This window comes from Mesobacillus sp. (assembly GCF_057785455.1).
In genome coordinates this window covers 115,344-173,014 of sequence record NZ_JBYNSB010000023.1, presented here as the reverse complement: position 1 = coordinate 173,014, position 57,671 = coordinate 115,344, and the positions used below count along the sequence as shown (strand labels likewise).

Sequence of the window (57,671 nt, the reverse complement as noted above, 5' to 3'; positions counted from 1 at the left end):
CTGTCCTTCCGCATAGATGGTATCGAATGCCAGAGAGGACTTCCCTGAACCGGAAAGCCCTGTCAGCACCACAAGCTTATCTCTCGGAATGGTGACATCTATGTTTTTTAAATTATGGGCTCTGGCGCCTTTAACGATCAATTTATCCATAGCCATGTTATCGTCATCCTTCCGCTTTCAACTCAAGTATGAGGTCACGCAGCTCGGCAGCCCGTTCGAAGTTGAGTGCCTTCGCCGCTTCCTTCATTTCTTTTTCCATATTTAAGATTACTTGCTCGCGATCTTTCTTGTTCAGTTTCTTCAGGCCTTCTGCCGGGCTGTAATCTTCTTGCTCCTCGGCAGCAATCGTTGCACGAATGACGTCTCGGATTGCCTTCTGGATCGTCTGCGGGGTGATGCCATGCTTCGCATTGTACTCTTCCTGAATCTCACGGCGCCGCTTCGTTTCGCTGATTGCTTTTTCCATTGAATCGGTCATCCTGTCTGCATACATGATGACATGTCCGCGTTCGTTCCTCGCTGCACGCCCGATTGTCTGGATCAGTGACCGCTCGGAACGGAGGAAGCCTTCCTTATCCGCATCAAGGATGGTGACAAGGGAAACCTCAGGGATGTCGAGCCCCTCCCTCAGCAGGTTGATGCCGACGAGGACATCGTATTTTCCGAGCCGGAGCTCACGGATAATCTCGATCCGTTCAAGTGTCTTGACCTCTGAATGCAGGTACTGTACCTTGATTCCGATTTCCTTCAGGTAATCTGTGAGATCCTCGGACATTTTTTTCGTCAATGTCGTAACGAGGACACGTTCATTGCGTTTGACACGGTCCTGGATTTCGCCGATCAGGTCATCGATCTGTCCTTCGATCGGCCTTACATCAATAGTCGGGTCAAGCAGACCGGTCGGACGGATGATCTGCTGGACCATTTCAGGAGTATGCTCCAATTCATATGGGCCAGGAGTAGCCGAGACAAAAATCGCCTGGCTGACATGCTCTTCAAATTCTGCGAACGTCAGCGGGCGGTTGTCCATCGCCGATGGCAGACGGAAACCGTGATCGACAAGCACCTGCTTACGAGCCTGGTCACCATTAAACATTCCCCTTATTTGCGGCAATGTAACATGCGACTCATCGACAACAATCAAAAAGTCATCCGGGAAATAGTCGAGGAGCGTATAAGGAGTTGCTCCTGCAGGCCTTAACGTCAAATGGCGCGAATAGTTCTCGATACCAGAACAGAAGCCCATTTCACGCATCATTTCCAGGTCATATCTTGTGCGCTGCTCAAGCCTCTGGGCTTCCAGGAGCTTTTCCTCAGCACGGAGCACTTCAAGGCGCTCTTCCAGCTCTTTTTCAATATTCTCGATCGCAATCCGCATTTTTTCTTCGCGGGTAACGAAGTGGGATGCCGGGAAAATCGCGACATGGTCGCGTTCGCCGATAATCTCGCCGGTCAGCGCATCCACCTCGCGGATGCGGTCGATTTCGTCACCAAAAAATTCGATCCTCATGCAATGTTCATCACGGGATACCGGGAAGATTTCCACGACATCGCCGCGGACTCGGAAAGTACCGCGCTTGAAGTCGATATCATTCCGCTCATACTGCACATCGACGAGACGGTGCAATAATTTATTGCGCTCGATCTCCATTCCTGTCCTCAAGGAAACAACCATGTCCCGGTATTCGTCTGGATTACCGAGGCCATAGATGCAGGATACACTGGCGATGATGATGACATCCTTGCGCTCAAACAGGGAAGATGTCGCCGAGTGGCGCAGCTTATCGATTTCATCATTGATGCTCGCATCCTTCTCGATGAAGGTATCCGTCTGCGGCACATAGGCCTCAGGCTGATAATAATCGTAGTAGCTGACAAAATACTCGACAGCATTGTTCGGGAAAAACTCCTTGAACTCACTGTAAAGCTGTCCAGCCAGTGTTTTGTTATGGGCGATGACCAGCGTCGGTTTGTTGATTTCCTTGATCACATTGGAAATCGTAAACGTCTTGCCCGTTCCTGTAGCCCCGAGAAGCGTCTGGTGCTTCTTGTTTTCGCGAACGCCTTTTACCAGCTCTGCAATCGCCGCAGGCTGGTCTCCCTGAGGGGAATATTTTGAGACTAATTCAAATTGGTCCTTCACAGAAAAGCCTCCTGTAAAATTTATTTCAGCTTCGCCCTTTTCGTGTTTTTTCCGGACACGAAAAAAAGCTTTCATCTATATAAGTCTTTCACAGTTGTCAAAAAGTCATATCCTCATTCTACCACAAAGCATGCAAAACAAACCAACAAAAAGCGAACAAACATTCGAATTTAAATTTTTCCTGGCAGCGAATGGTGCAGAAGCCAGTCGAAGCTTCGTTAATCAAATGTTTGATTGAATCCGCTCCGGCACTTCTGCGGTATAAAAAAACCTGCCGAACAGGATTCGACAGGCATGAACTATAGGTAAACTCTTATTTATCTTACTCCAGTATGAGAGATTAACTTTCTCCCTTCGGCTTCCGATTTTTGTTCATCATTCTATTGGCAAAAAAGAAACCCACAGTAAGTGAAAAAGCGTCAACCACAATCAGCAAAAATGAATCAGTATACCCTTTATACACAGACGCAGCGATCAGCGCTACAATCAACACGAGCGCAAGGACATGGTTATAGGCAACCCTGGTCAGGAAAACGACCATGAATCCTGGAAGGAAAAGTGCGGATAAGTATTTCAGCACTGTTAACACCTCGTTTATTTGTAAAAGCTCTTCGTAAGCACACGGCATAAATATCTATATGTATGAATATAGCTTTTTTACTGTCGAGTTACAAGAATCTTCTTTGTTATGCAAAAAAGCATGCAATAGGACCGTTCCCCTTGCATGCTCACCTTTATACAGCCACTTCCGTCAAGACCTTCGTTGCCCAGTCACTTGCCTCTCCGTAAAGACGGAAAAGTTCTTCCTGCTGCATCGCGGTTGGATTGAATTCTAATTCTCCGCCTTCATGAAAGGCATGTTCGATCTCTTTTAAAAATTGCAGCATGGCGTATTCATCGTTTTTTTCACCGGAGAGGGCTGCTTTCAGCTCATTGCTTAAAGGCAAGTCCTCTAATAAACTCTCCATTGGGAGGTGCAGCAAGGAATCCATCAGCGAAAACATTCCGAGCAGGAAATATTTCGACGCAAGCACTTCCCTGCCCACCTTCCTGCCGATGAGCTCGCCCAGCTTGCCGCGCTTGAGCGACAGCTCGATGATTTCTTTTTCCTTTGAGCCATCTGCCCTGCCCTGGTCAACTCCCCGTATCATTAACACATAAATCCATTTTTTGATTTCATTCAGGCCTAATAGGACAATCGCTTGTTTTATTGATGAGACTTCATTTCGTGGCCTGAAAACCGGGTTATTGATCAGTCTTAGCAGTTTATAGGAAAGAGACAGGTCTTTCTCGATTACATCCTTGATTTTCTCTATGTCGGGATCAGGACTCTCAATCTCATTTATTATTTGCAGGTATGAATGATAGTATGACGGGATGTCATAGCTATTCAGGATGACAGGCTTGCTGAAATAAAAGCCCTGGAAATATTCGAAACCGTCTTCCTTTGCTTCTTCATATTCTGAAATCGTTTCCACTTTTTCCGCCAGGAACTTGATATCCCGGCCTTTAATAAACCTGATGATTTCCTGCCTGTCCCTGCGGGTAGTGGTCCGGAAATCAATTTTAATCAGTTTCACATAATCGAGCAATTGAACTGTAAGGTCATTCCATTCGGATACAAAGAAATCGTCAAGCGCAATCGTATAGCCAAGTTCCTGCAATTCCTTGCAAATCGCCAGGATTTCTTCATTAATTTCCACTGTTTCAAGGATTTCTACAACGATGGATAATGGATTGAAATGGGACGGCACACCAAGCTTCAGCAGCTTCTCTGTAAAATTAATAAAGCACGGCTTTCCATAAGACAATGCATTGATTCCAATGTTTAAGAAACTATTAACAATGACATCAGTCGTCGCCTGATCGCCATTCGTATGCTGATAATTATTGACCGCACTGCTTCTGTAGAGTAATTCATATGCTACTGTTCTCTCATTTATATCGAAAATCGGCTGCCTGGCAACATAAATATCCATAATCCATCCCTCCCGAAACCTTAGGAAAAACCAAATCTGTCAATATTAAACAATATCGTTGTGGGAAAAATATACTACTATTTTTAATAGATGACAAGTAGTATTCATAATTACTATATTTTGTAAAAATAGCAGTAAATTCCGATTCTTAGTACCTCTTCTGCATCCCAAAAGATCCAGGATAAGTATAAGTGAACCCAAACTTCTCATATAGCTTGTTCGCAGGCTCATCCGCAATCAGGCTGACATACGAGCCTTCATATGTATGCTCGTCGAGATAGGCCATCAGCTCCTTCATCACCAGCTTGCCGAGACCCCTTCCCTGGTAACCCGGATTGACCGCGATGTCGACAATTTGAAAAAAAGCCCCGCCGTCGCCGATGATTCTCCCCATTCCAATTAACGTAGATCCGTTAAAGATAGTCACTGAAAAAAGCGAGTTTCCCAGGCCGACTGTGGCGGCTTCTACCGATTTGCTGCTCAAGCCGGCTTCCCTGCGCAATTGGAGATACTCTTCCACTGACGGAGAAAGATACCTCACCTCAAAATCTCCCATTCTCAGCAGCTCCCTTCAAAACGATTTCGATTAACTTTCCCAAATCTTCGATAATAAAATCAGCCTCGGCCGCTTTCCAATAAGGATCACGCTTCCAAATCCCAATCATTCCTGCTTCCCTGGAGGCTTTGACATCATTCTCAGGGTGGTCGCCTACATAGACACTGTTTTCCGGCGCAACGGAAAGCTGCTGCATTCCGAGTTCGAAGATGGCTGGATCTGGCTTTCTTATCCCGATTTCTTCTGATATCAAAATGCTATCAAAGTGCTGCGCGATTCCCAGTGCATGGAGATTTGCCCTTTGGAATTGCTTTTTCCCATTGGATATCAAGCCGAGCCTCACTCCGTTAGTCCGAAGCGTATCAAGGGCCTTCCGAACGTTTCGGAATGGGGTGCAGAACGTTTGAAAGTTTACTAGATAGTCCTCGAGTAGTTCCTCCCAGGTCAAATCGGCCACGCTGAACTCTTTTAAAAGCTGGCGGTACACTTTGTCCTTCCATACATAGCCGCGGCAATCGTACTCGATTAAAGTGCTGATGAATTGCTGTTTATTTATCTGGCTGAACTCTTGCTGATAACGATCGTACTGATTCGCAATGAATTTTTTCAAACTTGTATCGCGGTCCAGCAGAGTACCATCAAGGTCGAAGAATACGGCTTTTATTTGCTGCATTAGTTATACTCCTATTATTCTGGCTTTCTATGAACATGAAAAGAACAGACCGCCTGGGCCTGTTCTCATTTTACCTTATTTTAGGAAAGCATTATAGTAACGTGTCATTGCTACCGCAAAGTCGCCGCGGGTATTTTTCACCGATGGACTGAAGGTTGCTGAAACCTTAGGTGTTAAATCGTATGGTCCCTGGGTGATTGAAAATTTCGCATTAAGAATGTTGAGGTCTAATGCCAGCTGGACGTAGCCTTTAAGATTCTCCGGAACTTCTGAAGCATCGGCAATCTTGATTCTCTGGTCTTTATATTGGACAGTCAGGTCACCCGTGAATTCCTTTGCTTCTTTTTCCAGTCCTAAAGCCTGGACGAGCGAGTAGGCTAGCTCAGCACGCGTGACTCCATCCTTTGGAGCGAATTTGCCGGCTGCTTTCGGCAGGATGACACCCTGCTGGATGTGCTGCTGATCGCGGAAGGCTCCGCCCCTGGCCGCTGCTGCTTCGACAAAAGGAAGGTCAGCAGCTGAAACGTCAGTAAAGCTTGGAGTCTTCGGCAGTGACTGCTTGATTTCAGCACCCATGACCAAATATTTTGCGAGCTCAGCTCTTGTTAAAAGTGAATCAGGTTTGAAGGCACCATTTGAATAACCATCAAATAATCGTTCACTGACGCCCATTTTTATCGCATCTGACGCTGGATGACCGGTAATATCATTCAAGCCTGTAAAGCCGCTGACCTTTGTGAAGGCAAGCTCCCCTTTTACCGTCTCGGGAAGGCCGATGCCGATTGGGTTGGCATCCGCACCGCGAATACCGCGGATTTCTGCGTTCCATTTGCCTGGTACGGGCGAGGTAACAGATACAGTCCGATCATAATAGAGCGGGAACAGCAGGCTGACGCCTGAGCTGTATTCCGTTCCATCCGGGGCAATCAGCACCAGATTGATCGGGTTGCCCGTCTGTTCGATGACACCTGCACCATCCACTTTAGCAACCAGGCTGGACATCCCTTCTTCAACTGTAAATTCGTACTTATTGTCAGAAATAAACGTTAATGGGTTATAGTTTACTGTGAAATCCTTGCGCTCAGTTGAAGACTTGACATTGCTGTAAAAGCTTTGTGCCGCGTTAACAGTTGCACCGTATTGAGTGTTATTGAATGCTGAATCTATGGCAGCATATGCATTGACATAGCCGGAACCTGCCTCCCAAGTTTCATAGCCTGGCATATTAGTAGCGGTCTGTTCAAGGATTTGCTTCACCTCAGCCGGTGAAAGCAGCGGATTGGCTTCAAGCATCAAGGCAACAATGCCTGCCACATGCGGTGTAGCCATTGATGTTCCGCTCATTGTTGTGTAGTAAGGCAGATATGCCGTTTCAATTGTCTGTGCATCCTGATCGGCTGCAAGTGTTGAAACTGGCGCAAGCACCCGTGTTGAAACAATATCAACTCCAGGGGCTGTGATTGTCGGTTCATCCTTCCAGGTCCACTCCTGGCCATCCATTGTAAAATTTCCGCCAGTACCTTTCGTTCCTCTGGATGAAAAGTCTGCCAGCGTACCATCCTTTACACCGGCAGCGACAGAAATGACCCATGGCGCTTTTGCGTACGGATTGTGCGTATTTTCTCCAGGACCTTCATTGCCAGCCGCAAAAAGAACAGTAATTCCACGGTCAAAGGCTTTTTTGCTTGCGATATTGATTGGGTCATTAGGGTCGAAATCACCTGAAGAACCCCAGGAATTTGTGATGACGCGAATATTGTACTGCTGCTGGTGTGTAATTGCATAGTCAAAGCCGCCGATGCCGTCAAGGACAAATAATGCTGCACCTGATCCATATCCAATCAAGTCCGCGCCTGGTGCAGCGCCTTCATATTTTCCTCCTGACATTGCGCCCGTTCCGCCAACTGTTCCAGCAACATGTGTCCCATGGCCGGAATTGGAATCAGTATTAGGGACGTTCTCCTGATAGGTGATTGGAAGCAAGCCTGGTGCAAGTGCATTTAGATTGGTCGACGCCAATACGTTTTGGACAAGATTTTTACCAAGCTCATGATCTTTATGTGTACCGTCTATTCCGCTGTCATTTACGACAACGCCTATTCCTTTTCCCGAAACTGGCAGTCCGCCGTTCGCCTTGCGGAAGCTGTCATCCGTTCTCGCTTTATCAACACCCGTGATGGCTGTTGCGTCTGCATTGAAATACGAAAGCTTCTTATTAAGATAGATGGATTGCACATCTGGATTTGCTGCAAGCTTTTCTATTTGATCCTTTGACGCAATGACACCTGCAATCGGCAGGGATTTCATGCTGATACCTGTTTGAATACCGAGCGTTTCTAACAGGGACAATTGTGAGCTGCTTGGGGCTCCATCCCCCTTGAAGGTGACGATAACTTCAAGTGAGCTGGCTGTGTTAAGCGCTTTGGCAATCAGCGGGTCGATAACTGCTGAACCGCTTTCAGCAGCGCCAGCGTCCTTGGGCTGGGCCATAAAGGAAGGGAAAATTAGCATCAGGGCAATTAAAAGGTACACAAAGCGTTTCATTGTAGACTCCTCTCATTTTCAATCTATTTTTTTAAAAATCCTCGAAAACTGGCTTTTTTAATTCTTTAGCTGGAAAGATGCATTGACTGCACCATAAGCATTGACGTATCCCGCACCAGCTTCCCAGTCTGCATAATCAGGCATGGCAGTCGCTGTTTGTTCGAGAATTGTTTTTACCTCGGAAGGCGACAGCATTGGATTGGCTTCAAGCATTAAGGCGATGATACCTGCAACATGCGGAGCTGCCATTGAAGTCCCGCTCATTGTCGTGTAATAAGGAATGTAAGCTGGCTCGATATATTGAACGTCGTCAGCTGCCCCCAGCACAGGAATCGGGCTGATGACTCTTGTCGAAACAATATCGACACCCGGGGATGTAACGGTTGGCTGGTCTGCCCATTTCCAGGTCTCTCCTTCAATCACGACTTCTCCGCCTCTTCCCTCTTCACCACGTGAGGAGAAATCTGCGAGCTTTCCAGATTTATCACCTGCCGCCACGGTTACCACCCAAGGTGCTTTTTTGTAGTTGCCCGAGATTGTCTTGGCTTCCGGACCGGAATTTCCGGCTGAGAATACCGTTACGATGCCGCGGTCATACAGTTTTTTTGTCGCAATGTTAATTGGGTTATACGGATCAAAGTCTGTCCCTTCATCACCGGTGTCACCCCAGGAATTTGTGATGACCCGGATGTTGTACTGCTGCTGATGTGTCAGGGCGTAATCAAAACCGCCAATCGTATCAAGCATGGCGACAGCTGCTCCGGAACCGTATCCAATAAGGCTGGCACCAGGGGCAACTCCTTCATATTTGCCGCCTGACATCGCACCTGTTCCGCCAACAATCCCTGCGACATGGGTACCGTGGCCAGAGCTCGTGTCAGTGTTGGGGACGTTTTCTACGTATGTGATTGGCAAGAGGGAATCTATCGCGTGCAAATTTGTTGCACCCAATACGTTCTGGACAAGATGGCTGCCGAGCTCCAAATCTTTATGTGTTCCATCGACGCCGCTGTCGTTGATCACGACGCCAATCCCTTTTCCAGTCACAGGCAAGCCGCCATTGAGCTTTCTCATGGTTTCATCAGTACGTACTTTATCTACGCCGGTAATATCCGTTGCTTCAGCATTTTGATATTGCAGTTTCTTATTCAGATAGATTGAGAGGATCTGATCACTTTGGGAAAGCTGATCAATCTGGGCCCTTGTTGCCAGGATTCCGGCAATCGGAAGGCTGGTGAGTGTGACTCCTTTTGTGATCCCTGTTTTCTCCAAAAGGTCGAGCTGTTCAGGCAGGACTCCCCCGTTGCCTTTGAATGTTACAATTGCCTCGACTGGGGCAATCGCAGTCAAAAGTGCCTTCGTTAAATCGGCATCAACAACCGCCTTAACTGGCTCGATCGCCTTCGTCGGGGTTGGGGGGACGATCAAGGCAAAGACCATAACGGCCAAGAGAATAAAAGAAAAAAATCCAGACTTTAACTTCACATATTTCAGCTCCTCAGCTATTTTTCTTAATATTCCCACAATATTTACACTAAAACCATTCTGCATAAGGGGTAAAAAATAATAACCTCCGTACTAAATTTCAATACTACTAAAGTAGTAAAACCCAGCTCCAAACAAAAAAGAGCCCCATACAAGGACTCTTTAACACGTTAAACCGCTGGGGGTCAGACCCCCACCGCTTTACCGCATCACCGTACCGGGGGTCTGACCCCCGGTGCTTTGCAGTGTTAAAGTGGTGGGGTTGTGGGCGGGATGGGGACGAGCTGGTGCTGGACGGCGTGGATAACGACCTGGGACCGGCTTTTGACGTTTAGCTTTTTGAAGATTTTGCTGACATGTATTTTGACGGTCTTGTCACTAATGAACAATCGGTCAGCTATTTCTTTATTGCTGAGTCCTTCTACGAGGCAAAGCAGGACTTCCTTTTCACGCTCGGTAAGACTGGTGTCCTCCTGTTCAGTCTGTTTCTGCTGGTGGAAGGCAAGCAGCTTCCTTGTCATGGATGGGTGGATGACCGATTCACCCCGGGCGACTGTACGGATTGCCTCAATGACTTGATCCGATGGTGAGTCCTTCAATAAATAGCCGTCCGCTCCCTCGCGAATGGCCGACATGAAATATTCCTCATGGCTGTGCATCGTCAGCATAAGAATCTTGATGTGCGGATACTTCTTTTTCAGGATCCCCGTTACTTCTACTCCATTTTTATTCGGCATATTGATATCCATCAAAATCAAATCCGGCCGGCTTTTTTCCACCTGTACGAGTGCATCCTCGCCGGTTACGGCCTCCCCTACCACTTCGATATCCTCTACAACGGAAATGATATTCCGCAGGCCATCGCGGAGAACGGCATGGTCATCCACTAGCATGAGCCTGATCATTGATGATTCCTCCCTCGATTCCCATTTTTGGAACTGTGATCGATACTTCTGTTCCGCTTCCTTCCTTGCTGTCAATTTGCAGGGTTGCATTGATTTTCTCGGCTGCATCATTCATCTGCAAAATCCCGAAGTGGGGCTCATTTCTTGCCTTGAGCATCGCCTGGAACAGAGAGAATCCCTGGCCATTGTCTTTGATTTTCAATAAGATATGCTCTGTTTGATAGCTCAGCAGCACCTCGATTCTTTCAGCACGAGAATGCTTGATTGCATTATGCAGGCTCTCCTGGAAGGTATCAAAAAGGATCTTTTCCACCATCATGCTGAGCTGCTGCTCTTCTCCCCTGATTTCAAGCTGAATTTCCTGGCTGCTTTCCTTCTGGATTGCTTCGATTTTCTGAAGGATCGCTTGTGCGAGGCTGGCCCTTTCGGTTGGATAAGGCCGAAGTGCATAGATTGATTCACGGACCTCCTTCAGACTATCTCTAAGGCCCAGCACACTTTGGTCGATCAGTCTTCTTGTTTCATCAGGGTTCTTAGTGAACTTCTTTCCCGCAGTTTCCAGTTTCATTACTGCTCCAGCAAGTGTCTGTGCTACTCCATCATGGATGTCACGTGCAATCCTGTTTCGTTCCTCAAGCAGTATCCGCTTTTCTTTTTCGGTAAAAAGCATTCTCGTCTTGATGATCACTGCCAGCTGGTTCGCCAGTGTGGCAATGGACTGGACATCATCATCCTGAAAGCTCTTCGTCCGGCTTCGGGCGATGACAAACATGCCAATGGTTTCATTTTCAATGACAAGCGGCGTATATACGAAGGCCTTTACATCCTCTTCAAAGCAGGCTGCCGCCACTCCTCCATCATTTTTGCGGTCATTATAAATAATTGGATGCTTCATACCGGCAAATTCCGCAAATCCGCCGGTCTTCAGCTTGCAGTCCGGGATTATCCTGCCGTCTGTATAGCAAAGCTCCCAGTCTCCATCATTTTTAATCCACAATAGGCTGGCATCTGCGCCGATCAGTTCATGGAAGCTCCCCTTCAGCGCATACAGCCAATCCTGTGCAGGAAGCTTTTGATTCAGTTCTGTCGTAATCGAAAAAAGCATCTTGAGGCGGTTCTTTTCTTTTTTCAGCCTGGCTATCGTTGCACTAAGCAAGGAAATCCCTACTAGAGGTGAAAAAAAGAAGAAATATGCAAAGACGTCGATTTCGCCTCTGTTCTGGCTCCCTACTACATAAAGTGTGATTCCGTAAATTAGCGAGATTGCGGCACTATTGAGCTCTGTCAGTGTTTTATGCTTCCATAGAGAAAAAGAATAAGGCTGCGGGCGGATCATTAGCACAAAATCGACGATCAGATTATTCAGGACAAGATAGCCTGCCAGCAGCAAAAAATATTCTATAATACCTTCGGCAATGGGCTTTAAAGAAAGCTTTTCTAGTAAAGGCTGTATGAGCGGAACCATCATGACAGCTCCATAAAAACTGAGCACAAGCTGGGCCGGGTTAAAAAATACCGTCCTGAGCGGCCGCCGATGCACAAGATTGACAGCCAGCACCGCTGCTGCGTAAATCAAGGCCGTGTAAGAAAAACCGTAGAGTAAAAAGACTACGTAAATAATCGGAAAGGTAATCGCAGTATGCCCTCTCCAGACAGGCATTGGATAGTATTCGCTGACAAGGAGGAAGATGAATAACAGCGAAAGAATAATCGGCTCATCTATAGATTCCAATTTTATCAATGACAAGAAAATAAGAGACCATCCAATCATTGAAATAGAGCTCATGAAAAGCTTCGAATACTTTTCTCTTTTCTGTGAGTGTGCCTGGTCCAAGCCGGCTCCTCCTTTAGTTTAGAATTTTCAGTAAATTAATTTTATCCCGAGATTGCCCGAAACACAAATAAAACCCATTCACTGGCCAAATGGGGGTGCCACTAGCCAATGATGGGCCAAACTCATAAAGAGTTTTGTTGGAATTATTATGACAGATACTCTCTGCCATTCCCATTCATCAAACGGGTTATTTTTATAGTACCAATGTAGTATACCTTGGACATCCCAGTTTAAATCCCTCTATTCCGCCTCACCGATTCCTTCTCCTTGAACCAATCACTCAAGGCCTTATTGATCATCGCGACACTCAGGGCGGTCATGGTAAAAAAGGCAATCGGGACATAGATGATCCATTGGTAGACACGCAAAAAGCGGAGGTTCAGGCCAATCAGTCCCGACCATTCGTGTGTGACGGACGAAGGCGGATCACCACCGCCAAAACCGAACCCAAGGACGGTTCCGCCAAACAGGACCTTGAGGACACCGAGATGGACGAGCAGGGTCAACACCTGCAAGAATTGCTGGCCGAAAACCAGGATCCACTCTTCATATAGATGTGGCAGGATATGCTTAAAATAGATATGGCGTTTGCTGCCGCCAAGCGTGATGGCAGCTTCGATGAATTCCTCGTTCCACACCCTCCGTTTTTGCTCGATAAGCTGGACGGTCAGTGCCGGAAGAGCCACCACAATCAGAATAATGAACTCGTACACCGCCCGCACCCAAAATGGATGGTGGAAGCCATCAATTGTATAGAGGACGACTGTTCGCAGCAAAAAATAAGCAATCAAAGTCTGCGGGAAAAACGAAAGCGGCTCTGCCAGGGTTTTCATCCACTTAAAGCTCCTGGCGGAAATCCGGAACAGCAGATAGCTGAAAAGGATGGAAAAGAGCAGCCTGAACACTGCGACAATCAGCGTGATGCCAATCGAATACTTCGCTCCTTCAACAACCGTATGGAGCACATCATACCCGTACATATCCGAACCAAGAGGAAAGACATCGAATGGCTTGAACGGCGGAGCTTTTTCCAGATTGCCATTGTCATCATAAAAAAATTGCTCCTGGCGGATTTTGCCGTCATTCAGAACGGTGTTCAATATGCTTAGCGTCATCAAAATAATCAAAAAGGACGCACCAAAGATAAATTTCTTCTTTTTCAATAAAGAGGCCATAGATTTACCTTCCTACCCTGCCGCGCAAATCGATCAATCGATAAATGATAAAAAACGGCGTAAAGAATAAAATACAGCTAAAAACAAAAAGCTCAATGGTAATATGCTTGATGTTGAACATCATCAAACCATCCATGTTGAAAATGTATTCGACCATGACGAGCGTCGACAGCATCATCCAGATGATGGTTTTAAAGTGGCTGAGTAAATCGTATATGATATTGCGGATCACGTGGACGTTCAGGAGATAGAAAAAAGACAAGCCCTTCACCCTGGCAAAATCGACATATTGCTTATCCAGCTCTTCAAAAATTTTCAGTACGATGACCTGAGTCAGGAACAGAAAAATCGGCAGGCTCAAACTAAGAAGCGGCAGCAGAAAGGCCTGATTTTCCGACCCGAGCGAAACCGTCTGGACAAGCTTTAAGCCATATGTTTTGTTGATCCAGATAAAGATCGACTGCAGCAAGAAAATGCCTACAATATCCGGAATGGTGCGGATTATTTCTATGAAACTCAAAATATAGTCTTTCTTATTTTTCAGGAAAAGGACAATGATGCAGGAAAGAATGAACGCAAGGATGACGGAAAAAATGAAGGAAAGTGTCAATGTCTTTAAAGAATAAAAATACCTGTCGATGACGGCCGGCAGCAGATCATGCTCCCCATCATAGGTCAGGCTGTTCAAGGTGAAGATTTTAACTGAGAGATCCTTGATGCCGGTGATGTAACCCTCCATATCAAACGTCAAATCCCTGAGCAGAACCGGCAGGCTGCCAATCATAATGAAAATGAACACGCCCAATATGTATTGCACCACCGTCTGTGCCAGGCGGATGGTTCCCAGTTTTACCATAACGATACCCCTTAGTAATTACTTTAGCTCTAGTATTATAAGGGAAATTTCATTTATTTTCCATTGGTACATCAGAGGGGTCCCCATAATGCCTTTTCACAGCAAGCTGGTAAAAAAGCAGCAGCATGGTCTGTGACAGCAAGTAAATTGGAAATGAGAAGTACATTTTATAGCCTTTATCAAAATGGAAAAGGCCGACCTTGAGACCAATCCATTCCATCAGCAGGGAAAAACCTGACCAAACCAGGATATAGGGAATTATTGAGAAGCCTTTGAGTTTCCATTTTGCATAAAAATAAAGGAAGAAATAGCCGAACGGTCCGTACATGATATAGCTGAGGAAATCGATGAACTGATAGGACGAGGTATCATTGACATCATAATAGTCCCAAGGCTTGATGCTGATCGTATGGTCGTAAAACAGCCCTGTGTAAATACCAAAAATATAGAAACCCAAAGCCTCAAGCTTCGAGAAAATCTTTGGCATCAGCAAGATTGCCAGGTTCAGGACGATGATGCTGCCAATCACGAACCATTCGTTTTGATTAAAGGCCGTATCATATACTTTCATGCTGGGGGTTCTCCTTTTTTTCAATAAAAAATGTCAGCTTCAAGACTCCAAGTCCAACCAGCAAAAAGCCAGCATTCATCAGGATGGTATAGAAGAAATTCCAGTTCTTGTAGGTGATGATCTCAAATTTGACTGCCAGGTAGTTGAATGCCAGCAGCACCAGAAGCGATAGAATGAAACTTGCAGCTTTCCTGAATGCCGTTCCAGACCTAACATAATAGTTTGCAAAAATCACCGTGATCATCGGTGTAAACAGCTCTCGGCAAAGCAGCAGGCAGATGAAAAGCCAGTATTCCTCAGTTAAATGAATCAGCTTCCACTCCATCGCCATCAAGGTGATGCATTGGCGTGTGATTGTCGCAATGATCATGAATATAAGTGAGCTTTGCAGGAAGCTAAGCGGTTTTTTCATATAAAAAGCAAAATGCAGCAGCAGAATTGCTAGGGATAGATAGATGGAAAGAGCCATGATGACATCCTTATCAATTAATGAAATGATGTTACACTTATTATCTCTCTCCAGTCGTGTTGAAATTTATCCAAAACAAAAAAAGCACACAGCTTTTGCTGTATGCCGACATTAATAGTTGTTTGCACAGGCTGACATGGTTTCCTTCGCAGTCTGCGGATGGCAGTATGACTCAGGATCCGGCGCCTTTTCCAGCGCCATCCATTTGTCTCGTTTAAACTGGATAGCAAGTACGATAGCCCTAAATGCAATATCCACGCCAATCGCAATCCATACGCCAGCCAGTCCCCAGCCCAGCTTAATGCCCAGCAAATAAACAAGTGCAGTCCGTACTGCCCACATGCCAAAGCCTGTCAGGTACATAGGGAATTTGGTATTATTCGCACCCTGGTATACACCGGTAAGTACCATTAACACAGCTAAGAATGGCTGAAAAACACCAGAGATCTTCAGCGCTGTCCCGATATTCTCAACAACCTGCTGATCCTCGGTAAAAAATCCTCCTGCCCATTTACCGAGAAAAAAGAGGAGGGCACCCAGAATTGTCATTGATCCAATCGTTAGGTATGTGGACAATTTCGCATAATGTTTTGCTTCCTCCAGCCGCCCTGCCCCAATCTGCTGTCCGACCAGAATAGTAGCCGCAGTGGCAAAGCCGTAGCCAATCATATAAGAAAAAACTTCGACATTGCCCGCAATCTGGTGAGCTGCAAACGCATTGGTTCCAAGTGCAACAACAAAGCCAAAATAGACAATTTGGCCTGCTCTCATCACAAGCCTTTCCCCCGCTGCAGGGGCTCCGAGAGAAGTTAGCTCCATTAAGTGTATCTTATCGATTTTCCAGTAATCTCTGCGGAAGGCAAGGGTTTTCGTCCGATTCACATAATAAAACAATGCTGCGCTTCCAATTAAGCGGGAAAAAACCGTTGCCAAGGCTGCTCCGACGATCCCCATTTCAGGAATGAACAGAAAACCGAAAATAAGGACGTAATCCAGTACAGCATTTACGATGTTAATAACAATGCTTACCTTCATCGGCGACTTCGTATCCCCAGCGCCCCGGAGGATTGCGCTTAATACAAACATCAAACTCATAAAGATGGAGGGGATGCCAACTACCCTGAAATAAAGCGCTCCGGCCTTGAGGACATCATCCTCTATCCCCATCAGCTTCAGCAGAGGTTCTGCAAAGAGCAAGGTAATGATTCCTGTTAACACACCGAATATCACTGCGAGAACAATAGACTGCTGGGAAATATGCCGTGCTTTTTCAGGGAGGTTAGCTCCTAGGAAATTTGCAATCCTTACATTCGCGGCAACTCCAATTGCCATGAATAATGCGAAGTAAATTGCCAAAACGGCATTCGTGACTCCCACTGCTGAAACTTCAGCAAGACCGATTTTCGAAACGAAATACGTATCAACAAACCCGAGAATCGTCTGGAAAAAATTCTCGATTACAGCCGGGATGGCTAGCACGGCAATAATTTTCAGCCTTTCTTTATTTGTTTGTGGGACCATTACTTTTTCATTCAGTTCTGTATCCTTCAAAATCAATCCTCCTTTTATTTCATTTCCACACTTATAGAGTGCGCTCAGTCGCCTGTTTAAAATCGCCGCCTGACAATTATTGATGTTTATTATTACTTCTAAGATAAAAGGCATCGTTAATCTGTTGCTGATGGTAAAATATTTTTATCTCCTTTTAGCCTCACTTCCAATTCCACTACCACTTTTAACTTCAAATAAACTCCACAGAATCTGCATATTTATCCATTTGCCGGCCTTTCAGTTGCAATCAAGAAACACTAAATATAAAATACATGGCGAGGTATACAGAATACTGCATACGAGTTCAGTGATACTATCTAAAAAGGAGGTGGTCCAAAGCCATGAAAAAATTTGGCTGGATAGCTGGAATTATTATCGTTGTGATCATTGCGGGCGGCTGGCTTTTCATGAGGAATATGGGCGGCATGAACGGAAATATGCCCGGTAATGCTGGTAATGGCATGATGGGCGGCGGACAGGGAAATATGATGGACGGCGATTCAAGCTCACCTGAGGATATGAAAAATAATTCCTTTGCAGAAGGCGCGAAACCCTTGCCGATTCCGCCTATGTTAAAGGATGAAAACCCCGCTGAGCATAAAGCTGAATTTACGTTGGTTGCCCAAAAAGGAAAAATGGAATTCATTGAAGGGAAAGCGACAGATACATTTGGATATAATGGCAATTATTTAGGTCCGGTCATCCGAGTGCATGAAGGCGATGATGTATCGATCAAGGTGAAAAATGAGCTTGATGAAGCGACAACCATCCACTGGCATGGATTGGAGGTTGATGGGGAACAGGACGGCGGTCCGCATTCCGGCATCCAGCCCGATACCACCTGGAATCCACAATTTAAAATCGAACAGAATGCAGCAACCCTATGGTACCACCCTCATCTTCTGCATAAAACAGGCGAGCATGTATACAAAGGCCTCGCCGGGTTATTTTTAATCGATGATGATGAAAGCGACAGGCTTGATCTTCCAAAGGATTATGGCGTGAACGATATTCCGCTCATTGTCCAGGACAAGCAATTGGATGAAAACGGACAATTTGATTATGAGCTCAGCATGCATGATGTCATGATGGGGCTTCAGGGTGATACGATTATGGTAAATGGAGCGATCAATCCCTATGTAGAGGTTCCAAAAGGAAAAGTACGGCTTCGTTTATTAAATGGATCGAATGCCCGAATCTACGAATTCGCTCTGGATAATGGCCAGCCATTTTACCAGATTGGTACGGACGGCGGCCTGCTTGAAGAACCGGTTGAGCTGAACAAGCTAATACTAAGCTCGGCCGAAAGAGCTGAACTGATTGTCGACTTCTCGAGCTTTAAAGAAGGTGGAACGGTGGAACTGACCGACCAGGGGACTCCATTCATGAAGTTTATCGTCAGTGGCGATGAGTCCGGACCTGATGAAATTCCATCCCAGCTCGTCGACCTTCCCGATCCTGATCTCTCAAAGGCGGCCAGGACAAGGGAGTTTGTCATGCAGGGAATGGGCCGCAATGTAAGCATCAACGGCAAACAGATGGATATGGACCGGATAGACGAGGAGCTAAAGCTTCATGATACGGAGATATGGGAAATTTCAAACGAAGGGATGGGAATGATGGGTATGGCGCATCCTTTCCATGCTCATGGAACTCAATTCCGGATACTGGAGCGTGACGGCAGCCCGCCTCCGCCAAATGAAGCAGGCTGGAAGGATACAATCCTTGTCGCCCCAGGAGAAAAGGTCAAAGCCATTGCCACCTTTGACCATAAAGGACTGTTCATGTATCATTGCCACATTCTCGAACATGAAGATGCTGGCATGATGGGACAATTCAATGTACACTAACCCAACAATATTACATCTTACCCAAACAGCAAATGAATCCCCAGGGCAATCCCGAACAAAATCGCGGTTCCCTGGTGGATTTTTTTATATTTAAGGTATTTCTTCCCCTTCCCCCATTTATCTAAAATAATGCCGATAGCGACAAGGACAGCTAATATACTGAAGGTTGCCAAACCACTGTAGATGCTCTCGATTTCTTCCGATGTCTGCAGGAAAAAATAAGACCCATGAGCGAGTGCCGCTGTAAATGCAGCCCAGCCAATCAAGGTATGATGTTCCTTTAAAAACTTAAATAATTGCTGAAGCCATTTTACAAAAGGAAGCTTCCGTTTTTTCAGCTGCATGAGCGTAAGCCTGGAAATCCAGAGGGCAAAGGCCGCGATCGCCGCAATTTCAGCCATTGTCCCGATTTTCTCGTAGATTTCACTCATCAAATCCGTCTCTCCGGTGATGAACCCGGTGATGAAGAGCACGGAAAAAATTGAGATTAATATGATACCGCCTATTTTGATCAACCTTGCAAACAAAGAGTAATCCATATTACAGCCACCGCCTAAAAAAGCATAAGGCAACCCCTCAAGGAAGCCTTATGCTTATTCTTTTCCAATATTAATGATTTAAAACTTTTCATCTATTACTTCAGCAGGTTCACAAGCTCATCTTTGCCAAAGCGCTTCATGAATTTATTCATCGTTTCGCGCCTTTTCCCGTGCTCCTTATAGATTTCGAGGAGTCTTTCGACTTTTTCGTAAAGCTGTGCAGGAGTCAGCTGTTCAAATAGCAGGGTGCCCGGTTCAGCATCCTGGCCCTTTGATTTGCCTCCAGCATAGAGGTTATAGCCTTCCTGGATTTTCATGATGCCAATATCATTGATCAGCGGCTCCCCGCAGCCAACCGGGCATCCCGTATAGGCAGGCTTTAAGGTGAACGGAACAGGCGTGCCTGCAATTCTGTTGTTCAATTCAATCGCAACAGGCACCCCTTCTTCCTCTGCTCCCTTGCAGAAATTGCAGGTACGCAGGCTTTTCACAAAATTTCCGACAGGATAGCAGCTGAGCCCTGCCTGTTCAAACTCGGCCATCGCCTCTTCCCTGCGGCCCTCTGGAATTTCTATATACAGCTGCTGAAAGGTCGTCAGCTCGAGCTCCTGTTCATCATTTAAATACTTTGCCAATGTAATAAGCTGTTTGGCATTCAGTTTGGAACCAAAATCAATTCCGCCATTAACCGCCAGCTTGATCATATTTTCTGTTGTCGACACGCGTACTGCCTCCCCTTTTACAAAAAATAGAAACTTATATCTATCATACCGTGAAAAAATCGAGAAAGTGTGCAAATCCAAAAGAAAAACCGCACTTTCAGGAAGTGCGGCTGGATGCTTTATTCTTAATCCATAATTGTGATCCCGTTAGGAATCTTACCTACCTCGATTGTACTAACTTTCTTGCTAGTTAAATCGATAATGCTTACGGTGTTTTCGAACATATTCGTTACATAGGCGAATTTGCTGTCGGAGCTTACCACAACTCCATGGGAGCCTTTGCCTGTTACAATCTCATCTACAGCCTTCTTTGACTTCAGGTCGACAATTGTCAGCGAATTTGAGGGCTCGGCTTCCGTTCCCTGATTGGCAACATATGCGTATTGATTGTTCGGGTCCAAGTAAACCTGGGCAGGTCCATTACCTACTCCGACCTTTACCACCGCCTCAGTATCCAAGTCAATGATTGCTAGTGCATCTTCTGCAAATAGAGTAGCAACCAGTGTTTTCCCATCCCCGGTGATTCCTGTGGTAACAGGCGTTTCACCAACATTAATCCTTTTTTCCTCCTTAAGGTTATCTAAATTAATCATACTTATTGTATCTTCACCCATATTGGCAATATAAGCGTACTTGCTATCTTTGGAGATCCTGAAACCATGCGGACCCTTCCCAGTTGAAATTGTCGTTTCCTGCTTATAGCTCTTTGCATCGATAACGGAAACAGTGTTGTCTTCGTTATTCGTTACAAGGACCTTGCTGCCATCAGCACTGTACACCACATGCGCAGGATGGTTCCCAACCTCAACTTCCTTTAAAAGACGATCTGTTTGAACATCATAAAATAGGACACGTCCAGGCAATCCCATATCATGCCCGCCATGATCTCCATGGCCTCCTTCAGGCTTGGGAACAAGGGTTGCGGCAACAATCTTGCCATCTGGGGATAGCTGAATATTATGGACTACCCCATCTGCGCTTAATGTTGCAGCTGCCTCGTTATTCGCTGTATTGATTTTCGTGATTGTGCCTCCCTCATTCGCTGTATAGTAAAATTCCGCTTGAGAGACTGCAGATGCTTTCTTCTCCTGTTTAACGGCCTCAGTCCCACTTTTCTCCGAAGTTCCGGTGTTAGCACCACATCCTGCAAGCAAAACTAAATTGACAGTCATTAATCCTGCTATGACCAATCTTGTAATTTTCATGTTATGTCCTCCCTTTTAGAATCTATCTTCATGATAAGGCGGCTCACCCAGGTAAAATGTGACCCTCGTCACAAACGAAATTATTCCCATTGAAATTTTGACCGTTTATTGAAATTGATAAAATCTGCAAATATTATCGGTACAATTTTCTTTTTTAAAGTTAAAAATTGATTTAGAATACACATGCGTTATAATGATATCGAGTTTCGTTATTGACTTCCGATAACAAAGAAAGAAGGATTGCAATGGAGGATAAAGTTTTAAGAAAGCTTTTTCTCGGGTTCATCCAAATACATATTTTGCATCATGCAAAGGATCACCCCATTTTCGGCCTGTGGATGCTTGAGGAACTTAAGGAGCATGGATACAGCATCAGTGCTGGTACGCTTTACCCGATCCTGCACAACATGGAATCGGACGGGCTATTGTTAAAAGAAGAGAAGAACGTCGAGGGGAAAATCCGCAAATATTACCGGACGACTGAAAAAGGCAACGATGTGCTGGAGGAAGCAAGGAACAAGGCATACGAGTTATTTAAAGAGATAAAAGATTAACAGTATTTATAGGCATTTAATGGACCTCATGCACTGCAAATAACCTAGGAACCCAATAATCATTAAAAAAGGAGATGATAAAATGAAAAATGAAAATAAGCGAGGCTCCCTCCTGGAAATCCTGCTGGTGTCGACCAGATTGGGGCTGACGTCTTTCGGCGGACCGGTCGCTCACCTCGGCTATTTCCATGAAGAATATGTCCGCCGCCGGAAATGGATGGACGAAAAAAGCTATGCCGACCTCGTAGCATTATGCCAATTCCTGCCGGGACCAGCCAGCAGCCAGGTAGGCATCGGTGTTGGTTTAATGCGCGGTGGCCTGATCGGCGGATTTCTCGCTTTCCTCGGCTTTACGCTGCCTTCTGTTATTGCACTTATTGTGTTTGCACTCATTTTACAAGGCCTGGACATTGCTGATGCCGGCTGGATCCATGGCCTGAAAATTGTCGCTGTTGCAGTTGTTGCTCATGCAGTTCTCGGCATGGCACAGAAGCTGACGCCGGACTTGCCGCGTAAAGCGATTGCCCTGTTTGCCCTGTCTGCCACACTGCTATGGCAAACTGCTTTTACACAGGTCGGGGTCATCATCATCGCCGCCATTCTTGGATTCTTCCTGTTCAAACAGCATGCAGCTGCAGATGATACAAGAATGCACTTTCCTGTTTCAAAGCGTGTCGGCTTTGTTTCGCTCGGACTGTTTTTCGGATTGCTGATCCTCCTTCCCGTCCTGCGTGAAGCCACGAACTTGAACTGGGTTGCGCTGTTCGACAGCTTTTACCGCTCGGGCTCGCTCGTTTTTGGCGGCGGCCATGTGGTCCTGCCATTGCTCGAGCGTGAATTTGTCCCGACAGGCTGGCTGAGCGATGAGGCATTCCTTGCCGGATATGGTGCTGCCCAGGCTGTGCCGGGTCCATTGTTTACTTTTTCAGCCTATATCGGCGCAGTCATTAATGGCTGGCAAGGCGGGCTGCTGGCCACTGCGGCGATTTTCCTGCCTGCATTCCTGTTGATTCTTGGCTCGCTGCCATTCTGGGATGCTTTAAGGCGCAACAGCAAAATCAGCACTGCGCTCATGGGTGTGAACGCCGCCGTTGTCGGAATCCTGATTGCTGCATTCTATCACCCTATTTGGACGAGCTCGATTCTGGCACCGATTGACTTTGTTTTCGCCGCGATCCTATTCAGCATGTTGGTCTATTGGAAGCTGCCGCCGTGGGTGATTGTTGTGACAGGTGCTGTTGGCGGACTGATTTTGCCGTATATTTTTTAAACTATAGTTATAAGGTTGAATACTATTGTATAGAGGTGAAGATGGATGTGTTTTTCAACGAATGCCATAGAGCAGCATGCATACCACTATACAGAAAAGATGAATAATAGCCCATTATATAAAATAGTGCACATTGATTTGATCGGGCATAGTTTCCATATAGACAAAGGGCAGCCACTTGAAGCCCAGCTGGATTTTGGCGGACAGCTGCCTTTAATTAAGAATGTTACGTTAGAAGATAGTAAGGGGAACAAGTACTCCGTTGAGCCAAATGAATTTGGCGTCCGCTTTGCATATGGGGAAATGACCTTTGAGCAGTATCTCAATTCGAAGAAAAAAGAAGCCACGAAACTTCTTGCCTATTCGCTTGGTTACTTGGCAATCTTCCTGACAGCGGCCGGGTCTTTTATAGGTTATTTTCTTTAAGGCTGTTTTCGCAAAGATTGTTGCTTTATCAATGTTGAATTTAGATCCTGTTGCTCTACGTTCCAGGCGTGCAGACTCCTTCGGGATACAGCGGGACAGGTGAGACCCCGGTAGAAATGGCCCGGAATGAAGGGGCCATTTTACCCCGCAAAAGCGCAGCGACGAGAAGGCTCACCGCACGCCCAAGAAGAATTTGCTCATGAAAAAGCCGGCATTTGGGCTTTTTCATAATTCTTCAGAGGAAAGCGAAGCGCCTGAAAACGGAAATCAACATATCAGAATGCTTTTTTTTAAAAACAAATGCTTTTCAAAAAAGAGAGATTTCTTTCACAAGGAGATAGAATAGCAGCATAATATCAGAACAGAGCCTTCTTTAATAATTCTCTTTTCACTGCCTTGACACAAACTCATTATCATACTATAATTTCGAGAAATATATTTTCTGCTATTTTCGCTAGATTCATGTAAGAAAAGGTTCTTCATACCCGTGCTACACTAGCAAAAAGGGCGAAAAAGCATAATAATTTGAAGCGTTGAAGAGAGTATAGTAAGCCGGTCTCCCTGTTTAGAAGAGAATCAGTGGTTGGTGGAAACTGATACAAAGGCCAGGTGAAATTCGTTCTTGGAGCTTTTCCTTTGCAAAAAGGAACGGTTTTGGCCGTTATCAAAGATTGAGTGGGAAGCAGTTTGCTTCCAAATAGGGTGGTACCGCGTGTTCAGCCACGTCCCTATCCAGATTGATGGATAGAGGCGTGGCTTTTTATTTTGCCTGATCCACCTCAATCACCACGCTGAAAATACAGAGAGAAAAGGGAGAATCACATGGAGAAGGAACAATGGTCATCGAAGATTGGATTCATTTTAGCAGCGGCCGGCTCAGCGATCGGCATCGGCGCAATCTGGAAGCTGCCTTATGTCACAGGCGTCAGCGGCGGCGGAGCGTTTTTCCTGATGTTCATCCTGTTTTCACTGTTCATCGGCCTGCCGTTGCTGCTGGCTGAATTCGTGATTGGGCGCAGCACCGGCAAAGAGGCAATTCGCGCTTATTTAGAAATCGCCCCTAAAGGCAAATGGCATTGGATTGGCATCCTTGGTGTGGTCACATGCTTTGTATTGCTTAGTTTTTACAGTGTTGTTGGCGGCTGGATCAGCCTCTACTTTGTCAAAGGGCTTGCTGGCGGAGTCGTCCAGGAAGGCGCGAATTATGCTGAGCTTTTCGGCAAGACGATCAGCCATTCATGGAGCGTACTGGCTGCACAGGCAGCCTTCCTGCTGATTACGATCGCAGTTGTAGCAAAGGGCGTTCAGTCAGGTATTGAAAAAGCGAGCAAGCTTCTGATGCCTGCATTGTTCATTTTGTTTGTAATCTTAATCGCCCGTTCATTGACTCTGGAAAATGCCATCGAGGGCGTCAAGTTTTTCCTCCAGCCGGATTTCTCGAATATCACCTCTGAAAGCGTCCTGTTTGCGATGGGGCAATCTTTCTTCTCTTTGAGCGTCGGCGTGTCGGTCATGGTAACGTATAGCTCTTACCTGCCGAAAAAAGAAAGCATCGTCCAGCCTGCATTTTCCGTTGTCGGGATGAACCTGTTCATCGCCCTGCTTGCCGGGCTGGCAATCTTCCCTGCAGTGTTCTCGCTGGGATTCGAGCCTGCTGAAGGACCTGGATTACTTTTTATCGTCCTTCCTGCTGTTTTTGAAAAATTAATGTTTGGCGAGCTGTTCCTGCTCTTATTCCTGGCTTTATTCTTGTTCGCTACACTGACCTCGGCTTTTTCAATGCTGGAAATCGTTGTGGCGACGCTCGCCAAAGGAGACAAGAAAAAACGGGCTGCTTATTCCTGGATTGCCGGCGGGCTGATCTTCCTGCTAGGCATCCCTTCTACCCTCTCCTTCGGGACCCTGGCAGAGATAGCTGTATTCGGAAAAAATATCTTCGATGCCGCAGACTTCCTCGTGAGCAATATCCTGATGCCGCTCGGCGTTTTATTGATCTCGATTTTCGTCCCGCTGAAAATCAAGAAAGAGGTTCTGCGCCAGGAACTGCTTCAGCATTCAAAAGGCGGAAGCTGGCTGTTCTCGCTCTGGTACAATGTGATGAGATTTGTGGTTCCGGTTGTAATCATCGTTGTGTTCCTGGATTCGTTGGGAGTCATATAATACGGAATATTGAAATGGGAGCACGGGGACGTACCCCGTGCTCCTTTTTTAAGACAAAGAATAGAGATGGAAGCAGAGGGTACGTCCCTGTGCTTCTTAGGAAGCTGAGATAAATTGGCTTCCTTTTTGTGTGCATTCCGGTTACAAAACTAGCATTTGTATAATTTTTTCCTTGAATGCAAAACCTTTCTTTAAACGGGTGAATCGGGGGGATTGGATGTTTTTCAAGAAGAAGAAGGCATTTACTGTAAAAGGCTTGAATCAGGAAAATATCGATAAACTCGAACTGATCCCTGTCGATACTGAGGGTTTTATACAAGAAATGAAGCGAAGGCTGCATAATAGTTCCGATTTAAATGTAAAGGATCTTACCAACGGCATTACATTGATTTACCTAGATACCGTTGTCGATAATAAGATGCTGCATGAGAATATTATTGCCTGCCTGCATGACAGCAAAACAAAGCCCGATGAGATCGTTAATGTCCTGAATGTAGCGAATGTCGGTAAATACATGTATGTTGATAAGGCCGTGGAAACGATGTTGAAAGGGTCTGTGCTGATCCATTCGGATGGGCACCCATGCATCATATCGGCTTCCATCGGCACAACGGAAAACCGTTCCCTGACCAGGCCAGAGAATGAATCACAGGTGCTTGGACCGCAAATCGCGTTCAACGAAAGTCTTTCAACGAACATCTCCCTGATCAGGCGTTTCCTGACCAATCCGAATTTGTGCAATGAAAGTTTTTCGGTTGGAAAACAGACAAATTCAGGCATCGCGATGTTATATATGAAAAATCTTGCGGATGAGGATATGGTGGAAAGGCTTCGCAACAGAATCAAAAATATCGAGGTAGACAGTGTCCTTGACAGCTCTACCTTTGTCCAACTGATAGAAGACAATTCATTAGCGATATTCCCGCAAATGTTGATGACGGAAAGGCCAGACCGTGTCTGTTCCTGGCTGCTCAATGGGAAAATGGTCGTTCTGGTTGACGGCAGCGTGCAGGTGATCGGCTGTCCGCAAACCTTCATGGAGTTTTTCCAGAGCATGGAAGACGAAAGTGTAAGATGGCAAATTGCAACCTTTCTAAGGATTCTTCGGATATTTTCGATGGTTGTGTCCATCTTTTTCACTGCCATATATGTGGCTGCTTTGACCTTTCACTATGAAATCATCCCGCAGACACTGCTGATTCCATTAGGTGAGTCAAGGTCCAGGGTACCTTTTCCTCCTATCATTGAAGCGCTGCTGCTTGAAGCGATGATTGAGCTCTTGCGTGAGGCTGGCGCCAGGCTTCCGACAAAAGTCGGCCAGACGATGGGTATCGTTGGCGGTATCGTGGTCGGTACCGCCGCAGTTGACGCCGGATTCACGAGTAATATCCTGATCATCATCATTGCCGTCAGTGCGCTGGCTTCTTTTACAACACCTAACTATATGATGGGCAATGTCATCAGGGTCCTCCGCTTTCCGCTAATCCTACTCGCCGGATTTTGGGGATTTTATGGATTGATGATTGGATTCTGCTTCCTGCTCATCCATCTAATCAGGCAAACCAGTCTGGGTACACCGTTCCTTGCTCCCTTTTATCCGCCTCGGTTTGCAGATTGGCGCGACAGCATCATCCGCATGCCGATTCAATTCACAAACCGGAGACCAGCGCAAGGCAGGCCAAAGGACCGTATCAAATACCGATTTTCGAAATCAAAGACGAAAGAGTAAAGTTGTGGTGTTCTGAATGAAGGTGCTAATCGAGGCAAAACCGCAAAACATGGTCAATACTTTTCTGCTCATCTTCGTGGTCCATTCCATGCAGCTTGGCGTTGGAATACAGGGTTTCCAAAGGGTCATCTACCTTGAAGCCAAGCATGATGCCTGGATTTCCGTTCTCTTGGGCGGAGTCGCTTCTGCTGCAGTGGGTTTCATAATGGTAAGAATATTGACTGCCTATGGTAATTCCGATTTATACGGAATCCAGTATGATGTGTTTGGGAAATGGCTCGGCAATTTAATAAATTTCGTTTATATCCTGTTCAGTCTTGGCGCATTCCATGTCATTGTCCGCAACTATATTGAAGTCATCCAGGCTTGGGTCTTTCCAGAGCTGCCAAACTGGCTTCTGGCTTTTACCCTGCTATATCTTGTTTATTACGGATTGAACGGCGGCCTGCGGACAATCGTCGGTGTCAGTTTTTTTAGCGTGATATTGTCACTTTGGCTCGTGCTTCTGCTCGCCTATCCATTTCAATTCACAAATTGGGATTATTTATTCCCGATGTTTGAATCAAGCGTGACAGATATTGTAAAAGGAGCTAGGCAAATGACCTTTACAATCATCGGTTTTGAGATCATCTTTGTGATCTACCCCTTTTTAAAAGAGAAGGACAAGGTTCAGAAGCATATGCAATTCGGATTATGGTTCACAACGCTCCTGTATCTCATGCTGATGGTGGTTTCCCTGGCCTATTTTAGCGGCGGCCAGCTGGAGAGGACGATTTGGGGCACCTTGTCTCTGTTTAAAATTGTACGTTTTCCCTTCATTGAACGGTTCGAATACGTGGCGATCACTTTCTGGGTCCTCCTGATCCTGCCGAATTTAATGTTTTATCTCTGGTCGGGCTCACGTGGAATGGCGAGGATTTTTAATAAAAAAGAGAAAAAATTCAATTGGCTGTTATTGGCTATTCTTTATATAAGTCTCCTGTATCCACTGAACAGGATGGAGATCAATATGATGAATGATTACTTTGCTAAATTTGCCTTCTATATTGTCTTTTGTTATCCATTTCTCCTATATGGAGCCGTTCTGGTCAAAAAGAAACTTTTCCGAAAAAAGGATGGGAAACATGCAGAAAACAACAGCTAAGATTATCGCTATCTGTCTCGTTGTCCTTCTTTCTGCCTGTGCAGACCCAAAAACACTTGAGCGGATGGGACTTATTACAATAGTTGGTTATGATGTAGCTGACGACGGAGAAATTTTAACGACGATGGTTCTGCTCCATATCGATCCGGAGGCACCAGAGAATTCAGCGATCCTGACGGCGAAAGCACCTACAAGCAAGGGAGCAAGGACAAAAGCAGACCGGAAAAGCCCTAAAAAACTGCAATCAGGGCAGCTCCGCGTGGCCCTTTTCAGCGATGAAGTCGTCAAGCTCGGGCTTATTAACCTTGCCGATACACTGGCACGCGATCCTTCGATCAGTGACCTTACTTATTTAGCGGTTGTGGAAGGAAGCACGAATAAGCTGCTGAATCAAAAGATAAAGGCTTTTGCAGACGTCAGCCAGCTGATCTACAAGGAACTCGACCAGAATATCAAGGGGGAAACGATCCCATCTTCTACCTTGCAGGAAGTTATGCACGATTATTATTCAGCTGGAGTTGACCCAACCATGCCAACCTTGAAAGGCGAAGGCGGGGAAATTGAAATCACCGGTATGGCGCTGATCAAAGATGATCGGATGGTTGGAAAAATCACCCCAAGGGAATCATTTTATTTAAAATTGATCAATGATCGCTACAGGGCTGGATCTCTGGAGTTATTGATCAACAAGGAAGGCTTTAAACTCATTAAGGCTACAAAAGAGGCAGAAGAGCTGGCGGTTGTAATGGACACCATCCATAGCAACAGTGACATCAAACTGCTCAACAAGGACAAACTCGAATTCGAGATGAAAATCAAGCTGCAAACGCGGCTGCTCGAAATCAATCAATCAGTCGATATCAAGGATCCAAACAGTTTAAAGCTGATGCAAAAAAAACTCAGCGATAAAGTGAAATCAGACATCGAAAAGCTGATCGTCAAAGCACAAGAAGTCGGGTCAGACCCATTCGGCTTCGGAGAAATCTACCGAAAAAGCGTCCGCCATTCCAATCTCACCACAAAAAAATGGCATGAAATGTACCCAAACGCAACAGTAAAAGTAAATGTAGAATTCGAAATCATGAGAACCGGGGTAGTAGAATAAAAATAGCGGTCTTTAACGCACTAACGCACCGGGGGTCTGACCCCCGGTGCGTTGATGCGGTGAAGCGCTGGGGGTCTGACCCCCAGCGCTTTAAAGTGGAAAAGTAATCTGCTAGCTACTCTAATATTCATACCAATCCAAAGTACCTGGCAGTTTGTGCAATAGCGAAGGTAACCCCCAGCGCAATAACAGTCGGAATGAGGAAGGAAATAAAAGTCCACTTTTTGCTTTTTGTTTCTTTGTAGATATTGATCAGGGTCGTTCCGCACGGATAGTGCAGAAGCGAGAAGAGCATCATGTTCAATGCTGTCAGCCACGTCCAGTTATGCTCGAGGAAGATTTGCTTGATGTTTTCAATCCCGCCGGCGTCGACAAGCTCGCCTGTTGAAAGGTATCCCATCAGCAGCACCGGGAGGACGATTTCATTGGCTGGCAGCCCGATGATGAATGCCATCAGGATATACCCATCCAAACCCAGCATTTGTCCTAATGGATCTAAAAACTGCACGATATGCATCAAGATGCTGATTCCATTCACATCGATGTTCGCCAATATCCATGTCAGGATCCCCGCGGGCGCTGCCACCTTCACAGCTCGGTTCAGGACCGCAAGCGAGTTGTTCAGAGAAGAACGAATGACGGTATCAAAGATCTTCGGCTTCCTGTACGGAGGCAGTTCAAGCGTATAGTGGGTAGGCACACCCTTAAGCAATGTTTTTGATAGAATCCAAGATACAGAGAAAGTGACGATAATACCAAATAATACTACGCCAACAATGACCGATGTGGTAACGAGTGATTTAAATCCGCCTGTAAAATTAGCCGCCATAAACAGTGAGGAAAGTAAGATAAGTGTCCCCCATCGGCCGTTGCATGGTACGAAATTGTTTGTCAGGATGGCCAGCATCCTTTCCCTTGGCGATTCAATGATCCTTGTCGACATCATCGCTGCAGCATTGCAGCCAAAGCCCATCGCCATTGTTAAGGATTGTTTGCCGTGCGCTCCTACAGTCTTAAACAACCGATCCATGTTAAACGCTACCCTTGGCAGATAACCATAGTTCTCCAATAGTGCAAATGTCGGAAAAAAGATTGCCATTGGCGGCAGCATGACGCTGATCACCCAGGTAGTTCCCCGGTAAAAGCCCAGCACCAATACGCCGTGCAGCCACTCCGGAGCATTCAGCATCCCAAAGAGGATAGTAATATATACTTCAAGCCAGCCGAAAAATTCTGCAAGCATCGCTGACGGCACATTCGCGCCGGCAATCGTTAAATAAAATACCGTTCCAAGCATGAGCAGCATAATCGGGAAGCCCCATATAGGGGAAGTTAAGATTCGATCCAATTTTTCCGTCCGCTCGTCATGCTTTGTCTTTGTATAGCGAACACCTGCATTGATCGTTTCCTTGCTATTCCTGTACAAGGCATCAACAATTTTGTCACGCGTCTCCGTCGAGGTATATTTTTCAGCTTCCTGAAAAAGGTCATTCAACAACTGCTGTTTTTCTAATGCTGTATGCTCCATCAGCTTAGGGCCTCCTTTGGTTGATGCCTGTTCCCCAATTCCTCAAAAAGCTTATTATCCCCATCTAAAAGTCTTAAGGCTAGCCATCTCGCAGGCACTTCATTTCCAAATAACCGTTGAACCTGTGGTAAAAGGGCCGCTATTTTTTGTTCGATTTCTTCATCGTAGGTGATTTTTGCCGGGGAACATGGGATCACACCATTGATCACTCTTTCGATCGTATCCAAGAGCAGCGGAAGGCCTGTTTTATTCCTGGCTGATATCTTGATTACAGGAACCCCAAGACGCCTCATCAGGATTTTCTCATTGATTTTAATGCCCATTTTTTCCGCTTCATCGATCAAGTTGATGCAGACAATGACTTTATCCGTCAGCTCCAAAACCTGCAGAGCCAGGTTCATATTCCTTTCCAACGCAGTGGCATCAAGGACTACCATGGTAAGATCGGGTTTATCAAAAACAATATAGTTTCGTGCTGTTTCTTCATCCAGTGAATTCGAAAAGAGCGAATAAGTACCCGGCAAATCAATCATCAAATACGATTTGCCTTTGTATAAAAATGTACCCTCTTTCACATCAACCGTTTTCCCCGCCCAATTACCGGTATGCTGCTTTAACCCTGTAAGTGTGTTGAACAATGTACTTTTGCCTGTGTTAGGGTTTCCTGCTAACGCAATCCTGAACTGATTACCCATGATTGACCAGCTCCCCTTCAATGCATGTGCTTTCTTCTTTTCTCAAGGCGATTGCTGTACTGGAGACCCGAAACGCAATTGGATCACCCAGAGGACTCTTCCTAAGGACCTCGACAATCGCTCCCGGCACAAAACCCAGATCCAATAATCTTCTGCGCATCGTTCCCTCCAGGCTTAGTTTAGAAATTTTAATGAAATCACCTTTTTCTCCATCAAATAGAGTCAATATTTTAGTCCTAGCCATCTATTTTTCCTCCAACTCACTGTTTTTCCCTAATGCAACTTTTTGTTTATTATATGTTCCAGTGTTCATATTGTCAAAATTATTATGAAAAAGCTTCGGTAAAAAAATGGCCCTTTTTGCAGACGAAAAAAGCTTGCAGGATGTCCTGCAAGCTTGCTGTTGAATGTATAAAAAATTGTATTGCGTAATCGTTCTCAGGTATCACACTTTATAAAAAAAGGCTCTGCTTAATAGGCTGTTGATTTTCGTTCCAGGCGCTTCGCTTTCCTCTGAAAAATTATGAAAAAGCCCAATTGCCGGCTTTTTCAAGAGCAAATTTTTCTTGGAGCGTGCGGTGAGCCTCCTCGTCGCTTTGCTCCTGCGGGGTAAATTGGCCCCTTCTTTACGGGCCATTTCTACCGGGGTCTCACCTGCCCGCTTCATCCCGAAGGAGTCTGCACGCCTGGAACGAAGAGAAACAGGACTTAAAATCAACATTGGGGTATATCAAAGCTATAAAAAAGATTGGGAAGTTACTTTTAACCTCCCAATCTCTTCTATTTCATAACCCCTCTTAACTTAAAAACACAGCCCCATAACCAAGCGCACCCAAGATCATAAACGCGGGATGGAGTTTTACTTTTTCCATCAGGACATAGCTGGCAACAATCAGGAACAATGTTTGCCAGACGCCGATATCGAAATACGAGCCTGAGAAGAAGTTATACGCCATGACTCCAAGCATGACAGCAATAGCTGGCTTTACATACAGCGTCATTTTCTTCACTTTTGGTGAATCCTTGAATTTAAACAGCAATCCAAGCAATGTGATCATCAGGATGAGTGAAGGCGCGACAGCCGCGAATACCCCGACAAATGCTCCTAATACCCCGCCTACTTGATAGCCAATATATCCAGCCATTTTGGTAGCGATCGGGCCTGGCAGCGAATTGCCGAGCGCCAGCACTTCACTGAATTCCCCAACCGTCAGCCAGCCGTAGCGGTCAACCACTTCATTTTCAATCAGAGGAATGGAGGACGGCCCGCCACCGTAGCCTAAAATCCCAGGGATAAAGAATGCCAAAAAGATTTTCCACTGAATGATCATACCGTTTTCCTCTCAGGCACCACAGCTTGTTTTTCTGCCTGTCTTTCTTTTTTCTTATCCGGTCCAAAGAGTGCCCAGCCAAGCAGCAGCGCGATCAGGATGCCTGGGTGAATTCCAATGACTTCCATTGCAGCGAAGCTTATGGCCACCACAACCAGGTTCCCTTTCCAGCCCATCCCCTTCTGGCCGTTCTGGAAAAATTGCCATGTCAGCACAGCAAGCATGACTCCTACAACTGGTACAACTGCTTTTGTCATCCCCAGTACCCAGGGCTGGTCTTTATAAGCCGACAAGGAAGTGAGCAGTAAAATCATCAAAATGATCGTCGGAATAATCGATGCGAGCAAAGCATTTACAAGCCCCAGGACTCCTGCTACCCGATAGCCGATGTATCCAGCCATCTTTGTCGCAATCGGGCCTGGCAACGTATTGGCAAGCGCCAGTACATCTCCAAACTCTTCATCGTTCATCCAGTTATACTTTTCAACGACTTCTTTATGAACAAGCGGAATTGAAGAAGGGCCGCCGCCATATCCGAGCATCCCTACCCGGAAAAAAGCCATGAAGATATTCCATTGTTTCATGTAAAATCAAATCCTTTACAAATGATTACCAAGCGGCAATCGTTCCATCTGTCCTTGGTTCCGTTCCTCCAGTCAGCACCCCTGTCTCAGGATCCCGCCAGATAATCTGCCCGCGTCCAAAGCTGCCGGAGTCAGCCGCCACCTTGATATTATGGCCTTTTCTCGCCAGTGCTTCTGCAATATGGGAAGGCAGGGAGCGTTCTACTTCAATCGTCTTCCCTTCCATCCACTGCCATCTTGGCGCATCAAGTGCCGCTTGCGGATTCAAATTGAAATCAATCGTATTCATGATCACCTGGACATGTCCCTGAGGCTGCATATAGCCGCCCATAACACCAAACGGACCGACCGGCTTGCCACCCTTGGTCAGGAAACCAGGAATGATTGTATGATATGTTTTCTTGCCAGGTTCAAGGCAATTTTCATGATCTGGATCCAGCGAGAAATCATGGCCGCGATTTTGCAGGGCGATTCCTGTTCCAGGCACGACAATCCCTGAACCAAAGCCCATGTAGTTCGACTGGATGAAGGAAACCATATTTCCTTCTTCGTCTGCAGTTGCCAGATAAACCGTGCCGCCCTTTGGCGGTGTCCCCGGCTCCGGAGTCAGGGCTTCTTCGCCAATCAGGCCGCGGCGCTCCTCAGCATACCCCTCACTTAGCAGCTGTTCGACACTTACACTCATCTTATCTCTTTGCGTGATATATTTTTTCCCATCAGCAAAAGCAAGCTTCATCGCTTCCATTTGCTTATGGTAGGTTTCTGCCGTTTCTTTTTCGTTAAAATTAAAGCCCTTTAAAGTATTCAGCGCCATCAGGGCAATCATCCCCTGGCCATTAGGCGGGATTTCCCAGACATCATAGCCGCGATAGTTCACACTGATTGGATCGACCCACTCAGGTTCATAGGCTGCCAGATCTTCCTTCCGGATGAAACCGCCATGCTTTCTTGAAAACTCATCAATTTTGTCAGCGAGATTCCCTCTGTAAAAGGATTCGCCCTTCGTTTCGGCAATTTCCCTTAGGGTAGCAGCATGACCTGGCGAGCGCCACATTTCTCCCGCTTCCGGCGCCCTGCCATCAGGGGTGAAGGTGTTAAACCAATTCTCGTATTCTTCGCCTTTGAACAAGTCTTTAAAAATAGCAGCGGCACGCTTCCAGTACTTGCCAAGGATTGGGGAGATCGGGAAGCCATTCTCCGCATATTGAATCGCTGGTTCCAGAACCTCACTCAATGGCAGTTTGCCGAATCTCTCAGAAAGAGCAGCCCAGGCACTCGGAGCCCCTGGAACCGTCACTGGAACCAGGCCAAACTTTGGCATGGATTCGTGGCCAAGCTCCTTCACAGCGTCAATCGTCAAGCTTTGCGGAGCAGGTCCGCTTGCATTAAGGCCATACAGTTCTCCCTTGGTCCAGACAATCGCGAAGGCATCGCCGCCAATCCCGTTCGAGGTCGGCTCAACGACCGTCAGGCAGGCAGCCGTCGCGATTGCTGCATCAATGGCGTTTCCGCCTTTTTTTAAAATATCCAGCCCCGCCTGTGCAGCAAGCGGCTGGGATGTTGCCACCATCCCCTTTCGCGCGACAGTCGCCATGCGCTGGGAGGAATACGGATAATTCAAAGCATCATAATAAGGCATAACTTTCCCCTTCTCTAAATCTATGTTTTAAGGATTCATTCAATCTATTATTTAGGCTCTTTTCTCTAACTTTGTTGCTATTGACTACGCAATAGAATCGAATTACTCAAGTTTCTTCCCTAACTTAATGCTTATTATTAGAAAAGAGCTTGCTAACTTAGTACCGTTATACGAAATGGCTTTTATTCATGTTAAAATCGGCTTTTGGATTTTAACAACATTCTTTACGAAAACAGCCATTATTTAAGATGGCAGGCGATAAAATGCCCTTCCTCAATTTCTCGCCACTCGGGCCTCTGCTGTTTGCAAAGATCGGTAGCAAGCGGGCAGCGCGTGTGGAAAGCACAGCCTGCCGGAGGGTTCGTTGGACTCGGCAGGTCACCCTTCAGCTTGATCCGTTCACGCTTTTTCCCTACTACCGGGCGAGGGATGGCAGATAATAGCGCATCTGTATAGGGATGGGTTGGATTTTCATAAAGCTTATCAACCGGAGCAAGCTCAACCATCTGGCCAAGATACATCACCAGCACCCGATCACATAAATGCCTCACAACCCCGAGGTCATGTGAAACAAACAGATAGGTCAAGTCATGCTTTCCCTGCAAATCCTTCAAAAGCTTGATCACCTGTGCCTGGACAGAAACGTCCAAAGCAGAAACGGGTTCATCGCAGACAATAAAGGAAGGGTTAATCGAAATCGCCCGTGCAATCCCGATCCTCTGGCGCTGCCCTCCGGAAAACTCATGCGGATAGCGGTCGTAATGCTCTTCCTTAAGGCCGACTTCGCGCAGCAGTTCAACAACCTTCGCCCGGCGTTCCCCCGCGGAAAGATCGGTATGGATGATGAGCGCTTCTTCCAATGCGTCGCCTATTCTTTGTTTTGGATTAAGGGATGCATAGGGATCCTGAAAAATCATTTGCATATCGCGCTTATATGACTTCAGCTGCCGTGATGATTTCCCACTGATATCATCACCTTTAAAAATCATGCTCCCGTCAGTCGGTGTTTCCAGACCGAGAATCGTCCGCCCGAAGGTTGACTTGCCGCAGCCCGATTCTCCCACCACACCAAGCGTTTCACCTTTATAAATGTCAAGGGTGATTCCATCGACAGCCTTCACATGGCCTTTTACTGTTTTAAAAATCCCGCCTTTTACCGGGTAGTGCTTCTTGATGTTTTTCAGGCTATACAACACTTGTCGTCTGGTAGCTGTGCTGCTCATTTCCGTCCACCTCCTGAAGCCAGCATCTTACGGCATGGCTGTTTGTCCTTTCAAATCTTTCGGGAGAGCTTGCCTTGCATTTTTCCATTGCATGCGGACAGCGGGGATGAAACCGGCAGCCGCTGATCTGTTCGTTCAAATTCGGGAGCGTCCCCGGTATCGGATTTAATTCAAAATGGGGATCATCGACATTCGGCACCGATGAGAGAAGACCTTTTGTATATGGATGCTGCGGGTCGTTGAAAATCGTTTCAACATCCCCCTCTTCAATGATCTCCCCTGCATACATGACGATCACCCGGTCAGCCACCTCGGCTACAACGCCCATATCATGGGTAATCATAATGACACTCGTTTCGAATTCTTCTTTTAGATCATTTAAAAGGTCGAGGATTTGAGCCTGGATCGTTACGTCCAATGCCGTTGTCGGTTCATCGGCAATTAAAAGCTGAGGATTGCAGGCAAGGGCGATGGCGATCATGACCCGCTGGCGCATTCCACCTGAAAGCTCATGAGGATATTGGTTCATCCGCTTCTCCGGCAAAGGAATCCCCACCTGGGTCAGCAATTCAATTCCCTTTTGATGTGCTGCTTTCTTTGAAAGATTCCGGTGAATCATCAATGGTTCACGAAGCTGGTATCCAATTGTAAAGGTTGGATTAAGAGCGGTCATCGGCTCCTGAAAAATCATTGAAATCTCATTGCCGCGGATTTTCCTTTTTTCCTCCTGCTTAAGTTCCAGAAGGTTTTTTCCGTTAAATTCAATTGCCCCCTCCGACCGCGCATTGCTCGCCAAAAGTCCCATGATCGACAGTGCCGTGATGCTTTTCCCGCAGCCTGACTCTCCAACGATACAAAGTGTTTCCTTCCGGTCCAGGGAAAAAGAAATACCGCGAACGGCAGATACTTCGCCGCTCGCAGTCTTGAATTTTGTTACCAGGTTTTTTACATCTAAAATGGTTTCAGCCATTTTGTATCCCTACTTTCTTTCACTGTTGTAAAGAGTCCACTGGCCAGTAGGTTCAAGGTTGATTCCCTCAACTGTTTTGTCGCGGACGATCGTAGCAATACCATGGTAGATCGGTACAACCGGCAGCTCAGATAATACAAGCTCATTTGCTTCCTTAAGGATCTGCTTGCGTTCTTCCTGGTCAACAGTCGCGCGTGATTGTTCAATCAGCTTATCCAGTTCAGGATTGCTGTAGCTTCCCACATTCGTTTCACCGGCATTTTTGGAGTGAAGTCTTGGGAATAACAGCTCACTGCCGTCGCCTGTCACGTTGGACCAGCCAGCAATTGTCAGATCGAATTTCCCTTGCTTGGATACATCAAGATATGTTCCCCATTCCAGTGTTTCAATTTTTACATTGAAGCCAACTTCAGCAAGCTGAGCCTGGAACACTTCCGCCATATTCATATAGTTAGGTGTGTTTGCCACAAGCAATTTAATCTCCTGGTCACCAAAACCATTTGCTTCGACGATTTTCTTTGCTTCTTCAGGATTGTATTTAGGTGCTTTTTCCTCTGCTGATTCGTCATATCCGAAAAGCTCAGGTCCGATGAATGAGCCTGATTTCACGCCGAGCCCGCGAAGTTTGTCAACATAGCCATCACGGTCAAGAGCATAAGCAACCGCTTTGCGGAATTCAGGATTTGTCATTGGCTCTTTTTTCATATTGAAAGCAAGATAGTAAACCGGAGTTCCATTCTTTTTATCAATTTCAACGTTCTTAATTTTTTCAACACGCGGCAGAAGTTCAGCAGCGATATTATCCATGAAATTAACTTTTCCAGTTTGCAGCATAGAGACAGCCGTTGTGACTTCAGGTACAACCTTGAATGTTACCTTCTCAAGCTTTGGCGCTCCCTGCCAGTAATCCTTATTGGCTTCAAGTACGATATCCTCGCCGTTCTCCTTCGCTTTGAACTTGAACGGGCCTGTTCCTACAGGGTCCTTCATCAAATCCTGCTTCTGGTCAGCAGCCGGGCTTACGATTGCAGCATTTGAGTGTGTCAAAGCAGCAAGCATCGGACCGTATGGCTTTTCCGTTTTAAGGACAACAGTTTGTTCATCCTGTACTTCGATTGACGAGATTGGTTCTAATAGCGATGCACGCGGAGCAGCTGTTTTTGGATCTTTGATTTTGTCAAAAGTATATTTTACAGCCTCTGCATTGAAATCCGTTCCGTCATGGAATTTGATGCCTTTCTTCAAGGTGATCACCCATGTATTAGGGTCAGGGTTTTCAGCTTTTTCAGCAAGCAAGCCCTTCACTTCGCCATTTTCAGCATCACGATAAAATAGTGTTTCGTAAATTTGCTCATTCACCGATGATGATACAGAGTCATTTGTCATGATTGGAGACAAGCCAACAACCTTAGAAGTAGTAGCATACGTTACTTCCTGCGCAGCCTTGGATCCATCTCCACTTTTTCCGTTTGACGCACTGCTACTGCAACCCGCTAAAGCAAAGGCTAAAATAAAAAACAATGCCAGACCTTTAAAAAGAAATTTTTTCCCCATCTCGTTCACTCCCGTTTTTAATTGATCATTGCAGTTTCTCTTACCGTTTAATTATCTAAATTCATTCCTGGATCAAGCGCATCCCTTAACGCGTCACCGACCACATTGAAGGCGAAGACGACGAGCATGATGGCAATGCCGGGAATTACGATCATATGCGGTGATGTCCACATGAAATCCTGCCCTGCTGAAATCATCGCTCCCCATTCAGGAGTTGGCGGCTGGGCACCCAAACCAAGGAAACTCAATGATGCTGTTGATAAAATCGCTGTCGCCATCCTCATCGTAGCGAAGACGATGATCGGCGCCATACAATTTGGCAATACATGCTTGAACAATATTCTCGCATCGCTTGCCCCGAGTGATTTCATCGCAAGGATATATTCTTGCTTTTTTACCGATAGAACGCTGCCGCGGACAATTCTCGCACATGTCGGAATCGACCAAATGCTGATGGCAATGATGACATTGACAAGGCTTGTGCCCAAAATCGCAATGATCAGCATGGCAAGGAGAATTCCCGGGAAGGCAAATAATAAATCTACAAATCTCATAATCAGGCCATCCAGCTTCTTATAGTAGCCTGCCAAAAGCCCGAGCGTCACTCCGCCCAGCAAACCGAGTGTCACTGCACCGATGCCGACGATTAACGAGATTCTTGCACCGTATACAAGGCGGCTCCACATATCTCTTCCAAAGTTATCTGTTCCGAGCCAGTGCCCTTCTGTGCCGGGCGGCATCTCAGCGAGTGCCAGGTTTTGCTTTACCGGATCATGTGACACAAAAACCGGTGCAAAAATGGCAAGCAACACTTGGATAGTAATGATGATGAGGCCAACGATTGCCACTTTATTCTTAAGCAGCCTCTTCCATGTCTTGAAAAAAGAATACTCCTTTTTCTTTACTGGAAGGACTTCAACAGCGGAACCTGCTGTTTCGATTTCCATGCTATCCTTCCTCCTTTTTACTCGTAGCTGATCCGTGGATCAATGAACGCATAGACGATATCGACGATCAGGTTAACAAGAACGAACAATGTTGCGACCAGCAGCACAGCTCCCTGTACCATCGGGAAGTCACGGGCAGCAATCGATTCAATCATTAACCGTCCTACACCATTGATGGCAAAAACCTGTTCCGTAATAATTGTCCCACCGAGCAGAAACCCGAAGTTCAGGCCGATGACTGTAATGACAGGAATCATCGCGTTACGCAAGCAATGAATCATGACAACCGACTTTTCTTTTACACCCTTAGCTCTTGCTGTCCTGACGTAATCTGCCTTTATTACCTCCAGCATCGCTGAACGGCTCATTCTGGCAATCATCGCCGCTGAACCTGTCCCAAGCGTAATCGCTGGTAAAATCAGCTCTTTCATCCCTTCAATCGTCCACAATGGAGAGGTCAGCCCTCCTACTGGCAGCCATTGCAGATTGACTGCAAAGACAAGGATCAAGATGGCGCCAAGCCAGAAGTTTGGAATCGAAATCCCCGCCAGCGCTACAGAGGTAGCGGCTGCATCAAACCAGGAATTATGTTTTAAAGCAGAAATGATTCCAGCCGTAACACCGATCACAATGGCCACAATGATGCTGGCAATTGCGAGATTAAGAGTGTTAGGGAATCTGGTGATTAATGCTTCTGAAACAGCTTCCTTCGTTTGGAACGAGAAGCCAAAGTCACCCTGTACTACTCCTTTGAGATAATCGAAATACTGAACAAGAACTGGCTTGTTCAAACCAAGGCTTTCCCTGATCCCCTCGATATCTTCTTTTGATGCTGTCGGTCCGCCAATAATGCTCGCCGGATCTCCTGGGGCAATATGCATGCTCATAAAAACAATAAAAGAGATCCCCAACAGGAGCAGCAGCAGCTCTGTAAATCTTCTTACTATTAAGCCTAACAACTCTTTCCCTCCCTTTTAAAATAGGCTCTGTTAAAGCTTAATGTTGATTTTAACTCCTGTTTCTCTTCGTTCCAGGCGCGTAGACTCCTTCGGGATGAAGCGGGCATGTGAGACCCCGGTAGAAATGGCCCGAAAAGAAAGGGCCATTTTACCCCGCAGAAGCGAAGCGACGAGGAGGCTCACCGATCGCCCCAAGAAAAATTTGCTCTTGAAAAAGCCGGCAATTGGGCTTTTTCATAATTTTTCAGAGGAAAGCGAAGCGCCTGGAACGAAAATCAACAGCCTAATTTAACAGAGCCTAAAAATAAGAAAATAACTTCCTCATTCAACCGATTCCAGAAAAATGAAAGCGGCGACATTCTCATTACGTTTGTAAAGCAAATGTTAATTTATGATTAACAAACGTAACATTTTTTAATTTTTTTCAATTTTAAAGCATATTCAGAATATTGTCTATATACTATTCCAAAATAGTTCATTATACTCATTTTAAGAAGCTATTTCGAGTGCCTAAATAATAAAAAAGACTCATGAAGGCACTCCTTCATGAGTCTTTCTGAATTATTTATAGTTTCATGCCAGTACGGCTTTTAAAACGTCTCAGCATGATCTGGCTCTCTACCCTGCTGATCCCCTCGACTGCATATAGTTCATTATTGATGAACTTTTCGAGCGAGGCAAAATCTTCAACAAGGACATGCATATGTAAGGTGCTCGGCCCAGTCATTTGGTAACAGCTGGCGACATTCGGATTATTCGCCAGGTTTTCAGCCACAGAAACCAGGAAAGCCGGCTCACAGTCAACCTCAAAAAAAGCCGAAACCTTCTTTCCTACCGCCTCAGAGTTGATCACAACACTGAACTTTTCAATCACCCCGGACTCCTCCATCCGGTTGACCCGCTCCCTCACAGCCACCCGCGAAAGATTCAGCTCCTTGCCAATATCCGCATATGAAATTCTCCCATTCTCCGTCAAAAGAGAAAGAATCTTCCGGTCCATATCATCTATTTTCATAAAATCACCACACATTCTTCTAGTCCTCAATACTAACTTATATAATAGAATTTCCACACTGACAGTGCAATGATATTTCGTTTATTTAAATTGGTTCCAATTCGTTTGGAGTGTTTTTATAAAGTTTAAAATTAAGCTACAATAACAGCGAAATCACCGGCTGTGATTTTTCAAATCCTCCCGTAATTTCTTAATTTCATCCGTTTGGTCGAGTATGTTATTATTCATTCTCCTTAAAGCATCATAAATGGCAAAAATACCTGCAAAAATCAAAAACCCAAATAATAAATCCATATATCCACTTCCTTTAAGGCAGTTTTCTAGACAATATTTCCAGCGTACTGTGATAGTGGGGCTGACCATGGGCAATATCCAAAAAATATGACTTAGTGAAACTGATTGTTTCGAAATCAGCTACTAAACTTTCAAGCTCTCTTTCGGTATAAAAGTGATGATACATTGACGCCTTTTCATTGAAATATGTATAGTCATCCACCTTTTCACAGCTTCCCTCCATTCTCTTCAAACTTGGGTCATTGTCATCAAACACATTAATATAAAGTAAACCATTTACCTTTAACCCTTTTTCCAGCTTATGCAGGATATTTTTTATTTCATCAGGGTGGAAGAAATTAAGGATGCTTGAAAGAATAATTAAAGAGTATTCTTCCTTTATAATTTCACATGTCCTGATATCATCTACTCTTGCATCTATTGATACATTATATTCATCTGATAGCTCATTACACCTGTTTATAGCGGTTTCGGAAATGTCCACACCTTCTACTTCATATCCTTGCTTCGCGAAAAAAAGCGCATTTCTTCCTTCCCCAACCCCGACATCCAGCACCTTCCCTCCTTTTGAGACTAGTTTATAGTATTGTAAGAAAATCGCATTAGGTTTGAGCCCCCATAAAATATCTGCCTTTTGATATTGTTTTTCCCATAGCCCTTGCTTCATTTCGTCGCTCCAGTTTGGTTTTTCCTAATTTTAACATATAAACCTACAATTTTTACGGACATAGTATACTAAATCTAAATAAAAAACCCTTTAAGATAGCAATCTTAAAGGGCTCATAACAAAACTGGATGACTTTATTTTGATAAATTTAGCGGAGAAATTCACTTTCATGAACTATAGCTGCTGCAGCTGACCGGCGTTAAAAAGTGAATTATTAATTATGTTAAGTTCTTCTCAATTTTCATCAAGATTACCTCTGCTGCTGCCGCCGATCCGCCAGCTTCTCGGAAGTTCTTTGAAAGTTCCTTGGCATTTTTTAGATAGCTAGGGTTTTCCAATACTTTATCTACTGCTGCTGCCAAACTTTCTGGCTTACTTCCTCTTAATTTGACTCCTGCCCCAAGCTCGGCCACCCTGTCAGCCACTAGCCCTTGTTCACTATGCAACGGAAAAAGAACCATCGGCACTCCGAAATAAAGACTTTCATTAACACTATTCATTCCACAATGGGTAATAAATACATCAGCCTTTTGTAAAATTGATGTCTGGTCCAAGTGTTTTTTTACTGTAAAATTGTTTGGTATGTGCCCAAGAGAAGTCCTCTCTGATTTTTGACCAATTGACATAATGATTTCATATTCACTACCTGAAAATGCCTTAATACAGCTTTTATAGAAATCCTTATTTTGATTGAGTACTGTTCCAAGAGAAATATAGATGATTTTTTTATTCTTTTTAACCACGTCCATCTCCGGAGCCTGGCGGATTGAAGGGCCGACAAAGGCATACCTATCTGAAAATGTTTCAGCCAATGGCTGAAATTCTTTCGTCGTATAAACAATGGTATCCGTATTATTATCATTTTGAATAAGTGATGCAAAATTATCGACGTGGTATCCATGATTCCTCAGCAGTTGGATTTTTTTTATTATTCGCGGCATGCCGATCACCATTTGAACCATTTCTTTTATTCCGCGTTTCATAAGTTTGGCAGTATGCTGATTAAAGGCAAATGTTGTGGTTGAACAGACAAATGGTATCCCTAATTTGTCTGCAAATAATTTTCCCCAAATGCTTAAGGAATCAGAAACTATACAATCTGGACGAATTTTTCTTAATTCCATACATACTTTTTCATCCATAGCAATGGTCGTGTCGACAACCATCTCAATTAATGCTGCAAAATCTTTTCCAGCCTTTCGATTCAGTTCTGCTTCGGATATTGGCGGTAAGAACGGATCACAAGAAATAAACTTGGCACCGGCTCCTTCAATTTTTTCTCTAAATTCCATAAACGAATAGTACCAAACTTCATGTCCTCTGCTTACTAATTCAGAAACTACAGGAAGAGTCGGATTTATATGACCATGTGCTGGAATTGAAAAAAATATTATTTTATTCATTCTGATTCCTCTGCAGCAGCTTCGGCTTTACGTATCATTTCCGCAAATTCATAAAAACGATCACTCTTTAAAATAGCTATCCCTTTTGTTTCATCTTCCCCTAAGACAACAAGCTTATCTCCAGCATTAAGCTGATACATGTCTCTAGCTTTTTTTGGAATGACAATCTGTCCCCGTTCGCCTATCTTCACGACACCAAAGAACTGTTTCCCCTTTGGGCCAAGACGCTCTAAATCTTGTTCACTTATATCGGAGGATAATTGATTCAACGTTATTTGAAAGATATCAGCTAACATTTTACTTTTATTTATATCAGGCAATGCCTCATCGTTTTCCCACTTTGCCACAGTTTGCCGGGATACATTTATCCTCTCAGCTAGTATTTCCTGGCTCATTTTAATCTTTTTACGCAAAACACGAATATTCATACCAATCATAAATTCATCTCCCTATAAAATAACTATATAGAAGACTTTGGAAATATTCTACCAATATTAGACAACATTTTTTGTTAATAATAGTGGCAGAAATTAATGGCTGGTTCTTATTTCTATTCGATGGAACTCAAAAAAATTTCCGGCAGTTTGGAAGACAGTGTACGGGAGAACTCGAGGATGATTTGTATCAATTAAGACAAGCTCAAGGGGTTGCTATAGCTACGTTCCTGTTAGTTTTTTAAGAGTAAAGCTTCGTAAACTGTAATAAAAAAAGTCCTTCGAGATAACTATCTCAAAGGACTAACCACCTAATACAAACAACCTTCAATTAATCTTGAACAACTCAGCACATTAAATGTAATTTTTCTTAATTAATCGGAATGACGTGCTACTTATAAAACCTATCGTATTTTTAATTTCTTCATAAACTTCCGGAAGGAGATAATTCCTAATAAAGATTATCTGGTAATTTTCATAATTAAACGGAAAAAATAAATCCCTTTTTTCAGAATTAACCGGAAAAAACGCAGCTTATTATTAAGACAACTTAGTATCAATTATTGTTAGTAATTCATTTATGAAACCTGGATTTTCGCTAAATATTTCTTCACATTTTAATTTAAATTTTTCCAAATATCTCTTGTCTTTATTATCACCTTGTATTACCTCACATAGAAAATCCAGAAATTCTATATTTCCATTAACTAATACAAATTGTTCTTGTGAAGCCCAGTAAAGGACTTCTATTACGATCGAGAAAACATATTCTCTATTTACCTGTGCCTCCATTAAATAACCAAATAGCCATTGAACTTCTCCGTTAATTTTAAATTGATTTTTCTTCAGGTAATAGATGTAAACTTCTTTTCTTGCTGTGATAAAACGATAGCCAATCATTATTAATTTTCCTACCATGTGATAATATTCTTCTTTGTTTATAAGTTGTTTGGAAAAACAATAGTTGATGAAATCATATACAGAAAAAGATTTTACATCTTCACCTTTAGCATAATCCTTAATAATGTAATTATCTATCATGAAAGAAAACAAACTATCTTTACATAATTGAACCTGGTCATCAAATATTATATTATTTTTTTTATCGTTCGGCTCTATATTAGACTTTCCAAGCTTTTTCCCATTTTCATTGATCCAATCCATTATATTCTTCATTTTTAATAGTGACTCTTGAACCTCAGATGGCGACCATTCATGTCCTAGAATTCGATCATTTTGATAGGAGATGCTTTTAAGTCCTTTAAATTGCGATAATTTCAACTGAGAATACTCAATGAAAAAAGTATTAAACTGTTCTTGATATATATAGAAGTTAAAATTTCTCGCAAAAGTGTCTAACATCCCTAAATAGTCTAGTGTAAAAATTGAAAAAAGATCACAAACTACATTTTGGGTTTTTGTTATATTTCTTAGCCCTTCAGTGACTTCACTAATATCTCCTGATACATTAACCCAAAAATAACTGTTTGCTTGATTCACCACATGCCCCCATGTTAAAAAGGGTTCTCCTTTAGTCCATTCTGATAAAACTTGTAAAGGTAATCTATTTTTCTTAAAAAGATCTTCTATTTCTTTTTGTTTTGACTCTATGTCCTTTAATTTATCAATAAATTCCCTTGCTAACTTCCCATCTTCTATAGCTTTGTATTGTTCAAAAAGTGGTTTTTCATTCGGGAAGACTTCGTGAAATGAAGAAAACACTTTTTGATAAGCATCTGCATACTCTTTTTGCGTTACCTCTATAAATTGAGAAATTTGAATATAACGCCAAAAATATGTCTTCCAAACCTCTGGATTTTTCTCACCATATTTAAAGGTTTTATATGCATAATCCAGGGCTTTTTCATATTGCATAGCATCTATATAGGCTAATGAAAGTAAATCTAAATCCTCAATAGTGGCATTTTCTGCTACTTTCATTTCAGCCATTCCAAGAGTATTTAAGCATCCTTCAGTATCACCAAGCCGGAATAGAGAACTGGAGTATCTAAATAAATAGTGAACAGTATCTGTTGAGTGATATAGAATCTCATACATTTCTTTAGATATTTCATACCATTCGGCTTGATAATAAATTGTAGCTACCACATCTTGGACAATTAATGAAGGGTTTTTTATTTCATTATGATAGAAATAAAGTATTTCCGTGTATTTCCCTAGAATATATAATGAATTAACATAAGTGTTTATTAACGTGTCATGTTGCTTCCAATGAGGAATAGTAGGTATTAATATTATTAATTTTTGATGGTCATCTTTTGAATTTCTTCTCTTATATGAATCCACCAATAAAATATTTACCTCTAGTAATTCCTGATCTGTGAGCTGCTCAACAGCAGACTCTAAGTTAGAGATAGCATTATTCCAATCATTTTGTAATATTGAGTAATACCCATTGATAGCATATTTTAGCGGGTCGTTTTTAGTTTCTTCGACAATTTTTATTAGATCATTTATTTCTTTATACTTAAATAATCTGGATAGGACCTCTAGTTTTAAAAAATAATAATCGATTTTAGATATGTTATTATTTTTATTTTCATAATTAATTAATGTTTGTAACGATTCCTTAGGATTCCCTGAATCCAAATAAACTCTAGCTAATAGTATTACAAACTCTTCACTTTCAATATTCTTAATTAGCTCACGCAAGACCATAATTGCATTATCCCAATCCTTGCTGAGAAACATGGACCATAACCAATTGATAAGGTATTTTCCACCTTCCTCCTCAGAAGAATGTTTATATACTTCACCATAAAAAATAGCTGCTTCTTTAAACCTTTGAGAACGAAAATATAATGCGGCAAATAATTCATTAACTCTAAGTAATTGTCTTTTGTTCTCATTATTTTCTTTTACTATTTCTAACAACGGTGTTACTTGTTTCAGAACTTCTTCTGGATCCACCAAATTACCTTGGTGAATCTCTTCTTCAAGTTGCATTGTATACGTTTCTGCAAGTAATAAGAGCCAATCTTTTGAGTCGGACTCCTGTTCAAGAGCTTTTTTAACTACTTCTATTACTTTTTCGTATTTCTTCGCTGCTAAAAGTGTTCTTGCATGTATTTCATTGAGACTTTCGTCTCCGTGTTTCTCGATTTCCAAAAGACACTCTTCATATTTCTCTTGCAATAATAAAATATTCAAATGTAATTCAACGTTCTGTTTAGTATAACCTTCTTCATTAATGCTTTTTTCAATAAGTAGGTTCGCTTCCTCTAATTTCTCCTCAAATATATTAATTAGAGCATAAAGACGATTTTTCCTTGGTCCATCATCACAATATGTGATAGCAGCATATAAGTATGGTATCGCATCTTTGGTTTGACCTTCAATAATATAACTGTTTGCTAATACTGCGTTTAATTCAAGACTTTCTAATCTATTATATGTGTGTTTAATTCTTTCTTCCGCTTTTTTCCTAGCAGTAATTAATTTTCCTTTTTGAATAAGTTCCTTTAAATCCTCATACCCAACTGGGCCGAGTGTATTATATAGTGTTGATTGAACAGTTTCCTCAATCTTATTTATATTTCTTTCATTTTGCTCTTCTAATTTTTCAAAGCCTAAACGTATCTCATCTCTCATTATATCTATACTAAATAAAATATTTTGAAATTCAGGATCCCAATTTTTCTCTTTATATTCGTTTATTTTTAAAAGTATTAATTTAAGAAAGGGTAAAATTTTGTCTTCATGTTCAGGAAATTGTTCAAAATATGGGTCTAGAAAGAAATGCTCATTGCTAAACCCGTCATCACTAGTACCCTCTATAATCCACCTAAAAATCTCTTGTCTAATTAGACTATCATCTAGGATATCCTTGATTAATTCATCAGGCAAATCCAATAATGCTTTTGCATCATCTACAGCGGCTTGAAACATTAAAGTCATTTTTTGAGGGTAATTGTCCTTAACCCATTTATCTTTAAAATCCCTATAAACTTTAGCATTTTTTAATTTAGGTATTGTAAAGGAAACAAAGGCAGTTACCAAGGGCTTTAAAAATATACTTAACTCCATTTTTTCACCTGACCTATCTATTTATAGTTACTTTTTAAGATATATTAAAAATGTAAAGGATTCCCATAACATTATTTTACCATGGATATCTATTATTGTTTTTATTAAGTACCAAAAAAACCATTGCCTCTGCAATGGTTTTTAATTCTTTGATTATTTAGCCTCTTTACTTCTAAGCTTCTCTAATTCAAAAGCTTCCACTATATTGAAATTCTTTATAGTAAAAGGATTAGAGACAAACGGGCGTGTAGATATATCAAGTTTGTTAAACGCATCATAAAGATGATTTTCATCAATTGAATCGTTCCCGCTTTTCGCTGCTAATCCTGTTGCTTCATATAAAATTTTATTTAAATGTGAAGGCAGCCCGTTAGTCGCATAGTACAATTTATCGGCTAATTGCTTGGATGCCAGTGAAGACCTATCTACAAAAGGCATCCTCTCATCTATACTTTTTAAGAATGCCCTGAACTCAATTTGCTCTTCTCTAGTATAGTAATGAAAACCTTCCATGGTAAGCTTCATAAGGAACCGTCGATCAAGTTGGGAATTGAATTTAAATATTTTTTTCGATTCCGGAAATCCGCATAAGATAATAGGAATACCAGCCTCATCGCAAAAGGATTTTACCCACTCTGACGCTTTATTTAGTACATGTTGTGTATCTCTATCTAATAGATGCTGAAATTCATCTATTATAATCAATTCAACCTTGCATCTCTTTATAAAGTTCATTAACCTGCTTGTTTGACTAATCTCTGTCCCCTTTTCGTAAGCTGGATCTCCTAAGGAATAAAGTAGTTTGGATGCAACTGATTTTGGGGTGGCCCCTACTGGAACTTTTGAGTAAAGAACGGGGATGACAGTATTATTATTAAGTAGCTGTCTTGGAAAGCGGCTAGTGTACTCCTCCAAAACAGTAGACTTTCCAACTCCCGCTACTCCTGATAAAAACAGTGAATCAGGTTTTACCGAACCTTGCGAATAGAAATGAATATCTTCTATTTCGGAAAGTAAATTACTATAATGTGGATGAGCAATAACCATTCTCTTTACATGCTCTCTTCTTTTTCTCACATCATCCTGGCTTGCTGGTGTACCACTCAATCGTTTGAAAGGTATTTCTTCATTCATTCTCCGCCAACTCCTTTTTATCCTTTTTCATAGTTACATCCCAACTTGGAAGATCTTCAACATCAGTGTCCTCGTATTCGATATACCAATTGTCCTCTTTAGAGACTTGAGCTTCAGATTTCTTTTCATTCTTTTGTTTTTCTGCGGGTTCTTCATTAATAATTCTTATTTCATCATTAATTGAAGGAACATTAATATTACTCTTAGTTGTAATAATAGCGTTGTTATTCGAAACACCTTGTATAGATTTAAGGGCAGTTTCAAAGATGAAATCAGAGTCTTCATTATTGGAATGGATATGTTCTTTATTTCTTTTCAACTTTTTAATTTGCTTTTCATCTTCTTCTCGTATTAATAGCATTTTACGTTTTGCTTTTGCTCTGTTACTTGGACTGAATGTTTTTCTTATCTCCGTTCTTTTTTTAGAATCTAGTTCCAAAGCCATAAGGGGGACAGGCAAGTTTATGTTTACTTTTTTTCTCTTTAGTCCAGTGAATCCCGCCACAATATATTTATTATTTATTGGGTCATACACATACACTTTTCTCATATCGCTTAAATCGAACCTAACACGTACTTCTTCATCCTCCCGTTTGAATTTTTCCAAAAGGTTCTTTAGTTCCATTAGCTCTTGACTATGATAATATTCATTTTGAATTACTACTCCTTGCGGCTGTATGGTCCTTAATTTTGATCCGCCCATAAGAATTATTTTTAAAGATTCCATACTTCTTGGAATCTGAAGCATAAGACGTTTATTATCTTCAATTCCCTGAACCCAAAGGTTGTGAGGAGAATTACCTCGCCTTTTATCGAAACGATTAGCTACAATATCAACCATGCCGAGATGCGCCATATAAATAAATCCCTGAATAGTAATGCAAGCATTACCCTCAGAATCATATCTGCCTTTTTCAATAAAATTTGAAAAGGTAGTACCTTTTTGATTATGTATGAACGTGGTATTTAAGCTTCTAAATGCTCTTTCAATCGTTCCCTTTTGATGACCTGCATCAATTTTGCAAAATTGAACCTCTTTCACACCTAACTGAAGGCATGCCTCTTCAAATTCATAGGAGTCATTGACACTTGCGTTATCAACCACAATAGTATGTGGAATGCCATGTGCAACCCATTCGTTTTCAACTAAGGGATATAACTCTTTTAGATAGGTTTTGGGCATTATTAAATGAATTAAGCATTGTTTTAAAGCCATGCTGTTCACTGGTTTAAAAGTAACAAAAAAGCCCATAGGCATACCAGTACACTTATCGACGGCATATATTAAGTTTGGCCTTTTAGATTGAAGATCAGCAGGATCAATCAACCTGAGATCAACTGGAGTCCAGTCAATTTCTACTCTTTGTAGAGGTCTTGTTGCAATAACCTCTTCTTTAACTCCATCCCTTTTTAATTTAGCTAATACTGAACCCTTTTTAGGTAGATCAACTTTATAAATATCCACTAACTCCATAAATCTCCTTCTTACTTTCGAAGGAGAAACGTAATTTAACTTTTCAGTTTCTTCTCTATTTAAATTTTCTTCTTCTATCCTTAGCGCAAACTCCGAATGAATATCTTCGATAGTATACTTTAGTCCTTGATACACATAATGCTCTAAATAGTGATTTATAGTACCATCCAAGATTGTTTGAATTTCTTTTGAGATTTTCGGCCCTTTGGGGCCAGACTTGAATGCCACAAGTGCTCTTATGTCTTCTGCACCTTCCCATCTTCTCTTCCATTCATAAAAAGCTGATTTTTTTACTTGTCCATTTAATGACTCTAAATAGGCCTTAATTTCTGAGGGTAATATTTCACCTTTTAAAACAGGTTCTAATATTTTATACCGTCTGATAGCTTCATTCTTTGACTTTTCATCCAAATCCTCTATATTTTCTACTCTTATATATTCTTGTTCAGCTTCTTTCTTTCTGAAGACTAGTAATCCTTCCCACCATAATTTCAGCAGCTCATCTTTTTTCCATAACTCGGTCTGCTGATAATTTAAATTCTCTAATTCATAATCTCTTTCTAACTCTTTCCTTACTAAATATTCATTGTCTTTAATTAAAAACCTAGAGCCTGCAGAAAAATAATGGCCTGCCATTAATTACGCATCCTTTCAACAATGGATTTATCACTAATTGGAGATGAAATAAGATCCATTGACACTTGATGTGTATATATCAAGTGATATAAATTACTTTCAATTTCTGCTTCATCAAAATGTTTGAGACACTCTTTTAGAGTAGCTATGTTAGTTTTCCCACCCAACCGTTCTAGTGTTCTAAGAATTTCATACATAACTTTCCTGTTGGTCGATTCTGGTCTTACTTCAGACAATATATCGAGGTTGTCAATTATAAAACCTTTTCTAATATCCGGCTCTGATACCACCACATAATTCATATTTCTTTCACTGCAGTATTTTATTCCAACTTGAAACTTAATTTTATTCTCTTCATCCTCAGTTTTTTTTAATGCCTTGACCTCGTATATATACTCCTTCATATCACTCTTCAAAACGAGAAAGTCTGGATAATACTTACGTTTTTTCCCCTGATAGACATAATTAATTTTTATGGGTTGGAATTTGAATGATGAAACAGTTGGATCAAAATCAAGGAGTTTAATAAAATCTCTTTCCAGGCTACTTTCCCAAGGAATCATTCGGTGCATTTTGGTGCTATTATGCTTTCCTCTAATGCTAAGCTTGCTGCTGGCTTTAATTTTCCTTGAAGGTTTCATTAAATCACTCCTCTGTCTACATAATTTTAAGCAATAAGGAAAATATAGGATAAAAGGTCAGGTGATTTTATGTTGCTTTTTTATCCAAAACCTTATTCACAAGAAACGCTATTAAGTTTTATATACAGGGTAGCAAGAGAACACGAGATGACTAATCCTGATTGGATATTTGATTTAATTGAAAAGAAGTTATCACTTCAAATTGCGCCGGAAAGAGTTAATTGGTTAATGGGAGATGAACTAAAATCTGTTTCTGAATTTCTTGGAATATCGTATGAAGATGCAGAGAGGTTAACTGTTTATCATCATTTTGAGAGGCATAACATAGAAGTTCGCAAAGAATCTAAAAACATTTGGTTTTTATATAAAAAAACCAGGTTCTGTCCTTTGTGTCTTAAAGAAGCAGGATATCAAAGAAAGTCTTGGATTAATTGTCACTCGATTATATGTGTGGAACATAATACGATGTTATTAGATGCGTGCTCAAATTGCGGAAATATTCAGACTACAAAATCCATTATACAAGATGAATGTACAAATTGTAACAATAAACTCTCTAATTCACCTATGAAAAAGGATTTTCCAAATGAATTCGTCGATTATCAAGATATATTAAATAAAATACTCGAAAATAATAAATTGTTAACATCAATCGGGTGGATAGAAGATTCTACAACTTACTTAAAAACCTTGGATTTTTTAGCTCTATGGGTTGTAAAAATGATTCCAATTGAACAACTCTCAATACCCCAATATGATATGAACTTTACAGGCAACATCCTTGAGAGAAACCACTTAAGAAATTATCGTTCAATTGAACAAGCCGCATGTTTATATAGTTATGTTTTTAACATAATTAATAATTGGCCAGCTAATTTTATTGAATTAATAAGAATAGCCGAGAGACATAATGATTGTTCTTTCCGCAGTTTTATTGAGTATGGAATTCCAAGAATTATTAACACTCCCTTGTGGGAGATTTCTAGATCTTTCACCAATTATGTAGCAATCGAAAAAGGGAATTTGCCTGTTAATCAATACGTAAGAGCCGATGAATTACGGTTTTTATACCCAAAATTCAATGGGAGTATTACTAATTCAAGTCTTGTAAAATCCAAAAGATTAAGTATTTTAAGTTCACACCTAACAGTTATTGATAGTGATGAATTGAAAGCTTTTATGGTGCAATTTGAAAATAGTTACACTAAAGAGGAATTGAGAGAAAAGTGGGGAACAAGCGCAAAGGCTACTTTTGCGATTTTAAATGATGGTCTTATTGAAGGAGCTTTTTGCTTTAAATCTGGAAGTGCAAATAACTGGGTTATTCCTAAGTCTTCAATATCTGAATTAGAAAAGAAAATTAAACAGTCATCTACAAAAAATATAAGTAATCCAACTTCATTGAATCAAGCAATCGAATGGATAGGTCCAGATAAGGCATATTTACTATTTAAAAGATTGCTAAATGGTTCTTTAAAATATGATTACAATAACAAAAAAATTTCCGACCTCATTCTTGATAAAAAAGAAGTATATTATCAAATTAGTAAAGATATTCTTAAACTTAATGAACATTCTAAAGTGATTACACTTCGAGATGCAACATTTTTACTAGGTGTTAAACAATCTGATATTCAGTATTGGATAAATACAGGCAGATTTGGGTCCTCAGAAAATGCTATGACCAATGTTATACCAATTAAAAATTTCATGAATTTTCATGAAAAGTTTATAACAACATTAGAACTCTCTTTTAAGCTTAATCTCCAAATAAAACAAGTAATAAAAAAAAGTGCTAATGGTAAACTGAGTTCTATATCAGGTCCCCAACACAATGATGGAAAAAGACTATTGTATTTACGCCAGCTCATCTAAATAGTGACTACCATTCCATCACATAAGGGCTTGAAGATAACTTACCTTCAAGCCCTTTTTTGTTTTTGTCTGTTTCCGTGACAGTAGCTTAGTTTACCTTATTATATAATTTAGACACATTAAAACCTTTATCATTATAATAATCTAGTATGCCCAAATATATCGCTTCAGCCGCTTCCTGTCGCCAATATGAAGATGCCAGTTTAGCGTTATCTACTTTATTATCTATAAAACCTAATTCGACAAGGGTTGCCGGCATTGAGTTTTCACGAATTACATGGAAATCACCATGCTTTACTCCCCGGTCATAAAGCTGCCATGCATCCATAAGACGCTCATGAATAGCATTGGCTAGTTTTTTGCTGTCAGCATAGTAAGGGTTCTCGTTTGCTGAGTTATAATAATATACCTCAGTGCCGTTTGCTGAACCATTAAATGAATTTGCATGAATACTAATAAAGGTGTCTGCACCAGCATTTTTGGCAATAGTAACTCGCTGAGGAAGCGAGATGTAATTGTCAGTCTCCCTTGTCAATTTGAATGAGAAAGGTGTCTTGGCTAGCAGTCCCTTTAATCTGAGTGCAGTATCAAGTGTAACCACTTTTTCTTGCAGGCCTAAACCAGAGGTCCCGGGATCAGTTCCTCCATGCCCTGCATCGATAACAATCATTTGCGAGCTTAACGGACTGCTCGCCGGAAGTGGGGTATTTATTTCTTCTGGAAACTCCCCCTTTAGGTAAGTTCCACTGACAAGGCCCTCTGCACCGTTTGAACGGATATAAACCCAGTCTCCTACTCTATAAGCTGCAAGCACCTTTGTCCCCAATGGCAGTTTAGTTACTACAGGAAAATTTGTCGAAGGACCTGTACGCAGATTTAACGAGTCCGCATTCACTTGAAGGTCTCCACCAAAAGAAAGGTCTGTTTTAGTCCTGAATTTATAATTGATTGCTCTTGCTAAGAATACCGAAAAGTCTGCTCGTTTTATTTTTAGCTCATAACCAAAATTCCCAGGCGAAATTCCCTGTGCAATTCCCCTTGTCATTAATGAGTTGGCAGCACTTACAGAGTTCTTTCCTTCATATCCAAATGCTCTATTGATGAGTAGAGCCATCTCACCTCGTTTTACTGGATAATCTGGACGGAAAGTTCCATCCTGGTAGCCTGAAATGATGTTTCTATCGACAGCTGATTGGATATACCCCGAGGCAAAACTTCCACTGTCTACATCTTTAAAACTTGTTGTACCCTTAGTTCCGTTTAGGTTAAGAGCACGACCCAACATTGCTGCTGCCTCCGCTCGAGTAACCTCTTTTGTTGGATTAAAATATCCACCAGATCCATTGACAATTTTTCCACCGGTCAAGTAAGTGATTTCCATATATGCACGATGAGAAGTATTCACATCATAAAAGGTAGCGGCAGCTTCCGAACTTTTCGGAGCAAAAGGTAAAATCAACAATGCTATTATAATCCCTGTGACAAATTGCTTCATTATCGCCTATCCTTTCGTCATTTTTTTACATTTTATCACATGGAAACCGTTCCGAAATCACCCAATTTATCTATAATAATACAATCCATATCACAAACCCGGTAGATATTTGTATAATCGTTGATTTAACAATGATTCCTCTAGAGTTATTGGAAATAATTACATGTTTAATTTTTTCGGAACATGAATTTAAGGTTGTCTAGATTAGGATTTTTAAAATCCCATACTTCTATTAAGAGGTACCCAAAAATGAAAAATGGGAGGGTAATGAGTAAAATTACTCATTACCCTCCCTTATATCACTTGTATGTTCATGATCTATTATACCCACCCGAAGTAATAAGCTGTTTGTGCAATAATGAAAGTGACACCAAATGCGATGACCGTTGGAATAAGAAAGGCCATAAAGGTCCATTTTTTGCTCTTAGTTTCTTTGAAAATATTTATTAATGTCGTTCCACAAGGATAATGCAATAGTGAAAAGAGCATCATGTTCAATGCGGTTAACCACGTCCAGTTATGCTCAAGGAAAACCTGTTTAATATTATCAATTCCACCTGTATCAACCAATTCACCTGTTGAAAGGTACCCCATTAACAAAACCGGCAGCACGATTTCATTTGCTGGTAAACCAATAATAAAGGCCATCAAAATATATCCATCCAACCCTAGCATTTGTCCTAGTGGGTCCAGGAATTGTACCATATGCAACAATACACTTGTGCCGTTAATATCGATATTCGCCAGGATCCAAGTCAAGATACCTGCAGGTGCTGCAATCTTAACAGCACGTTTCAGGACTGAAAGCGAATTGTTTAAGGAAGAACGTATGACTGTATCAAAGATTTTTGGCTTTCTATATGGTGGTAATTCCAGTGTATAATGGGTAGGAATACCTTTTAATAACGTTTTTGATAGAATCCAAGAAACAGAGAAAGTGACAATAATTCCAAATAATACGATTCCGACAATGACTGAAGTCGTTACTAAAGATTTTATTCCTCCGGTAAAATTAGCTGCCATAAATAATGAAGCAAGTAAGATTAGTGTTCCCCACCTGCCATTACAAGGGACGAAGTTGTTTGTCAAAATTGCCAGCATCCGTTCACGGGGAGATTCAATAATCCTCGTTGACATCATTGCTGCTGCATTACATCCAAATCCCATTGCCATCGTGAGCGACTGTTTCCCATGTGCTCCTACAGTTTTAAATAGGCGGTCCATATTAAAGGCGACTCGCGGTAGATACCCATAGTTCTCTAAAAGAGCAAAGGTTGGAAAGAAAATAGCCATTGGCGGTAACATTACACTGATGACCCAGGCAGTTCCCCGGTAAAAACCAAGCACCAACACCCCGTGCAGCCACTCAGGTGCATTCAGCATCTGGAACAGTATCGTAATGTACCCTTCTAGCCATCCAAAAAAATTTGCAAGCATAGATGAAGGAATATTTGCTCCGGCAATTGTTAAATAAAATACAGCTCCCAGCATGAGAAGCATGATAGGAAATCCCCATATTGGAGAGGTTAATACCGCATCCAAGCGCTCCGTTCTTTGATCATGCTTTGTTTTGGTATATGCTACTCCTGCCTCTATATACTCTCTGCTATTCTGATAGAGAGCTTCAACAATCTTGTCACGTGTTTTCGATGAAGAGATCTTCTCTGCTTGCTCGAAAAGA

Annotated in this window: 49 protein-coding genes and 1 other annotated feature (2 of these 50 cut by a window edge); of the genes, 9 read left to right on the top strand and 40 right to left on the bottom strand. The window is 42.8% G+C overall.

The window, feature by feature from the left end:
* From uvrA to AC3EBE_RS08855, 15 genes are all read right to left on the bottom strand, one after another.
* Positions 1-156 carry the 5' end (the start) of an excinuclease ABC subunit UvrA gene (uvrA, locus tag AC3EBE_RS08925; protein WP_488594667.1) on the bottom strand. The gene continues 2,724 nt to the left of window position 1, outside the view, so only the first 156 of its 2,880 coding nucleotides appear in the window; the start codon lies at positions 154-156; its stop codon lies beyond the left edge, outside the window.
* Positions 157-163: 7 nt separating this feature from the next.
* Complete coding sequence (gene uvrB / locus AC3EBE_RS08920; RefSeq protein WP_488594666.1) at positions 164-2,143, bottom strand: excinuclease ABC subunit UvrB; 1,980 nt, start codon at positions 2,141-2,143, stop codon at positions 164-166.
* 340 nt (positions 2,144-2,483) lie between these two features.
* Entirely contained in the window at positions 2,484-2,723 is a 240-nt protein-coding gene (locus AC3EBE_RS08915; protein ID WP_488594665.1) for a CsbA family protein, read from the bottom strand.
* A 154-nt stretch (positions 2,724-2,877) separates the two neighbouring features.
* Positions 2,878-4,122 carry an EAL and HDOD domain-containing protein gene (locus tag AC3EBE_RS08910; RefSeq protein WP_488594664.1) on the bottom strand — a complete coding sequence of 415 codons (1,245 nt, stop codon included), beginning with the start codon at positions 4,120-4,122 and terminating at the stop codon, positions 2,878-2,880.
* A 148-nt stretch (positions 4,123-4,270) separates the two neighbouring features.
* Positions 4,271-4,678, bottom strand: coding sequence for a GNAT family N-acetyltransferase (locus AC3EBE_RS08905; protein ID WP_488594663.1), 408 nt, complete (start codon positions 4,676-4,678; stop codon positions 4,271-4,273).
* The gene (locus AC3EBE_RS08900; RefSeq protein WP_488594662.1) at positions 4,665-5,351 is read right to left on the bottom strand and encodes an HAD family hydrolase; all 687 of its coding nucleotides are present in this window, start codon (positions 5,349-5,351) and stop codon (positions 4,665-4,667) included. Before AC3EBE_RS08900 ends, AC3EBE_RS08905 begins: the two co-directional genes overlap by 14 nt.
* 75 nt (positions 5,352-5,426) lie before the next feature.
* The gene (locus tag AC3EBE_RS08895; RefSeq protein WP_488594661.1) at positions 5,427-7,895 is read right to left on the bottom strand and encodes a S8 family serine peptidase; all 2,469 of its coding nucleotides are present in this window, start codon (positions 7,893-7,895) and stop codon (positions 5,427-5,429) included.
* Positions 7,896-7,952: 57 nt separating this feature from the next.
* Positions 7,953-9,380 (bottom strand): S8 family serine peptidase, encoded by a 1,428-nt coding sequence (locus tag AC3EBE_RS08890; RefSeq protein ID WP_488594660.1) that lies wholly within the window; start codon positions 9,378-9,380, stop codon positions 7,953-7,955.
* Between the two features lie 248 nt (positions 9,381-9,628).
* Positions 9,629-10,285: a response regulator gene (locus tag AC3EBE_RS08885; protein ID WP_488594659.1), complete on the bottom strand. Its 657-nt coding sequence runs from the start codon at positions 10,283-10,285 to the stop codon at positions 9,629-9,631.
* The gene (locus AC3EBE_RS08880; RefSeq protein WP_488594658.1) at positions 10,260-12,119 is read right to left on the bottom strand and encodes a GAF domain-containing sensor histidine kinase; all 1,860 of its coding nucleotides are present in this window, start codon (positions 12,117-12,119) and stop codon (positions 10,260-10,262) included. Before AC3EBE_RS08880 ends, AC3EBE_RS08885 begins: the two co-directional genes overlap by 26 nt.
* A 230-nt stretch (positions 12,120-12,349) precedes the next feature.
* Positions 12,350-13,294, bottom strand: a complete 945-nt coding sequence (locus tag AC3EBE_RS08875) for an ABC transporter permease subunit (protein WP_488594657.1) — start codon at positions 13,292-13,294, stop codon at positions 12,350-12,352.
* 4 nt (positions 13,295-13,298) lie between these two features.
* Entirely contained in the window at positions 13,299-14,150 is an 852-nt protein-coding gene (locus AC3EBE_RS08870) for an ABC transporter permease subunit (RefSeq protein WP_488594656.1), read from the bottom strand.
* A gap of 49 nt (positions 14,151-14,199) precedes the next feature.
* Positions 14,200-14,721: a hypothetical protein gene (locus AC3EBE_RS08865; RefSeq protein WP_488594655.1), complete on the bottom strand. Its 522-nt coding sequence runs from the start codon at positions 14,719-14,721 to the stop codon at positions 14,200-14,202.
* The gene (locus AC3EBE_RS08860) at positions 14,708-15,190 is read right to left on the bottom strand and encodes a hypothetical protein (RefSeq protein ID WP_488594654.1); all 483 of its coding nucleotides are present in this window, start codon (positions 15,188-15,190) and stop codon (positions 14,708-14,710) included. The genes AC3EBE_RS08865 and AC3EBE_RS08860 overlap by 14 nt, the downstream gene beginning before the upstream one ends.
* Positions 15,191-15,301: 111 nt before the next feature.
* Positions 15,302-16,711 carry an MATE family efflux transporter gene (locus AC3EBE_RS08855; RefSeq protein ID WP_488594723.1) on the bottom strand — a complete coding sequence of 470 codons (1,410 nt, stop codon included), beginning with the start codon at positions 16,709-16,711 and terminating at the stop codon, positions 15,302-15,304.
* A 371-nt stretch (positions 16,712-17,082) separates the two neighbouring features.
* On the opposite strand from AC3EBE_RS08855, the gene AC3EBE_RS08850 reads away from it, so the two are divergent.
* Positions 17,083-18,591 carry a multicopper oxidase family protein gene (locus tag AC3EBE_RS08850; protein WP_488594653.1) on the top strand — a complete coding sequence of 503 codons (1,509 nt, stop codon included), beginning with the start codon at positions 17,083-17,085 and terminating at the stop codon, positions 18,589-18,591.
* A 17-nt stretch (positions 18,592-18,608) separates the two neighbouring features.
* Here the strand turns inward: AC3EBE_RS08850 and AC3EBE_RS08845 are convergent, their stop codons facing one another.
* The 3 genes from AC3EBE_RS08845 to AC3EBE_RS08835 form a co-directional block, all read right to left on the bottom strand.
* Complete coding sequence (locus AC3EBE_RS08845) at positions 18,609-19,130, bottom strand: hypothetical protein (RefSeq protein WP_488594652.1); 522 nt, start codon at positions 19,128-19,130, stop codon at positions 18,609-18,611.
* A gap of 95 nt (positions 19,131-19,225) precedes the next feature.
* Positions 19,226-19,852 carry a nitrite reductase gene (locus AC3EBE_RS08840; protein ID WP_488594651.1) on the bottom strand — a complete coding sequence of 209 codons (627 nt, stop codon included), beginning with the start codon at positions 19,850-19,852 and terminating at the stop codon, positions 19,226-19,228.
* Positions 19,853-19,977: 125 nt separating this feature from the next.
* The gene (locus AC3EBE_RS08835; protein WP_488594650.1) at positions 19,978-21,057 is read right to left on the bottom strand and encodes a YncE family protein; all 1,080 of its coding nucleotides are present in this window, start codon (positions 21,055-21,057) and stop codon (positions 19,978-19,980) included.
* 245 nt (positions 21,058-21,302) lie between these two features.
* On the opposite strand from AC3EBE_RS08835, the gene AC3EBE_RS08830 reads away from it, so the two are divergent.
* From AC3EBE_RS08830 to AC3EBE_RS08800, 7 genes are all read left to right on the top strand, one after another.
* Positions 21,303-21,611 carry a PadR family transcriptional regulator gene (locus tag AC3EBE_RS08830; protein ID WP_488594649.1) on the top strand — a complete coding sequence of 103 codons (309 nt, stop codon included), beginning with the start codon at positions 21,303-21,305 and terminating at the stop codon, positions 21,609-21,611.
* Positions 21,612-21,693: 82 nt separating this feature from the next.
* The gene (locus AC3EBE_RS08825) at positions 21,694-22,881 is read left to right on the top strand and encodes a chromate transporter (RefSeq protein ID WP_488594648.1); all 1,188 of its coding nucleotides are present in this window, start codon (positions 21,694-21,696) and stop codon (positions 22,879-22,881) included.
* Positions 22,882-22,926: 45 nt separating this feature from the next.
* Positions 22,927-23,307 carry a hypothetical protein gene (locus AC3EBE_RS08820; RefSeq protein WP_488594647.1) on the top strand — a complete coding sequence of 127 codons (381 nt, stop codon included), beginning with the start codon at positions 22,927-22,929 and terminating at the stop codon, positions 23,305-23,307.
* A gap of 524 nt (positions 23,308-23,831) precedes the next feature.
* Positions 23,832-24,040, top strand: a binding site (T-box leader).
* An 89-nt stretch (positions 24,041-24,129) separates the two neighbouring features.
* On the top strand, positions 24,130-25,467 hold the full coding sequence (locus AC3EBE_RS08815) for a sodium-dependent transporter (protein WP_488594646.1): 1,338 nt from the start codon (positions 24,130-24,132) through the stop codon (positions 25,465-25,467).
* 217 nt (positions 25,468-25,684) lie between these two features.
* A complete protein-coding gene (locus tag AC3EBE_RS08810; RefSeq protein ID WP_488594645.1) occupies positions 25,685-27,196 on the top strand; it encodes a spore germination protein in 1,512 nt (503 codons plus the stop codon).
* Positions 27,197-27,212: 16 nt separating this feature from the next.
* Positions 27,213-28,340, top strand: coding sequence for a GerAB/ArcD/ProY family transporter (locus AC3EBE_RS08805; RefSeq protein ID WP_488594644.1), 1,128 nt, complete (start codon positions 27,213-27,215; stop codon positions 28,338-28,340).
* Positions 28,321-29,445 (top strand): Ger(x)C family spore germination protein, encoded by a 1,125-nt coding sequence (locus tag AC3EBE_RS08800; protein ID WP_488594643.1) that lies wholly within the window; start codon positions 28,321-28,323, stop codon positions 29,443-29,445. The genes AC3EBE_RS08805 and AC3EBE_RS08800 overlap by 20 nt, the downstream gene beginning before the upstream one ends.
* A 127-nt stretch (positions 29,446-29,572) precedes the next feature.
* Here the strand turns inward: AC3EBE_RS08800 and AC3EBE_RS08795 are convergent, their stop codons facing one another.
* The 20 genes from AC3EBE_RS08795 to AC3EBE_RS08700 all read right to left on the bottom strand — a co-directional run bounded on the left by AC3EBE_RS08795 (position 29,573) and on the right by AC3EBE_RS08700 (position 52,620).
* On the bottom strand, positions 29,573-30,973 hold the full coding sequence (locus AC3EBE_RS08795; protein ID WP_488594642.1) for a nucleoside recognition domain-containing protein: 1,401 nt from the start codon (positions 30,971-30,973) through the stop codon (positions 29,573-29,575).
* Positions 30,973-31,668, bottom strand: a complete 696-nt coding sequence (locus AC3EBE_RS08790; protein ID WP_488594641.1) for a FeoB small GTPase domain-containing protein — start codon at positions 31,666-31,668, stop codon at positions 30,973-30,975. The genes AC3EBE_RS08795 and AC3EBE_RS08790 overlap by 1 nt, the downstream gene beginning before the upstream one ends.
* Positions 31,661-31,912 (bottom strand): FeoA family protein, encoded by a 252-nt coding sequence (locus tag AC3EBE_RS08785; protein WP_488594640.1) that lies wholly within the window; start codon positions 31,910-31,912, stop codon positions 31,661-31,663. Before AC3EBE_RS08785 ends, AC3EBE_RS08790 begins: the two co-directional genes overlap by 8 nt.
* Positions 31,913-32,465: 553 nt before the next feature.
* On the bottom strand, positions 32,466-32,996 hold the full coding sequence (locus tag AC3EBE_RS08780; protein ID WP_488594722.1) for a chromate transporter: 531 nt from the start codon (positions 32,994-32,996) through the stop codon (positions 32,466-32,468).
* Positions 32,996-33,583, bottom strand: a complete 588-nt coding sequence (locus AC3EBE_RS08775) for a chromate transporter (RefSeq protein WP_488594639.1) — start codon at positions 33,581-33,583, stop codon at positions 32,996-32,998. The genes AC3EBE_RS08780 and AC3EBE_RS08775 overlap by 1 nt, the downstream gene beginning before the upstream one ends.
* A 25-nt stretch (positions 33,584-33,608) precedes the next feature.
* Positions 33,609-35,222, bottom strand: coding sequence for a gamma-glutamyltransferase (ggt, locus tag AC3EBE_RS08770; RefSeq protein ID WP_488594638.1), 1,614 nt, complete (start codon positions 35,220-35,222; stop codon positions 33,609-33,611).
* Positions 35,223-35,461: 239 nt separating this feature from the next.
* Positions 35,462-36,445 carry an ABC transporter ATP-binding protein gene (locus tag AC3EBE_RS08765; RefSeq protein WP_488594637.1) on the bottom strand — a complete coding sequence of 328 codons (984 nt, stop codon included), beginning with the start codon at positions 36,443-36,445 and terminating at the stop codon, positions 35,462-35,464.
* Complete coding sequence (locus AC3EBE_RS08760) at positions 36,408-37,415, bottom strand: ABC transporter ATP-binding protein (RefSeq protein ID WP_488594636.1); 1,008 nt, start codon at positions 37,413-37,415, stop codon at positions 36,408-36,410. Before AC3EBE_RS08760 ends, AC3EBE_RS08765 begins: the two co-directional genes overlap by 38 nt.
* Positions 37,416-37,424: 9 nt before the next feature.
* Positions 37,425-38,969, bottom strand: a complete 1,545-nt coding sequence (locus AC3EBE_RS08755) for an ABC transporter substrate-binding protein (protein WP_488594635.1) — start codon at positions 38,967-38,969, stop codon at positions 37,425-37,427.
* 47 nt (positions 38,970-39,016) lie between these two features.
* Entirely contained in the window at positions 39,017-39,916 is a 900-nt protein-coding gene (locus AC3EBE_RS08750; RefSeq protein ID WP_488594634.1) for an ABC transporter permease, read from the bottom strand.
* A 17-nt stretch (positions 39,917-39,933) separates the two neighbouring features.
* Positions 39,934-40,875: a nickel ABC transporter permease gene (gene nikB / locus AC3EBE_RS08745; protein WP_488594633.1), complete on the bottom strand. Its 942-nt coding sequence runs from the start codon at positions 40,873-40,875 to the stop codon at positions 39,934-39,936.
* A 565-nt stretch (positions 40,876-41,440) separates the two neighbouring features.
* Positions 41,441-41,890, bottom strand: a complete 450-nt coding sequence (locus tag AC3EBE_RS08740) for an Lrp/AsnC family transcriptional regulator (protein WP_488594632.1) — start codon at positions 41,888-41,890, stop codon at positions 41,441-41,443.
* 153 nt (positions 41,891-42,043) lie between these two features.
* Entirely contained in the window at positions 42,044-42,184 is a 141-nt protein-coding gene (locus AC3EBE_RS08735) for a hypothetical protein (RefSeq protein ID WP_488594631.1), read from the bottom strand.
* A 13-nt stretch (positions 42,185-42,197) separates the two neighbouring features.
* Positions 42,198-42,851: a class I SAM-dependent methyltransferase gene (locus AC3EBE_RS08730; RefSeq protein WP_488594630.1), complete on the bottom strand. Its 654-nt coding sequence runs from the start codon at positions 42,849-42,851 to the stop codon at positions 42,198-42,200.
* A gap of 218 nt (positions 42,852-43,069) precedes the next feature.
* Positions 43,070-44,254, bottom strand: coding sequence for a macrolide family glycosyltransferase (locus tag AC3EBE_RS08725; protein WP_488594629.1), 1,185 nt, complete (start codon positions 44,252-44,254; stop codon positions 43,070-43,072).
* Complete coding sequence (locus AC3EBE_RS08720) at positions 44,251-44,691, bottom strand: helix-turn-helix domain-containing protein (protein ID WP_488594628.1); 441 nt, start codon at positions 44,689-44,691, stop codon at positions 44,251-44,253. The genes AC3EBE_RS08725 and AC3EBE_RS08720 overlap by 4 nt, the downstream gene beginning before the upstream one ends.
* Positions 44,692-45,228: 537 nt before the next feature.
* On the bottom strand, positions 45,229-48,735 hold the full coding sequence (locus tag AC3EBE_RS08715; protein ID WP_488594627.1) for a tetratricopeptide repeat protein: 3,507 nt from the start codon (positions 48,733-48,735) through the stop codon (positions 45,229-45,231).
* A 153-nt stretch (positions 48,736-48,888) separates the two neighbouring features.
* The gene (locus AC3EBE_RS08710) at positions 48,889-49,869 is read right to left on the bottom strand and encodes a TniB family NTP-binding protein (RefSeq protein ID WP_488594626.1); all 981 of its coding nucleotides are present in this window, start codon (positions 49,867-49,869) and stop codon (positions 48,889-48,891) included.
* On the bottom strand, positions 49,862-51,979 hold the full coding sequence (locus tag AC3EBE_RS08705; protein WP_488594625.1) for a Mu transposase C-terminal domain-containing protein: 2,118 nt from the start codon (positions 51,977-51,979) through the stop codon (positions 49,862-49,864). The genes AC3EBE_RS08710 and AC3EBE_RS08705 overlap by 8 nt, the downstream gene beginning before the upstream one ends.
* Positions 51,979-52,620, bottom strand: a complete 642-nt coding sequence (locus AC3EBE_RS08700) for a TnsA endonuclease N-terminal domain-containing protein (RefSeq protein ID WP_488594624.1) — start codon at positions 52,618-52,620, stop codon at positions 51,979-51,981. The genes AC3EBE_RS08705 and AC3EBE_RS08700 overlap by 1 nt, the downstream gene beginning before the upstream one ends.
* Before the next feature lie 69 nt (positions 52,621-52,689).
* Here AC3EBE_RS08700 and AC3EBE_RS08695 point away from each other — a divergent pair, with 69 nt between their 5' ends.
* The gene (locus AC3EBE_RS08695; protein WP_488594623.1) at positions 52,690-54,495 is read left to right on the top strand and encodes a TniQ family protein; all 1,806 of its coding nucleotides are present in this window, start codon (positions 52,690-52,692) and stop codon (positions 54,493-54,495) included.
* An 88-nt stretch (positions 54,496-54,583) separates the two neighbouring features.
* On the opposite strand, the gene AC3EBE_RS08690 is transcribed toward AC3EBE_RS08695, so the two are convergent.
* Both AC3EBE_RS08690 and AC3EBE_RS08685 read right to left on the bottom strand, forming a co-directional pair.
* Positions 54,584-55,990 carry an N-acetylmuramoyl-L-alanine amidase gene (locus AC3EBE_RS08690; RefSeq protein ID WP_488594622.1) on the bottom strand — a complete coding sequence of 469 codons (1,407 nt, stop codon included), beginning with the start codon at positions 55,988-55,990 and terminating at the stop codon, positions 54,584-54,586.
* Between the two features lie 321 nt (positions 55,991-56,311).
* A protein-coding gene (locus AC3EBE_RS08685) for a nucleoside recognition domain-containing protein (protein ID WP_488594621.1) crosses the window boundary here: on the bottom strand, positions 56,312-57,671 show its 3' portion. 41 nt of this gene lie beyond the right edge of the window; 1,360 of the gene's 1,401 nt are visible here — the last part of the coding sequence; its start codon lies off the right edge, out of view; it ends in the stop codon at positions 56,312-56,314.

Excerpts from the sequence above, each read along its gene's own strand:
- AC3EBE_RS08910 (WP_488594664.1), bottom strand. The coding sequence starts at position 4,122 with ATGGATATTTATGTTGCCAGGCAGCCGATTTTCGATATAAATGAGAGA.
- AC3EBE_RS08905 (WP_488594663.1), bottom strand. The coding sequence starts at position 4,678 with ATGGGAGATTTTGAGGTGAGGTATCTTTCTCCGTCAGTGGAAGAGTAT.
- AC3EBE_RS08900 (WP_488594662.1), bottom strand. The coding sequence starts at position 5,351 with ATGCAGCAAATAAAAGCCGTATTCTTCGACCTTGATGGTACTCTGCTG.
- AC3EBE_RS08895 (WP_488594661.1), bottom strand. The coding sequence starts at position 7,895 with ATGAAACGCTTTGTGTACCTTTTAATTGCCCTGATGCTAATTTTCCCT.
- AC3EBE_RS08885 (WP_488594659.1), bottom strand. The coding sequence starts at position 10,285 with ATGATCAGGCTCATGCTAGTGGATGACCATGCCGTTCTCCGCGATGGC.
- AC3EBE_RS08875 (WP_488594657.1), bottom strand. The coding sequence starts at position 13,294 with ATGGCCTCTTTATTGAAAAAGAAGAAATTTATCTTTGGTGCGTCCTTT.
- AC3EBE_RS08870 (WP_488594656.1), bottom strand. The coding sequence starts at position 14,150 with ATGGTAAAACTGGGAACCATCCGCCTGGCACAGACGGTGGTGCAATAC.
- AC3EBE_RS08865 (WP_488594655.1), bottom strand. The coding sequence starts at position 14,721 with ATGAAAGTATATGATACGGCCTTTAATCAAAACGAATGGTTCGTGATT.
- AC3EBE_RS08860 (WP_488594654.1), bottom strand. The coding sequence starts at position 15,190 with ATGGCTCTTTCCATCTATCTATCCCTAGCAATTCTGCTGCTGCATTTT.
- AC3EBE_RS08855 (WP_488594723.1), bottom strand. The coding sequence starts at position 16,711 with ATGGTCCCACAAACAAATAAAGAAAGGCTGAAAATTATTGCCGTGCTA.
- AC3EBE_RS08850 (WP_488594653.1), top strand. The coding sequence starts at position 17,083 with ATGAAAAAATTTGGCTGGATAGCTGGAATTATTATCGTTGTGATCATT.
- AC3EBE_RS08845 (WP_488594652.1), bottom strand. The coding sequence starts at position 19,130 with ATGGATTACTCTTTGTTTGCAAGGTTGATCAAAATAGGCGGTATCATA.
- AC3EBE_RS08835 (WP_488594650.1), bottom strand. The coding sequence starts at position 21,057 with ATGAAAATTACAAGATTGGTCATAGCAGGATTAATGACTGTCAATTTA.
- AC3EBE_RS08830 (WP_488594649.1), top strand. The coding sequence starts at position 21,303 with ATGGAGGATAAAGTTTTAAGAAAGCTTTTTCTCGGGTTCATCCAAATA.
- AC3EBE_RS08825 (WP_488594648.1), top strand. The coding sequence starts at position 21,694 with ATGAAAAATGAAAATAAGCGAGGCTCCCTCCTGGAAATCCTGCTGGTG.
- AC3EBE_RS08820 (WP_488594647.1), top strand. The coding sequence starts at position 22,927 with ATGTGTTTTTCAACGAATGCCATAGAGCAGCATGCATACCACTATACA.
- AC3EBE_RS08815 (WP_488594646.1), top strand. The coding sequence starts at position 24,130 with ATGGAGAAGGAACAATGGTCATCGAAGATTGGATTCATTTTAGCAGCG.
- AC3EBE_RS08810 (WP_488594645.1), top strand. The coding sequence starts at position 25,685 with ATGTTTTTCAAGAAGAAGAAGGCATTTACTGTAAAAGGCTTGAATCAG.
- AC3EBE_RS08805 (WP_488594644.1), top strand. The coding sequence starts at position 27,213 with ATGAAGGTGCTAATCGAGGCAAAACCGCAAAACATGGTCAATACTTTT.
- AC3EBE_RS08800 (WP_488594643.1), top strand. The coding sequence starts at position 28,321 with ATGCAGAAAACAACAGCTAAGATTATCGCTATCTGTCTCGTTGTCCTT.
- AC3EBE_RS08795 (WP_488594642.1), bottom strand. The coding sequence starts at position 30,973 with ATGGAGCATACAGCATTAGAAAAACAGCAGTTGTTGAATGACCTTTTT.
- AC3EBE_RS08790 (WP_488594641.1), bottom strand. The coding sequence starts at position 31,668 with ATGGGTAATCAGTTCAGGATTGCGTTAGCAGGAAACCCTAACACAGGC.
- AC3EBE_RS08785 (WP_488594640.1), bottom strand. The coding sequence starts at position 31,912 with ATGGCTAGGACTAAAATATTGACTCTATTTGATGGAGAAAAAGGTGAT.
- AC3EBE_RS08775 (WP_488594639.1), bottom strand. The coding sequence starts at position 33,583 with ATGAAACAATGGAATATCTTCATGGCTTTTTTCCGGGTAGGGATGCTC.
- ggt (WP_488594638.1), bottom strand. The coding sequence starts at position 35,222 with ATGCCTTATTATGATGCTTTGAATTATCCGTATTCCTCCCAGCGCATG.
- AC3EBE_RS08765 (WP_488594637.1), bottom strand. The coding sequence starts at position 36,445 with ATGAGCAGCACAGCTACCAGACGACAAGTGTTGTATAGCCTGAAAAAC.
- AC3EBE_RS08760 (WP_488594636.1), bottom strand. The coding sequence starts at position 37,415 with ATGGCTGAAACCATTTTAGATGTAAAAAACCTGGTAACAAAATTCAAG.
- AC3EBE_RS08755 (WP_488594635.1), bottom strand. The coding sequence starts at position 38,969 with ATGGGGAAAAAATTTCTTTTTAAAGGTCTGGCATTGTTTTTTATTTTA.
- AC3EBE_RS08750 (WP_488594634.1), bottom strand. The coding sequence starts at position 39,916 with ATGGAAATCGAAACAGCAGGTTCCGCTGTTGAAGTCCTTCCAGTAAAG.
- AC3EBE_RS08740 (WP_488594632.1), bottom strand. The coding sequence starts at position 41,890 with ATGAAAATAGATGATATGGACCGGAAGATTCTTTCTCTTTTGACGGAG.
- AC3EBE_RS08735 (WP_488594631.1), bottom strand. The coding sequence starts at position 42,184 with ATGGATTTATTATTTGGGTTTTTGATTTTTGCAGGTATTTTTGCCATT.
- AC3EBE_RS08730 (WP_488594630.1), bottom strand. The coding sequence starts at position 42,851 with ATGAAGCAAGGGCTATGGGAAAAACAATATCAAAAGGCAGATATTTTA.
- AC3EBE_RS08725 (WP_488594629.1), bottom strand. The coding sequence starts at position 44,254 with ATGAATAAAATAATATTTTTTTCAATTCCAGCACATGGTCATATAAAT.
- AC3EBE_RS08720 (WP_488594628.1), bottom strand. The coding sequence starts at position 44,691 with ATGATTGGTATGAATATTCGTGTTTTGCGTAAAAAGATTAAAATGAGC.
- AC3EBE_RS08715 (WP_488594627.1), bottom strand. The coding sequence starts at position 48,735 with ATGGAGTTAAGTATATTTTTAAAGCCCTTGGTAACTGCCTTTGTTTCC.
- AC3EBE_RS08710 (WP_488594626.1), bottom strand. The coding sequence starts at position 49,869 with ATGAATGAAGAAATACCTTTCAAACGATTGAGTGGTACACCAGCAAGC.
- AC3EBE_RS08705 (WP_488594625.1), bottom strand. The coding sequence starts at position 51,979 with ATGGCAGGCCATTATTTTTCTGCAGGCTCTAGGTTTTTAATTAAAGAC.
- AC3EBE_RS08700 (WP_488594624.1), bottom strand. The coding sequence starts at position 52,620 with ATGAAACCTTCAAGGAAAATTAAAGCCAGCAGCAAGCTTAGCATTAGA.
- AC3EBE_RS08695 (WP_488594623.1), top strand. The coding sequence starts at position 52,690 with ATGTTGCTTTTTTATCCAAAACCTTATTCACAAGAAACGCTATTAAGT.
- AC3EBE_RS08690 (WP_488594622.1), bottom strand. The coding sequence starts at position 55,990 with ATGAAGCAATTTGTCACAGGGATTATAATAGCATTGTTGATTTTACCT.